Origin of the sequence: Amniculibacterium aquaticum (assembly GCF_003852705.1) — a bacterium.
GTDB classification, from domain to species: Bacteria; Bacteroidota; Bacteroidia; order Flavobacteriales; family Weeksellaceae; genus Amniculibacterium; species Amniculibacterium aquaticum.
This window is the reverse complement of the sequence record NZ_REFA01000005.1, coordinates 1-57,671: the sequence shown is the minus strand read 5'-3', so window position 1 is coordinate 57,671 and position 57,671 is coordinate 1. Positions and strand designations below refer to the sequence as shown.

53 protein-coding genes, 1 tRNA gene and 1 riboswitch (1 of these 55 running past the window's edge) are annotated in these 57,671 nt (G+C 37.0%); of the genes, 32 read left to right on the top strand and 22 right to left on the bottom strand.

The annotated features are described in order from the left end of the window. The 4 genes from gcvP to EIY84_RS03430 form a co-directional block, all read left to right on the top strand. Positions 1–2,066: the 3' portion of an aminomethyl-transferring glycine dehydrogenase gene (gene gcvP, locus EIY84_RS03445; RefSeq protein WP_124640517.1), read on the top strand. 793 nt of this gene lie to the left of the window's left edge; 2,066 of the gene's 2,859 nt are visible here — the last part of the coding sequence; its start codon lies off the left edge, out of view; it ends in the stop codon at positions 2,064–2,066. Positions 2,067–2,273: 207 nt separating this feature from the next. Continuing rightward, a complete protein-coding gene (gene dgt / locus EIY84_RS03440; protein WP_124640516.1) occupies positions 2,274–3,635 on the top strand; it encodes a dGTP triphosphohydrolase in 1,362 nt (453 codons plus the stop codon). A 272-nt stretch (positions 3,636–3,907) separates the two neighbouring features. Next, the gene (locus tag EIY84_RS03435) at positions 3,908–4,843 is read left to right on the top strand and encodes an SPFH domain-containing protein (RefSeq protein WP_124640515.1); all 936 of its coding nucleotides are present in this window, start codon (positions 3,908–3,910) and stop codon (positions 4,841–4,843) included. 135 nt (positions 4,844–4,978) lie between these two features. After that, entirely contained in the window at positions 4,979–5,662 is a 684-nt protein-coding gene (locus EIY84_RS03430; protein WP_124640514.1) for a phosphoribosylaminoimidazolesuccinocarboxamide synthase, read from the top strand. Positions 5,663–5,946: 284 nt separating this feature from the next. On the opposite strand, the gene EIY84_RS03425 is transcribed toward EIY84_RS03430, so the two are convergent. The 3 genes from EIY84_RS03425 to EIY84_RS03415 form a co-directional block, all read right to left on the bottom strand. Next, positions 5,947–6,201 carry a hypothetical protein gene (locus EIY84_RS03425; RefSeq protein WP_124640513.1) on the bottom strand — a complete coding sequence of 85 codons (255 nt, stop codon included), beginning with the start codon at positions 6,199–6,201 and terminating at the stop codon, positions 5,947–5,949. A gap of 4 nt (positions 6,202–6,205) precedes the next feature. Then, positions 6,206–6,880: a hypothetical protein gene (locus tag EIY84_RS03420; protein WP_124640512.1), complete on the bottom strand. Its 675-nt coding sequence runs from the start codon at positions 6,878–6,880 to the stop codon at positions 6,206–6,208. A gap of 58 nt (positions 6,881–6,938) precedes the next feature. Beyond that, positions 6,939–7,039: riboswitch (SAM-I-IV-variant riboswitch) on the bottom strand. Between the two features lie 110 nt (positions 7,040–7,149). Further along, complete coding sequence (locus EIY84_RS03415; protein WP_124640511.1) at positions 7,150–8,832, bottom strand: APC family permease; 1,683 nt, start codon at positions 8,830–8,832, stop codon at positions 7,150–7,152. 352 nt (positions 8,833–9,184) lie between these two features. Here EIY84_RS03415 and EIY84_RS03410 point away from each other — a divergent pair, with 352 nt between their 5' ends. From EIY84_RS03410 to EIY84_RS03395, 4 genes are all read left to right on the top strand, one after another. After that, positions 9,185–12,145: a tetratricopeptide repeat protein gene (locus EIY84_RS03410; RefSeq protein ID WP_124640510.1), complete on the top strand. Its 2,961-nt coding sequence runs from the start codon at positions 9,185–9,187 to the stop codon at positions 12,143–12,145. Positions 12,146–12,188: 43 nt separating this feature from the next. After that, positions 12,189–14,015 carry a TonB-dependent receptor gene (locus EIY84_RS03405; RefSeq protein ID WP_241154722.1) on the top strand — a complete coding sequence of 609 codons (1,827 nt, stop codon included), beginning with the start codon at positions 12,189–12,191 and terminating at the stop codon, positions 14,013–14,015. A gap of 36 nt (positions 14,016–14,051) precedes the next feature. Next, positions 14,052–14,123 (top strand) — tRNA-Arg (locus EIY84_RS03400). Positions 14,124–14,242: 119 nt separating this feature from the next. Beyond that, the gene (locus tag EIY84_RS03395; protein ID WP_124640509.1) at positions 14,243–14,476 is read left to right on the top strand and encodes a YdcH family protein; all 234 of its coding nucleotides are present in this window, start codon (positions 14,243–14,245) and stop codon (positions 14,474–14,476) included. A gap of 3 nt (positions 14,477–14,479) precedes the next feature. Here EIY84_RS03395 and EIY84_RS03390 read toward each other — a convergent pair whose 3' ends face one another. The 7 genes from EIY84_RS03390 to EIY84_RS03360 form a co-directional block, all read right to left on the bottom strand. After that, positions 14,480–15,841 (bottom strand): aldehyde dehydrogenase, encoded by a 1,362-nt coding sequence (locus EIY84_RS03390; protein WP_124640508.1) that lies wholly within the window; start codon positions 15,839–15,841, stop codon positions 14,480–14,482. A 105-nt stretch (positions 15,842–15,946) separates the two neighbouring features. Then, the gene (gene rplI / locus EIY84_RS03385) at positions 15,947–16,441 is read right to left on the bottom strand and encodes a 50S ribosomal protein L9 (RefSeq protein WP_124640507.1); all 495 of its coding nucleotides are present in this window, start codon (positions 16,439–16,441) and stop codon (positions 15,947–15,949) included. A 128-nt stretch (positions 16,442–16,569) separates the two neighbouring features. After that, entirely contained in the window at positions 16,570–16,872 is a 303-nt protein-coding gene (gene rpsR, locus EIY84_RS03380; protein ID WP_124640506.1) for a 30S ribosomal protein S18, read from the bottom strand. Positions 16,873–16,898: 26 nt separating this feature from the next. Further along, complete coding sequence (rpsF, locus tag EIY84_RS03375) at positions 16,899–17,240, bottom strand: 30S ribosomal protein S6 (RefSeq protein WP_124640505.1); 342 nt, start codon at positions 17,238–17,240, stop codon at positions 16,899–16,901. Between the two features lie 85 nt (positions 17,241–17,325). Next, positions 17,326–17,802, bottom strand: a complete 477-nt coding sequence (locus EIY84_RS03370; protein ID WP_124640504.1) for a GNAT family N-acetyltransferase — start codon at positions 17,800–17,802, stop codon at positions 17,326–17,328. 67 nt (positions 17,803–17,869) lie between these two features. Then, a complete protein-coding gene (locus EIY84_RS03365; protein ID WP_124640503.1) occupies positions 17,870–19,177 on the bottom strand; it encodes a dihydrolipoamide acetyltransferase family protein in 1,308 nt (435 codons plus the stop codon). A 53-nt stretch (positions 19,178–19,230) separates the two neighbouring features. Then, the gene (locus tag EIY84_RS03360) at positions 19,231–20,067 is read right to left on the bottom strand and encodes an SAM hydrolase/SAM-dependent halogenase family protein (RefSeq protein ID WP_124640502.1); all 837 of its coding nucleotides are present in this window, start codon (positions 20,065–20,067) and stop codon (positions 19,231–19,233) included. Positions 20,068–20,199: 132 nt separating this feature from the next. On the opposite strand from EIY84_RS03360, the gene EIY84_RS03355 reads away from it, so the two are divergent. The 6 genes from EIY84_RS03355 to EIY84_RS03330 all read left to right on the top strand — a co-directional run bounded on the left by EIY84_RS03355 (position 20,200) and on the right by EIY84_RS03330 (position 24,748). Continuing rightward, entirely contained in the window at positions 20,200–21,159 is a 960-nt protein-coding gene (locus EIY84_RS03355) for a PhoH family protein (RefSeq protein WP_124640575.1), read from the top strand. 148 nt (positions 21,160–21,307) lie between these two features. Further along, the gene (locus tag EIY84_RS03350) at positions 21,308–21,805 is read left to right on the top strand and encodes a hypothetical protein (RefSeq protein WP_124640501.1); all 498 of its coding nucleotides are present in this window, start codon (positions 21,308–21,310) and stop codon (positions 21,803–21,805) included. A gap of 166 nt (positions 21,806–21,971) precedes the next feature. Continuing rightward, positions 21,972–22,568, top strand: a complete 597-nt coding sequence (locus tag EIY84_RS03345; protein ID WP_124640500.1) for an outer membrane beta-barrel protein — start codon at positions 21,972–21,974, stop codon at positions 22,566–22,568. A gap of 100 nt (positions 22,569–22,668) precedes the next feature. Continuing rightward, on the top strand, positions 22,669–23,076 hold the full coding sequence (tsaE, locus tag EIY84_RS03340) for a tRNA (adenosine(37)-N6)-threonylcarbamoyltransferase complex ATPase subunit type 1 TsaE (protein ID WP_124640499.1): 408 nt from the start codon (positions 22,669–22,671) through the stop codon (positions 23,074–23,076). Between the two features lie 100 nt (positions 23,077–23,176). Then, complete coding sequence (locus EIY84_RS03335; protein WP_124640498.1) at positions 23,177–24,370, top strand: alanine dehydrogenase; 1,194 nt, start codon at positions 23,177–23,179, stop codon at positions 24,368–24,370. A 9-nt stretch (positions 24,371–24,379) separates the two neighbouring features. Next, positions 24,380–24,748: a DUF4258 domain-containing protein gene (locus EIY84_RS03330; protein ID WP_124640497.1), complete on the top strand. Its 369-nt coding sequence runs from the start codon at positions 24,380–24,382 to the stop codon at positions 24,746–24,748. A gap of 62 nt (positions 24,749–24,810) precedes the next feature. Here the strand turns inward: EIY84_RS03330 and ffh are convergent, their stop codons facing one another. Continuing rightward, the gene (ffh, locus tag EIY84_RS03325) at positions 24,811–26,178 is read right to left on the bottom strand and encodes a signal recognition particle protein (protein ID WP_124640496.1); all 1,368 of its coding nucleotides are present in this window, start codon (positions 26,176–26,178) and stop codon (positions 24,811–24,813) included. A gap of 152 nt (positions 26,179–26,330) precedes the next feature. Between ffh and EIY84_RS03320 the strand changes: the two genes are divergently transcribed. The 10 genes from EIY84_RS03320 (at position 26,331) to EIY84_RS03275 (ending at position 35,691) form a co-directional block, all read left to right on the top strand. Next, a complete protein-coding gene (locus tag EIY84_RS03320; RefSeq protein ID WP_124640494.1) occupies positions 26,331–26,597 on the top strand; it encodes an AtpZ/AtpI family protein in 267 nt (88 codons plus the stop codon). Further along, complete coding sequence (locus EIY84_RS03315; protein ID WP_124640492.1) at positions 26,587–26,958, top strand: hypothetical protein; 372 nt, start codon at positions 26,587–26,589, stop codon at positions 26,956–26,958. Before EIY84_RS03320 ends, EIY84_RS03315 begins: the two co-directional genes overlap by 11 nt. Before the next feature lie 60 nt (positions 26,959–27,018). Continuing rightward, positions 27,019–28,131, top strand: coding sequence for a F0F1 ATP synthase subunit A (gene atpB, locus EIY84_RS03310; protein WP_124640490.1), 1,113 nt, complete (start codon positions 27,019–27,021; stop codon positions 28,129–28,131). Positions 28,132–28,169: 38 nt separating this feature from the next. Next, positions 28,170–28,364: an ATP synthase F0 subunit C gene (gene atpE, locus EIY84_RS03305; protein WP_124640488.1), complete on the top strand. Its 195-nt coding sequence runs from the start codon at positions 28,170–28,172 to the stop codon at positions 28,362–28,364. 106 nt (positions 28,365–28,470) lie between these two features. Then, positions 28,471–28,971 carry a F0F1 ATP synthase subunit B gene (gene atpF / locus EIY84_RS03300; protein ID WP_124640486.1) on the top strand — a complete coding sequence of 167 codons (501 nt, stop codon included), beginning with the start codon at positions 28,471–28,473 and terminating at the stop codon, positions 28,969–28,971. Position 28,972: 1 nt separating this feature from the next. Next, positions 28,973–29,512, top strand: coding sequence for an ATP synthase F1 subunit delta (gene atpH / locus EIY84_RS03295; protein ID WP_124640484.1), 540 nt, complete (start codon positions 28,973–28,975; stop codon positions 29,510–29,512). 17 nt (positions 29,513–29,529) lie between these two features. Further along, a complete protein-coding gene (gene atpA / locus EIY84_RS03290) occupies positions 29,530–31,107 on the top strand; it encodes a F0F1 ATP synthase subunit alpha (protein ID WP_124640482.1) in 1,578 nt (525 codons plus the stop codon). Between the two features lie 76 nt (positions 31,108–31,183). Further along, on the top strand, positions 31,184–32,044 hold the full coding sequence (atpG, locus tag EIY84_RS03285) for an ATP synthase F1 subunit gamma (protein WP_124640480.1): 861 nt from the start codon (positions 31,184–31,186) through the stop codon (positions 32,042–32,044). A 286-nt stretch (positions 32,045–32,330) separates the two neighbouring features. Further along, entirely contained in the window at positions 32,331–35,165 is a 2,835-nt protein-coding gene (gene uvrA, locus EIY84_RS03280) for an excinuclease ABC subunit UvrA (RefSeq protein WP_124640478.1), read from the top strand. Position 35,166: 1 nt separating this feature from the next. Continuing rightward, on the top strand, positions 35,167–35,691 hold the full coding sequence (locus EIY84_RS03275) for a GNAT family N-acetyltransferase (RefSeq protein ID WP_124640476.1): 525 nt from the start codon (positions 35,167–35,169) through the stop codon (positions 35,689–35,691). A gap of 200 nt (positions 35,692–35,891) precedes the next feature. On the opposite strand, the gene EIY84_RS03270 is transcribed toward EIY84_RS03275, so the two are convergent. After that, positions 35,892–36,206: a DUF4286 family protein gene (locus EIY84_RS03270; RefSeq protein WP_124640474.1), complete on the bottom strand. Its 315-nt coding sequence runs from the start codon at positions 36,204–36,206 to the stop codon at positions 35,892–35,894. Between the two features lie 143 nt (positions 36,207–36,349). Between EIY84_RS03270 and gyrA the strand changes: the two genes are divergently transcribed. Then, positions 36,350–38,911, top strand: coding sequence for a DNA gyrase subunit A (gene gyrA / locus EIY84_RS03265; protein ID WP_124640472.1), 2,562 nt, complete (start codon positions 36,350–36,352; stop codon positions 38,909–38,911). 62 nt (positions 38,912–38,973) lie between these two features. Beyond that, complete coding sequence (locus EIY84_RS03260; protein WP_124640470.1) at positions 38,974–40,344, top strand: tetratricopeptide repeat protein; 1,371 nt, start codon at positions 38,974–38,976, stop codon at positions 40,342–40,344. Between the two features lie 140 nt (positions 40,345–40,484). Here EIY84_RS03260 and EIY84_RS03255 read toward each other — a convergent pair whose 3' ends face one another. From EIY84_RS03255 to EIY84_RS03230, 6 genes are all read right to left on the bottom strand, one after another. Continuing rightward, positions 40,485–40,793 (bottom strand): helix-turn-helix domain-containing protein, encoded by a 309-nt coding sequence (locus tag EIY84_RS03255; protein ID WP_124640468.1) that lies wholly within the window; start codon positions 40,791–40,793, stop codon positions 40,485–40,487. Beyond that, positions 40,793–41,140 carry a type II toxin-antitoxin system RelE/ParE family toxin gene (locus EIY84_RS03250; RefSeq protein ID WP_124640467.1) on the bottom strand — a complete coding sequence of 116 codons (348 nt, stop codon included), beginning with the start codon at positions 41,138–41,140 and terminating at the stop codon, positions 40,793–40,795. The genes EIY84_RS03255 and EIY84_RS03250 overlap by 1 nt, the downstream gene beginning before the upstream one ends. Before the next feature lie 148 nt (positions 41,141–41,288). Next, the gene (locus EIY84_RS03245) at positions 41,289–43,727 is read right to left on the bottom strand and encodes a hypothetical protein (protein WP_124640465.1); all 2,439 of its coding nucleotides are present in this window, start codon (positions 43,725–43,727) and stop codon (positions 41,289–41,291) included. A 24-nt stretch (positions 43,728–43,751) separates the two neighbouring features. Then, positions 43,752–44,408 (bottom strand): metal-dependent transcriptional regulator, encoded by a 657-nt coding sequence (locus EIY84_RS03240; protein ID WP_124640463.1) that lies wholly within the window; start codon positions 44,406–44,408, stop codon positions 43,752–43,754. A gap of 322 nt (positions 44,409–44,730) precedes the next feature. Beyond that, positions 44,731–45,897: a Na+/H+ antiporter NhaA gene (nhaA, locus tag EIY84_RS03235; protein WP_124640461.1), complete on the bottom strand. Its 1,167-nt coding sequence runs from the start codon at positions 45,895–45,897 to the stop codon at positions 44,731–44,733. A 9-nt stretch (positions 45,898–45,906) separates the two neighbouring features. After that, positions 45,907–48,114: a RelA/SpoT family protein gene (locus EIY84_RS03230; RefSeq protein ID WP_124640459.1), complete on the bottom strand. Its 2,208-nt coding sequence runs from the start codon at positions 48,112–48,114 to the stop codon at positions 45,907–45,909. Positions 48,115–48,143: 29 nt separating this feature from the next. Here EIY84_RS03230 and EIY84_RS11795 point away from each other — a divergent pair, with 29 nt between their 5' ends. The 3 genes from EIY84_RS11795 to EIY84_RS03220 all read left to right on the top strand — a co-directional run bounded on the left by EIY84_RS11795 (position 48,144) and on the right by EIY84_RS03220 (position 50,769). Further along, positions 48,144–48,320, top strand: a complete 177-nt coding sequence (locus EIY84_RS11795; protein ID WP_164472005.1) for a hypothetical protein — start codon at positions 48,144–48,146, stop codon at positions 48,318–48,320. A gap of 196 nt (positions 48,321–48,516) precedes the next feature. Then, the gene (locus EIY84_RS03225) at positions 48,517–49,713 is read left to right on the top strand and encodes a C1 family peptidase (RefSeq protein WP_124640457.1); all 1,197 of its coding nucleotides are present in this window, start codon (positions 48,517–48,519) and stop codon (positions 49,711–49,713) included. 330 nt (positions 49,714–50,043) lie between these two features. Further along, positions 50,044–50,769, top strand: coding sequence for a carbonic anhydrase family protein (locus EIY84_RS03220; RefSeq protein WP_124640455.1), 726 nt, complete (start codon positions 50,044–50,046; stop codon positions 50,767–50,769). Between the two features lie 65 nt (positions 50,770–50,834). Here EIY84_RS03220 and EIY84_RS03215 read toward each other — a convergent pair whose 3' ends face one another. From EIY84_RS03215 to EIY84_RS03210, 3 genes are all read right to left on the bottom strand, one after another. Further along, complete coding sequence (locus tag EIY84_RS03215; RefSeq protein WP_241154721.1) at positions 50,835–52,391, bottom strand: HAMP domain-containing sensor histidine kinase; 1,557 nt, start codon at positions 52,389–52,391, stop codon at positions 50,835–50,837. 109 nt (positions 52,392–52,500) lie between these two features. Continuing rightward, positions 52,501–52,653, bottom strand: a complete 153-nt coding sequence (locus tag EIY84_RS11790) for a hypothetical protein (protein WP_164472004.1) — start codon at positions 52,651–52,653, stop codon at positions 52,501–52,503. 220 nt (positions 52,654–52,873) lie between these two features. Continuing rightward, the gene (locus tag EIY84_RS03210) at positions 52,874–54,211 is read right to left on the bottom strand and encodes a sigma-54-dependent transcriptional regulator (protein ID WP_124640453.1); all 1,338 of its coding nucleotides are present in this window, start codon (positions 54,209–54,211) and stop codon (positions 52,874–52,876) included. Between the two features lie 163 nt (positions 54,212–54,374). Between EIY84_RS03210 and EIY84_RS03205 the strand changes: the two genes are divergently transcribed. After that, positions 54,375–54,974 (top strand): DUF2911 domain-containing protein, encoded by a 600-nt coding sequence (locus tag EIY84_RS03205; protein ID WP_124640451.1) that lies wholly within the window; start codon positions 54,375–54,377, stop codon positions 54,972–54,974. Between the two features lie 102 nt (positions 54,975–55,076). Here EIY84_RS03205 and EIY84_RS03200 read toward each other — a convergent pair whose 3' ends face one another. Further along, on the bottom strand, positions 55,077–56,336 hold the full coding sequence (locus tag EIY84_RS03200) for a chloride channel protein (RefSeq protein WP_124640449.1): 1,260 nt from the start codon (positions 56,334–56,336) through the stop codon (positions 55,077–55,079). A gap of 321 nt (positions 56,337–56,657) precedes the next feature. Between EIY84_RS03200 and EIY84_RS03195 the strand changes: the two genes are divergently transcribed. Continuing rightward, positions 56,658–56,870, top strand: a complete 213-nt coding sequence (locus EIY84_RS03195; protein WP_124640447.1) for a hypothetical protein — start codon at positions 56,658–56,660, stop codon at positions 56,868–56,870. Between the two features lie 103 nt (positions 56,871–56,973). After that, positions 56,974–57,519, top strand: coding sequence for a GNAT family N-acetyltransferase (locus tag EIY84_RS03190; protein ID WP_124640445.1), 546 nt, complete (start codon positions 56,974–56,976; stop codon positions 57,517–57,519). The last annotated feature ends 152 nt before the right edge of the window (positions 57,520–57,671 follow it).

The window sequence follows — 57,671 nt, the reverse complement described above, 5'->3', positions numbered from 1 at the left end:
CAACCCAGAAATTTGGTATCCCAATGGGTTACGGTGGACCTCACGCTGCATTCTTCACTTGTAAAGAAGATTATAAAAGAGATATTCCGGGAAGAATTATCGGGGTTTCTCAAGACATGTACGGTAGGAGAGCACTAAGAATGGCTCTACAAACCAGAGAGCAACACATCAAAAGAGAAAAAGCAACTTCTAACATTTGTACAGCCCAAGTTTTATTGGCCGTAATGGCAGGTATGTACTGTGTTTATCACGGTGCATCTGGACTACAATATATTGCAGATCAGGTTCATGCAAAAGCCAATGCGTTGAAAACTGCAGCAACGGCTTTGGGGTATGATGTGGTAGATCAAACAATTTTTGATACCGTTTCCATTAAAATGAACGAGATTGACAAGCAATTGTTAAAAGCTAAAATGGAAGAAAATGAAATCAACCTTAACTATTTCACAACCGATTTTGTAAGCATCGCTTTGGACGAAACAACTTCTGTGGCCAAATTAGAAAAATTGGTTGCTGCTTTGGCTTCGTTTAAAGATCAAGCAACAGTTGCACTTGTTCTAGAAGATAAAACAAGCATTCCAACAGAAATGTTGAGAAGAGATGCCATCCTGACCGATGATGTTTTCAAAAAATACCACACAGAAACCGAATTGATGAGATACATCAAGAGATTGGAAAGAAAAGACCTTTCTCTTACGCATTCCATGATTTCTCTTGGTTCTTGTACCATGAAGCTGAATGCTGCAGCTGAAATGTTACCGTTGTCATGGGCAGAATGGGGTGGTGTTCACCCATTTGTACCTGTAGATCAAGCAAAAGGATATCAAACGATGATTGCCGAATTGGAAAAAGATTTAGCAGAAATTACCGGTTTTGCGGGTACTTCTCTTCAACCCAATTCAGGTGCTCAAGGTGAATATGCCGGGTTAATGGTCATCAGAGAATTCCAAAAATCCAAAAATGAAGGACATAGAAATGTCGTTTTGATTCCTCAATCTGCACACGGAACCAACCCGGCTTCTGCAGTATTGGCAGGATTGAAAGTGGTGGTGGTTAAAAATCTTGAAAATGGAGAAATTGATTTTGAAGATTTGAAAGCCAAAGCAGAACAGCACAAAGACAACCTATCGTGTGTGATGATTACTTACCCATCCACTTACGGTTTCTTTGATGCCAATATCAAGGAAATTACAAAACTAATTCACGATAACGGAGGTCAAGTATATATGGATGGTGCTAACATGAATGCCCAAGTTGGATTTACAAGTCCAGGAAATATCGGAGCAGATGTTTGTCACCTTAACTTACACAAGACTTTCGCAATCCCTCACGGTGGAGGTGGACCTGGAGTTGGGCCTATCTGTGTTGCGGCACATTTGGTTCCGTTCTTGCCATCTAACCCGAACATCAAAATTGGAGAAGAAACTGCTATCGATGCGATTTCTGCAGCTCCTTACGGATCTTCTTTGGTACAAAACATCTCGTATGCGTATATCAAAATGTTGGGTACTGAAGGATTGATGAAATCTACGGCTCATGCTATTTTGAATGCCAATTATTTGAAAGAAGTATTGTCAGAACATTTCCCAATTCTTTATGCTAATGAAAACGGAAGAGTGGCTCACGAGTGTATCGTAGATTTCCGTCAGTTCAAATCAATTGGTATTGAAGTGGCAGATGTTGCGAAAAGATTGATGGATTACGGTTACCATGCACCAACAGTATCTTTCCCAGTGGCAGGTACTTTGATGATAGAACCTACTGAATCGGAAAGCAAAGCCGAAATCGATAGATTTGCTGAAGCTTTGATCAACATCAAAAAAGAAATTGATGAAGTAATAAACGGTGAAGCAGATGCTGCAAATAATGTATTGAAGAACGCACCGCATACCGAACAATTGGTTATTTCTGATGCTTGGGACAAGCCGTACAGCAGAGAAAAAGCAGCCTATCCTTTGGATTGGGTTAGAGATCACAAATTCTTTGCAACCGTTTCTAGAATCGATGAAGCCTACGGAGATAGAAACTTGGTTTGTACCTGCGAACCTATTGAAGCTTACATGTAATTTTCAATCAAATAATAATAGAAAATCCCGAGCAATCGGGATTTTTTTGTTTGTGTTTAGAAGTAATAAAAGAGGTTAAAATTTTTTAGGAATACATTTATGAATTATTGTAGAACTAATTTGTAAGTATAGAGAGGTTGTCTTACTTTTGATATCCTTATTTCCATCGGTATTGTACAAGATCTACCGATGATTGTATTTTATATTATGGAACAACTTAATCATTTATACACCAACCAAAGAACAGGAGATCACAGCCCGAGAAAAGTGTCCAGAACAGATTTTCAGAGGGATTTTGACAGGCTCATTTTTTCTTCCGCTTTCAGAAGATTGCAAAATAAAACTCAGGTTTTTCCGCTACCGGGAAGTGTCTTTGTGCACAATAGACTTACGCATTCCCTCGAGGTCTCTTCTGTGGGGAGGAGTTTGGGAAGTTTGGCTGGTGAGTTTATTCAAAAAGAGTATGAAAATTACCTAAGTCCAGAGTCGTTGCAATTTTATCTTTACGATTTGCAATCTGTCGTTGCGGCAGCCTGTCTCTGTCATGATGTTGGAAATCCTGCCTTTGGACATTCCGGTGAAGATGCCATTGCTTCTTATTTTGAGAAAAATCAATCGGAGCTGAAGTTTTTTTTCACGGATAAAGAATGGGCCGATCTTATAAATTTCGAAGGAAATGCGAATGCCATCAGAGTTTTAACACATCAACAAAATGGTAAAGATGAAGGCGGTGTACAACTTACTTTTTCTACCTTGTCCAGTATTGCCAAATATCCTTGTGAGGCTATTGCAAAGAAAAAAGGAGCAATCAACAGAAAGAAATTTGGTTTTTTCCAAAATGAAAAAGAAACTTTTAAGAAAATAGCAAGTCAAACAGCCCTATCGATTGAAAGCGAAGAACCCTTGATCTATAAGAGAAATCCCTTCGTTTGGTTGGTAGAGATGGCAGACGATATTTGCTACAACATTATCGATATGGAAGATGCTCACAGATTGGGCATTATATCTACTCACGATTGCGAATCGTTGTTTTTAGAAGTCATCAACCAAACCACGAGCGACGACATGAAAAGGATAGAACAGAAACTTTGTTCTATGCAAAATTCAAACGAAAAAATATCGTACCTCCGAGCCAAACTTATTGGCTCTCTTATCGTTTCGGGAATGGATTTGTACAAAAAACACTTTGAAAGTATTGTAAACGGCACGCACAACATCGGTCTGATTGATACGGTTAAACAATCCAGCCCATCTCTTAGCGAGATCGAACAATTCTCCATCTCCAAAATATACAACCACCGTTCGGTGGTAGAGATAGAGAACGCCGGGTACAATGTCATGTACGAGTTGCTCAATCATTTTATACCACCGGTTATCAAAAATAAAGACGACAGGAAAAGTTATGAGAAGAAAGCCTTACAATTAATGCCTTCTCAATTTCATTATGATCAGGGCACGGTTTACCAAAAAGTATTGGGAGTATTGGATTTCGTTTCCGGTATGACGGATAATTTTGCAACCGATTTGTACAGAAAAATTAAAGGGATTGATATTGGAATGACCATGTAAAAAAAATCTTTTCCGAACGGTTTTTATTTGTATCTTTCCATTTCGAATAAGAGTCTGTTTACATTTTGTGTCTCATTTCTTTGTAGGTGTTTTTAGATGGATTTTCTATTTAAAATTCGAAGTTTTAGCGGGCTAAAACAAGAAATTAAAAGAGAAAATACGCTGAAAAGAAAACGAAAAAATAGATAAGAAATACAAAAATGATTAAAAATAAATATTTCGATAAAGTTTAAACAGGTTCTAATAAATTAACACAAAAAAATAAAAAAATTATGGCGTTTTTAGGAGTACTATTATTTTTGGGGCTGGTCACACTTTTTGCCTCATTTTTTATCGTAAAACAAGCAACTGCTGCTATTGTAGAACGATTAGGGAAGTTTCACTCGGTTCGACATGCAGGTCTGCAACTGAAAATCCCGTACATCGATCAGATTTCTAAAAGAATGAACCTTAGAATTCAACAATTGGATGTCATGATAGACACCAAAACTTTGGACAATGTTTTCTTGAAGATGAAAGTTTCTGTGCAGTATCAGGTCATTCGAGATCAAGTAGCAGATGCCTATTATAAATTGGAATTTCCTGAAAGCCAAATTACATCGTATGTCTTTGATGTGGTAAGAGCAGAAGTGCCAAAACTGAAATTGGACGATGTTTTTGTAAGAAAAGATGATATCGCTGTTGCTGTAAAAGGAGAACTGCAAGAAGCTATGCAAAGCTATGGATACGACATCATCAAGGCGTTGGTAACCGATATTGATCCGGATGAACAAGTAAAACACGCCATGAACCGCATCAATGCTGCTGAAAGAGAGAAAACAGCTGCAGAATACGAGTCTGAAGCTCAAAGAATCCGTATTGTTGCCGTAGCAAAAGCCGAAGCTGAGTCTAAAAAATTGCAAGGACAAGGGATTGCCGACCAAAGAAGAGAGATAGCAAAAGGCTTACAAGAATCTGTAGATATGCTGAATTCCGTAAACATCAATGCCCAAGAAGCTTCTGCGCTTATTGTGGTAACGCAACATTACGATACCTTGCAATCGGTAGGAGCCAACAACAGAAGCAACTTGGTCTTGTTGCCCAACTCACCAACAGCGGCCAGTTCCATGCTCAACGATTTGGTAGTCGCTATGTCCACGGCAGAGACTTTCAAAGGAAGTTTAGAAACCAAACTCCCACCTTCAAAATCGAATTTTCCAAATACATAATATGTAGAAGCTGTCCAGTAGGGCAGCTTTTTTCATTTACACCATTTATTACAGAAAATAGAAAAAGTAAACGGACATTGGGAATTTGTTTTTAATTATTTAATGTAATTTTGACCCTAAATAAATCTAAAAAAAATGAACTTAAAGTACGAAGGAAAAACAAAAAATGTGTACAGTCTAGAGAACGATTTGGTATTGCTAAAATTTAAAGATGATGTCACTGGGGAAAATGGAGTTTTTGATCCAGGTGCCAATACCGTAGGACTTACGATTGATGGAGCAGGGAAAAGTGGCTTGAAAATGACCAAACATTTTTTTGAGCTTTTGGGATCTCGTAACATCGATACGCATTATGTAGATGCCGATATCGATGCGGTAACCATGACGGTAAAAGAAGCGACAACCTTCGGGAAAGGCTTAGAAGTAATCTGTAGATATCGTGCTGTGGGAAGCTTCCTAAAAAGATACGGTGCTTATGTTACCGAAGGACAACCTTTGGATTCTTTTGTTGAAGTAACCATTAAAGACGATGAAAGGGGAGATCCTACCATATCCGATGATGCTTTGGATGCTTTAGGAATTTTATCGAAAGATGAATATAAAATTCTAAAAGAAAAAACAAAGACCATCTGCAACATCATCAAGGATGACCTGTCCAGAAAAGGATTGGATTTGTACGACATCAAACTGGAGTTTGGTCGTTGCAAAAAAAGTGGAGAGATCATCTTAATCGATGAAATTTCCGGTGGTAACATGCGTGTGTACAAAAACGGAAGCTACATGTTGCCTTTGGATTTGGAAAAAGATTTTTTGGGATAATCCTCAACAAGTATTAACAAGCCACGGCATTCACTTTTAAAAAACTATGTGAAAAATTTATTTTCTATGACCTCTTTTATTCATTATTTTACTTAAAAAGTCTATGAATCTATGTGCTTTAATATTTTCACCACATAGTCACATAAGTTTTTGGTTTGTAATAGAGAGTTCTTTTCATAGAAGCATTGCTTTCACAATAGCATAAAATTTAAATGCGAACGCCTTGATTAACAAGCAAGTAGCTGTCCGGGCTATTCGGACAGCTTCTTGTTTTTATAACACTTTCACAAACTTATTTTAGGGTCAATTTCTCCATTTTTTTCAAAAACAATTTTATCTTTCACTAGAATTATTTTTTTTGAAAGATGCAATGAATCTTTATGTGTTATTAAACTAAAATCTATCGTTCTACCAAGCATTTCTGCTCTTAGTTCTGATAGAAACTTTGCTCTAGTAGTGCACCAACCCGGATTTCCAACTTCTTTATTGAAAATATCAACTAAATCTTGATTGCTTTTTTCGTTAAATCTTGTGTCCATATTCTTAATTTTTTGATTGTTTTTTCTCTGATATCCATTGTTTCAATTCTTCGATTCCGCCTTTTCTTCCGCAATATCCGCAGCCCCATTCTTCTTTTCCGGGACTTATAGAAATCGGTAAATAATGGTTTTCTGAATTCACACATTGGCTAAAATATAATCCTTTTTTGGCATCATGTACTTTAGGAAAAAGATTGTTTTCTTTCGTGAATTCCAGAAGTATGCTTTCTACAATTCCCTTTTTTCGATCTGCAATATTTTTTTGAATTTGAAGAAAATGAGCGTTTGAGATAATTTCTGATTTAAATTGGATAATGCGTCCGTCATACATACTTCTTCCATGAATAAATTCAGCAAACGCAATGAGAATATTATCAATAAAGCTAAAATCATAATCATATTTGTACTGACAAACAATTTTTAGTGGCTCTTTTGAAGCTTCAAGAATCGATTTTTCATCATTTTCGTCATCTAAAAAAACATCGATCCATTGTAGGTAATCGTCATCAGTAATTCTATAAAAATAGAGGATGGGTGCTTCGGCAATCCCAAGATCGTATTCAATAAAGGCTAATTTTCGAAAATCAGAAATGTTGCCAACACCGAAATCGTCTTTGTAGGTTGTGCCTTCTTTGTGTACAGTGGCTTTTTCTGTACTAAAATGTGGATGATGGGTCATAGTGCATAATTTATAATGTTAATAATTACAAATCATCGCAAGAGAAATTTTTTGGGAGATAACCTAATTGTTTTGGCAGGTTTGCCCTCATTCTAAACCACCGTGGCAGGTTAAAGCTCGGTTGGTATTCTGAAAAATCAGAAACTCTTGATGATTACTTTTGCAATATTACAGTTTATTTTTTATACAATCCAAATTTTTGTTTTTTTAATAAAAAAAGCTGTCCAAAAAGTCAGGACAGCTTATTTTCTATTTTTAAGTGTAAAATTCTAATCGTTTTCTGGTGTTTTGCCCAAAACAGAATTTCGTTTTCCATATACAAAATAAATTACCAATCCGATGGAAAACCACAATCCGAACCAAAACCAGTTGTTGTGTGTCATCCCGGTTAAAAGATAAAGGCAAGAGCAAAGCCCAATTAATGGGATGAGCGATAGGTTTTTTACAAAAGCAACTCCACACAAAATGAGATTAATAATGATGAAAATAGTCATGGAAAATCTAAACTCGCCTTCATTTGGATCCGACCAGTCCAATAAAGTTTTGAAAAAATCGGGTTGCCAAAGATAAAAACCAAACAATCCGCCGATGAAAAGAATCGGAAATATCCACTTACCGTTGATGTATGGAAGGTGAAAACGACCCGGAAGTTTTTCTTTTCTTGGCAGCAGCAAAACTCCTCCGCACACCAAGACAAATGCGAAGATCGTTCCTATACTGGTGAAGTCCAATATGAAAGATTTGTCTGTAAATAAAATAGGCAAGCCAACGACAATACCTGTCATGATGGTTGCATACGACGGAGTTTTGTATTTTGGGTGTATGTCTTGAAATTTTTTTGGCAACAATCCGTCTCTACTCATGGCATACCATATTCTTGGCTGCCCCATCTGGAATACCAACAATACCGTAGTGATGGCGACAACGGCTACAAAGGATACCACCAATTCCATCCAAGCAATGTTGGCGTTGGATTGTTCAAAAATAAAAGCCAAAGGATCTCCAATGCCGTCAAATTTTCTATAATCTACCATTCCGGTTAGTACCAATGTGAGCGCAATGTAGATTAAAGTACAAAGCACCAACGAGATGATCATTCCTTTTGGAAGGTTTTTCTCCGGATTTTTTGTTTCTTCTGCCAAAACACTGAGGGCATCAAAGCCGATATAGGCAAAGAAAACTCCTGAAATGGCAGACATGACTCCCGCAAAACCGTTGGGCATAAAACCAGAATCTCCGGTTTGCGGATTAATTGGTGTCCAATTTTCTGTTTGTACATAAGCACCCCCTACAAAAATGACCAAAAGGATAACAGCAAGTTTCATTAAAACAAAGAGATTGTTCAAGTTTTTACTCTCTTTTACTCCACGGTAACAGACATAGGTTATCAAAGCATTGATCGCTAAGGCAGGGACATCAACGATAAACTTTAGGCCTCCAATTGTTGGAGCAGAAGTCCAAGCCGTGATCAGGTCTTTATTGGTCGATTGAGCCAAAAACGCTTTATGTGCTTCGGAATAACTGCAAGTGAGAAATTCTGGAATATGAAAACCCAACCTTCCAAGGAAGGAAGTAAAATAATCCGACCATGAAAATGCAACATAGATATTCCCAAAGGAGTATTCCATGATGAGAGCCCAACCAATAATCCATGCGATTAATTCTCCGAAACTTGCATAGGCATAGGTGTACGCCGATCCTGCCGTGGGAATTCTACTGGCAAATTCAGCATAGCAAAGCGCTGTAAAAGCACAAGCAAAACCACAAATGATATACAACACAATAACACCGGGTCCTCCTTTGAATATGGCTTCGCCCAAACTGGAAAAACTACCGGCACCAATAATGGCTGCAATTCCAAAAAAAACGATGTCCCAAACGCCCAAAACTCTTAAAAGTCCAGAAGGACGGTCGTTTGCATTGTATATTTTTCTTCTAAAAAGCTGATTCATTTTGTATATTTTCAATAATGATAAAAACAAAAGTAATCATTTCGATAAAAAATGAACTATATAATGGGATATTTTTGATGAAAAAACAATTTGAAGTTGGTTTTCATGTTTCTTTTATTAATTACGATTTCTTACCATCTTCTTTTGGTTAGGAATTGATTTTTTAAAAGAAAAAAGTCAATACAGAAAATTTGTAGAATCAGAGGGTATGACTTATCCACATTTCCACAATGTTAGTTTTATTTGGTCAAGCAATAAGTTTTTTATATTTTCGTTGATAAAATTGTGGATAAAATTTAATCTATTTTATTCGTAACTCAAATAATTAATCTGTTAAAAATTCCGGATTTCAATGGACACAAAAAAGATGCTTTTGGCAACTGCCGTATTTTTTTATACCCTAGGCAATGCCCAACAATCGACATATTACAACAATCAAGAGGATTATCATTGGGATTTTTCCGACAACCTTTTCAAAACCAAAGTATTCAATGCTGCCCAATACAATTATACCCAGCAGTATTTTTATAATCAAACTTTGGATCATTCTAAAAAAGAAGCAGCCTACTTTTACGACACCATCATTGGGGTATTGATGCAAAAAAAATACGGCGAAAAAGGGCTGGAAGCCTTCATGAAAGAATATCCACAATCGGCTTATTTTTCTCAAGCTCATCTGCCTTTGGCCGATTATTATTTGTCAAAAAGAGATTTTCCTAAAGCCTTAGAAACGCTGAAAAAAGTAAATCAGTATCAACTTTCAAGATCCGAGAATACCCAGTATATACTTAAGTTGGGCTATGCACAATTCATGACCGGCAACACCAAAAATGCCATTCATACCTTGGAAGATGCTTACGATGTGGTGGATGAAAATGAAAAACCATCGGTGGCCTACATGTTGGGACATCTTTATTATGCCAAACAGCAGAACGATAAAGCCTTTTTGTATTTTGATCAGATCAAAAACAATGAAAAATACAGACAATTGCTACAACCGTATTATGTACAACTATACTACAACCAAGGCGATTTTACAAAAGCCATTACCGAAGGACAGTTGTTGCTAAATGAAAATGTATCCGACTCGTACAAGCAGGAAGTTCATAAAATTATCGGTGAAAGTTATTTTATGAAAAACGATTACTCAGCGGCGTATCCTCATCTAAAAGAATACATACAGCATCAAGAAAAACCGTCGGAAAGCGATTTGTATGAAATGGGATTTGTTGCTGCCAAGCTGCAGAAGTACGACGAAGCCGTTTCTTACTACAACCAATTGCTTAACTCCAATTCGGCAATGGCACAAAATGCCTATTACCAATTGGGAAATGCGTATTTGCAAACCGGTAAAAAGCAAGAAGCACTTTCAGCTTTCAGATCGTCTTACGAAATGTCATACGATCCGTTGGTGCAACAATATGCACATGAACAATATGCAAAATTGAGTTATGAAATAGGTAACCCTTTTGAGAGTGCCCCTCAAGTCATTCAAAAATACATTGCTAAATATCCTAAAAGCGAGAAAACCGATGAAATCAGAAAATTGTTGGTAAAATCCTATTTGTATTCTGGAAATTTTAAAGAAACTTTGGATGCTATAGACAAGTTGCCAAAGCAAACTTCTGAAACCGAAAAAATTAATCAAGAAGTATCTTTCTTACTGGGTACGGAAGAGTACAACAAAGGCAATTACGACAGTGCAGAAAACTACTTCAAAAGATCGTTGGCGTTTAGCTTGAACCAAGATTTTTACAATCGTGCACTGTATTGGTTGGGACAGACCTATTACCAAAAGGGTCAATTAAATGATGCAATTGACAATTTCAAACAATTGTCTGGACAAAATTTTGAAGAAAAGGGTCAGCTCAATTACGACTTGGGCTATGCTTATTTTAAATCCAAAGATTTTAATAATGCCAAACTCTATTTTACCGATTATTTAAAAAATCCAAAATCCGAGTTTAAAAACGATGCAGAACTTCGATTGGCCGACTCTTATTATGCTTTGAACAATTTGGATGAAGCCATTGCCATTTACAACAAAGTAGAAAATCTGGACGATTATTCTCAATACCAAAAAGCGTTGGCTCTTGGTTTCAAGGGCGATTATTCTGGAAAAATACAACAACTAAAAACATTGGTTTCCAAATATCCCAAATCCGATTATGTGGATGATGCTTGGTTCGAAATTGGATCGGCTTATGCTGCACAAAATGAGTTTAAGCAATCCAACGATTTCTTGATCAAGGTGATTGCCGAAAGTCAGGATAGAGATTTACTGGCGAATGCCAAAATTTATAAAGCACAGAATTTGATTGAACAAAACGAGAGCGACAAAGCCATCGCCGAGTTCAATAAATTAGGAGCTGAGTATAAAAATACCGCTTTTGCCGAGAAAATTGTACAAGCTGCAAAACCGGCCTATCTAAAAACGAGCGATAGCGATGGATACGAAAAATTTGCCAATTCTTTGGGCATCAAGCTGAATGCTTCGGATAAAGAAGAGCTGAATTTGAATTTGGCCAAAAGCAATTTTACTAAAAAAGACTATAAAAAAGCCATTCCGTTGTTTGAAAAATACTTAAGCCAAAACCCAACAGGTGAGGGATTGTACCAAGCCAAATATGAATTGGGAGAGAGCTTGTATCAAACCCAAGAAACAGCAAAATCTTTATTGGTATTGCAAGAGGTAGCTCAGATCCAGAACGATTATCAAGAAGATGCACAGACCAGAGTGGCACAGATTTATTTGGCTCAAAACAATATTGCTGAAGCTGAAAAGCAGTTGTTGGCATTAGAAAATTCGGCCAATGTCACCATTAAAAATTTCGCCAATTTGGAATTGATGAAAATTTATGGTTTGAAAAAAGACTATTCGAAAGCCGAAAAATATGCCAATCTGGTGATTGCGAATACCAAAAACTCCATTGCCGTTCAGGAATCGGCGAAGGTACTGAAAGCGAGAATTTTGATGCAAAAAGGTAGAGACAAAGAAGCGAAAGCTCAATTTGCAAGTTTGGAAAAATCCAGCAATACCGCAGTGGCAGCAGAAGCAACCTATGCCAAAGCCTATTACCAAAATCAATCGAAAAGTTATAAAGCATCCAACGAAACCATCTTTAAGTTGGCAAATAATTATGCAACTGAAGAATATTGGGGAGCTAAATCTTTGGTGTTGATGGCGCAAAATTATGTTGGCCTGAAGGATCATTACCAAGCCAGTTATACTTGCGATCAAATCATCAATCATTACGGAGATTATCCAGAGATTGTAAACGAAGCTCAAGCCATTAAAAAATCGATAAAATAATTTTTTAATTTTCGCTATTTCAAAAATTTTTAAATCAGAAAAAATGAATCATCATCACATAATTTCATCATCATTATTATTTGAAAAACCAATGAAGGCTGTAGGCATAAAAGCATTTTCGTTGTTGTTTTTAGGAATTTCAATGTTGGCTCAAGCTCAAATCAAGGAAGAAAAATTGATCTTGGACCGAAAAAGAGAACCGGAAATTAAAAAAATCGAAAAAAAGAAAACAGCGGTTAACTTGGTCAAAAATTATCCGCCACAATCCAAAAAAGTTGAAGACTCTTTGAATTTGAAATATTCAATCAAAGATGTAGAAGCCGTATCGGATTTCAAAACTTCGACCATAGAAAGAACGGACATTTCACCAAAATTTAAAACAGAAAATTACAGCAATTATGTTCGTTTTGGTATGGGAAATTATGGGAAAATCTTGGGCGATGCCAATATTTCTACAGCTTTGGAGAATAATTTTGAAGTCGGAGCCGATGTGCATTACCTCTCCACAACCGGCCTGAAGAACGAGTACGATTGGGATTCCAAATCGACCAAGGCAGATATTGCGGCGTTTTTAAACCATTATGGTAAATTGGGAAGACTGAATGTCACTGCAGAATACGGTTTGGACAACTATAATTATTACGGCATCTACGCCTTTCCAACCGTTGGTTCTATCGATTTGCAACAGAAAGTAAACCAATTTGGGGTAAGAGGTATGTACGAGTTTTACGATAATCCCATTTTCAAAGACTTAAGCTTTAAGAGTAATTTTCTTTCGGATCATTTTTCGGCAAAAGAAAGCTCTTCAGAAGCTCATCTGAATTTGTCGAAATACGAAACGACTTTCAAAGACGACATCAATTTTCGTATGGATTTTGGGATTAATGTCCAAGGTCAAGATACCCGTTTTGATTTGCTCAACAAAAACAATTCTAAATATTTATTGTTGGATTTTGTACCCAAATTTGTCTTGGGTTATGACCGATCCAAACTTACCATCAGTTCTCATTTCAGTTTGTTAAACAGTGAATTTGAAAGTTTGATGGTGCCCAATTATTCGGAGTCGTTTAAATTCAAATGGTTTCCAAAAGCCGAATTTCAGTACGATGCCGATGACATGTTCAAATTCTACACAGGAGTTGATGGCGGTATAAAACTGAATTCGTATTCCGAAATGTTGAAGGAAAATCCTTTTTTGGTTTCGGACCAACTTTTGTTACCGACAAAAACCAAATATCAATTTTATTTTGGTTTGAAGGGGGACATTAACCAAGAGTTGAAGTACGATGTGTCGGCAGGTTTCGGAAAATTGGAAAATATTTTATTTTACCAAGCCAATTCAATTTTCGACAATTTATATACCCAAAATCGTTCGGCGTACAACTATGCCAATGTTTTTTCAGCTACCTACGATAGTGGAAATCTAAGCCATATAAAAGGATCAATACAGTATTTTCCGATGCAGAATTTGTCCTTGGATGCCGAAGCTCAATTCACACAATACAAATTGGATCATTACGATGAAATCTACAACAAACCTTTGTTGAACGCCAGTATTGGTGCAAAATATGCAGTTTTGGACAATAAATTACTTTTGGGTTTCAAAGGAATTTTTAGAACGGATGCACACAGCAATGGTTTTGAATTGACACAGAATGCCATCAATCCTATATTGTACGATTCTGTTGAAAAGAAAGATGCCAAAATCGGAGGCTATGCCGATCTGAATTTGTCCGCTGAGTACAAAGTCCACAAAAATTTCAGTATTTTCGCGCTCGGAAACAATTTGCTAAACTCGAAATACCAAAGATTTCAAGGCTACAAAGTTCTTGGAGCACAAATCACAGGTGGAGTAAAAATTGTATTTTAAAAAGATAAATTAGGGAATTAATTTTCCCAATTTTTTGGCCCTATAGTTTAATGGATAGAATTAAAGATTCCGGTTCTTTAGGTTGAGGTTCGATTCCTCATGGGGCTACTGAAAGCAACGATGTATGATATATGTCGTTGTTTTTTTGTTTTTTTTGTACAGAATCGTGGTGATTTTCAATAAATTATTTCTTAAATTTAACCTAACCAATTATTAAATTTTGAATCATGGAAAATCATACTTTAGCACACGACTTCCCAGAGCACATCCAAAAAATTACGGAGTTAAAGGTTTCTGATGAAAATTTCAAAAAAATGTTTGTAAATTATGAAGAGTTGAATGCTCTCATTCTCCACTACGAAAAGGATGAAGTCAATCACACCACAGACGATCATCTGACCGACCTTAGGAAGAAACGCATGCATCTAAAAGATGAATTGTATGCCTATCTTACCCAATGATTTTTATTGAATCCGTTTGATCCATTTTAGCTTTTTCTCATTGTAAGGCGGGTATTTCCAATTGGGTTCTGGAAAAGAGCTCTTTTCCAATACTGCTTTGTAATGAGAAAAAGTCTGGAAACCGTGTATTCCGTGATAATTTCCAAAGCCTGAATTTTCCACACCTCCAAACGGAAGATGAGGATTGGTGATGTGCATGACAACATCGTTGATGCAAGTTCCTCCGCAAGAAATGGTGTTCAGAAATCGTTTTTTCTCATCTTTATTTTTTGTGAAAATATAGGCTGAAAGAGGTTTTTCTAAAGATCGAATTTTTTTAAGAACCGAATCTAGATCATCGTAAGGGATGACGGGCAAGATAGGACCGAAAATTTCGTCTTGCATGGCTTTATCCGTCCAAGTAGAAGGGTAGAGGACGGTTGGTGAAAAATATCGATTGTTTTCATCGTATTGACCTCCAAAAAAAATCTTATCCCCATCAATATAACTCGTCAGTCTATGAAAATTTTTTGTGTTGATGATTTGAGGATAGTGTTCAGAAATTTTAGAATAATCAAACAGGATGAGGTATTCTTTCAATACCTTTAGAAATTCATTTTTAACTTGATCGTCCACCAATACATAATCCGGAGCCACACAGGTTTGTCCGGCATTTAGAAATTTACCCCAAACAATTCTTTTGGCTGCGATTTTTAGATCGGCGTTTTTAGTCACAATTGCAGGAGATTTCCCGCCCAATTCCAGAACAACGGGGCTTAGGTTTTCGGCGGCTGCTTTGTATATGAGTTTTCCAACCGATGTACTTCCGGTAAAAAATATTTTATCGAATCTATTCTTTAGAAGCTCAGTTGTTTCTTCAATTCCACCTACTATTACTTTAAAATATCCTTCATCAAAGTGGGAATTGATAATACCGGCTAGGGCAGAAGCCGTATGACTGGCCAATTCGCTGGGTTTTAGGATTACGGTATTTCCTGCAGCCAATGCAGCTATTGAGGGCAAAATGGACAGTTGTATGGGATAGTTCCAAGCTCCAATGACCAAGATGTTTCCCAAAGGCTCTGGCAAGATGCAGCTTTTGGCAACTTGGTTGATTAAATTGGTTTTAACTCTTTTGGATTTGCAGAGTTTTTTGAGATTTTTTAAATAAAAATTGATTTCATGAATTACAAATGAAATCTCTGTGGTATAGGTGTCGAATTTTGATTTTTTGAAATCTTTGTAAACCGCTTCGTACAGATCTTCTTCATGTTTTATGATCAGATCTTTTAGTTTTTTTAGTTGTTCTAATCTGTACGGAATGGATGCCGTATTTTGATTTTCAAAAAAGGATTTTTGTTGCTGAACCAGAACCTCAAAATTCATACTTTAGTTTTAGTTCATCAAATATACTTGATTTTCTATTTTAGGAGAAAAAAAAGAAGCTGACCTTTTCGGACAGCTTCTCATGGTATTTCTTAAAATTTAGAATTAAGCCTCTTCAGACTTTACTTCTTCTTTTTTAGGAGCTTCAACTGGAGCATCGGATACGATATCGAATTCGAAATTGTACTCTACATTTCTGTGTAGTCTGATCAAAGCCTCAACTTTACCAGTTCTCTTGATAGAGTTACCAGGGATTTTGATGTATTTTCTGTCAACGATAACACCTGCTTTAGCCAATTCTTCAGAAAGGTTAGCGTTGTTGATAGAACCGAAAAGTTTGTCTCCAGAACCTACTTTTGTAGCAATGGTGATGGTCGTTTTCTTTAATTGCTCAACAATAGCGTTAGCTGCAGCGATCAATTTAGCTTCTTCTTCTTTTCTTTCTTCCAAAGTTGCTTCTAGAGCTGCTTTGTTTTTTGGAGTTGCTAATAATGCATAACCTTGAGGGATCAAGAAGTTTCTTGCATAACCTGGTTTTACATTTACGGTATCAAACTCAAGTCCTAAGTTTTCTACATCTTTTTTTAGGATAATTTCCATTGTTGTTGTCTTGTTTAGATTTTAGAATGAAGTGATGTTATCACGATCTAAAACAGTTAGAATTAATTGATATATTCAGCAACAAATAGCCAAAAGCTTTGAGGCTAATGGCTAATTGTAATTTTTTATTATTTCAAAAGGTCAGCCACATACGGCAACATTGCCAAGTGTCTTGCTCTTTTGATGGCTGCAGATACTTTTCTTTGGTATTTCAAAGAAGTTCCGGTGTATCTTCTTGGAAGGATTTTTCCTTGCTCGTTTACGAATTGTAACAAGAAGTCAGCATCTTTATAATCAACATGCTTGATACCGTATTTTTTGAATCTACAATATTTCTTTTCAGATTTTGTATTGATATCTAGTGGTGTAAGGAATTTTACTTCAGATTCGCCACCATTAGAGGCTTGTTTTGCCATTTCGTCTATTGCCATGTCTTTTTCTTTTAATGGGTTAATGATTAAGCTTTAGCTGCTTTCAATTTCGCTCTTCTAGTAACAGCGTATTCTACAGCGTGTTTGTCCAATTTAGTAGTTAGATAACGGATTACTCTTTCATCTCTCTTGAAAGCAAGTTCCAAATCTGCTACTACAGTTCCTTCTCCTTTGAATTCGATCAAAGTATAGAAACCGTTCTTTTTCAATTGGATTGGGTAAGCCAATTTCTTAAGTCCCCAATTTTCTTTGGCAACGATTTCGCAATTGTGTGAAGTCAAAAGATCTTCAAATTTTTTCACTGCTTCCTCCACCTGCGCGTCAGATAGAACGGGAGTTAAAATGAAAACAGTTTCGTAGTTGTTCATAATGTTAATGATTTTAATTAAAATTTCGAGGTGCAAAAATACAATTATTTTATAAATAAACAAAAGATTTTTAAATCGTTATTGTTTATTTTTTGGATAATTCTTCAATTTTATCGTGTTCCAATCGATAAACAGTCCAAGTGTCCATTGGTTTTGCCCCTAAAGATTTGTAAAACTCTATCGCTGGATCGTTCCAGTTGAGTACTGCCCATTCCATTCTGCCGCAATTTTTTTCTTTTGCAATCCGTGCAAGTTCGGCCAATAGTGCTTTGCCATAACCTTTTCCTCGACTAGCGGGATCTATAAAAAGATCTTCTAGATACAGGCCGGGTTTCCCTAAAAATGTGGAATAGTTGAAAAAGTAAAGCGCAAATCCAACCGGAACATCACTTTCTTCTAGAATAAGTACAGATGCAAATTGGTCTTCAAAAATATTTTTTCTCAAAGTATCGGGGTTGGTTACAAACTCGTCTTCCATTTTCTCGTAAATGGCTAGGCTTTTCATGAGTTCAAAAACAATTTCAATATCTTCGGGTTTTGCTTGGCGAATGATGTACGACATGTTTCAATAATTTTGGTTTAAAAAAAAGAATACCTCCGAAGGATTTTCAGAGGTATTGCTTTTAGAATTATATTTCTGTATCCAGATCCCAATTTTGCAGGTAATCGTGTACATGTTTTAGGAACATACCTCCCAAAGATCCATCTACCACTCGGTGGTCATAAGAGTGTGACATGAACATCAATTGGCGGATACCGATTAAGTCTCCTTCTGGAGTTTCTACCACTGCTGGTTTTTTTACAATAGCACCAATGGCCAAAATAGCGACCTGTGGTTGTGGGATAATCGGTGTACCCATTAGGTTTCCGAAACTTCCTACATTAGAAATGGTGTAGGTAGCTCCTTGTGTATCCTCTGGTCTTAATTTTTTATTTCTAGCTCTGTATGCCAAATCGTTGATGGCTTTTGCCAACCCTGAAAGTGACAATTGATCGGCATTTTTAATTACCGGAACAATAAGGTTTCCGTCCGGCAATGCAGTTGCCATACCAATATTGATGTTTTTCTTTTTGATAATTTTATCACCATCAACAGAAACATTGATCATTGGGAAATCCTGAATGGCTTTCACAACGGCTCTCACGAAAATTGGCATGAATGTTAGTTTCTCACCATCTCTTTTTTCAAGAGTATTTTTGTTCTTAGCTCTCCATTTTACCACATTGGTTACATCGGTTTCGATAAAGGAAGTAACATGCGGAGAAATTCTCTTAGAATTCACCATGGCATCAGCAATGATCTTTCTCACCCTATCCATTTGGATAATTTCGTCGCCTTCACCAACAGGGGTGGCAACAGGAGTTGGTGCAGGTGCAACAGCAGGACTTGTTGCTGCTGGAGCTGCAGTTGCTGCAGGGCTCGTCTTTCCTCTATTGGCAACAAACTGAAGAATGTCCTCTTTAGTAATTCTATTTTCTAAGCCACTACCTTTGATGGTTTTAAGTTCGGCTTCTGAGATGTTTTCTTGTGTAACGATGGATTTTACCAACGGTGACAAGTATAGGTCATCAGAGAATTGTGTGGGATCTACTTTTTGCAAAGGTTGTTCAAGCTCGGCAACGATCTGTGCACTAGGTTGTGCAGTTTCAGGAGCTTTATTTTCTTGAATCGGTGCAGTGCTTGTTGCTTCTCCACCTTCAGTTTCTAAAATAGCGATGGCTTCACCAACTTTAGCCACTTCATCTTTTTGTTTCAGAATTTTTACAATTTTCCCCGAAACTGGTGTCGGAACATCGGAATCTACCTTATCGGTTGCAATTTCTACTACGGAATCGTCCTCATTTACCAGGTCTCCTTCGTTGAAGAGCCAGCTGATTACTGTAGCTTCCATCACCCCTTCTCCCATGGAAGGGAGTAATAATTTATATTCTGCCATTTTTAAATTTTAGATTTTCACAAAAGTACAAAAATTTCGTTTATTTTTTAGAGTTATTTTAATTTTGAAAATTCAACATAGATTTTTTCTCCAATGTCCAAGCCAAATAGGGTTTTGGCACCGTTGTTCTTACTGCCTTTATAGATGGAAATCTCTAAATATCCAGCCTCATTAAACAGGGCCAATTGGTTGCCGTGAAATTTGTTTTCCTTCTGATAATCTTTGATGAATTCTGTATAATGTTGATGAATTTTTTTGATGTTTAGATTTCTGAATGTAATCTTAAATTCGTCATTCCCAGAATGGCTTTGGCTAAACATTTCTTGGGTAATGTTGGAGACCACATTTCCATAATGATCGATGTATATAACTTCTCCTACAATCATATTTTCATTTGGCAGGAACTGAGCTTTTGGCAATGAGAGCTCTTTTGGATCGTTAATTTTTCTGCCAATCAATTCCGGAACGCCACCGTTTAATAGGTGATTGGCGACGGGTAAGAAAATATCCAGGATGCTGCATTTTACAACATCATCAAAACGGTTGTTTATGGTAATTTCGAAAATAGATTCGGGCTTTAGATCGAAAAAAATTAAAGACAGAAGACCGTTGTCGGCGGTTAAAAAAAAATGTCCATTGACTTTGCACAATAAAAAGCGTCTAGAAGGATGATAAAGAGCATCAACCGCAATGATGTGGATGGAGTTTTTTGGAAAATGCTTGTAGGCATTTCTTACAATATAGGAAGTTTCTAGAAGGTTGTGGGGTTGTATGTTATGACTGATGTCTATGATTTTCGCATCGAAATTCAAGGATAAGATATTTCCTTTTATAGCAGCCACTTTGTGGTCGGTGTATCCTAAATCTGTTGTTAAAGTGATGATTGACATGTTTTGAACCTAATTTTTACCTCCAATTGCAAAAGTAATTTAAAATTACATGAATGTAAAATGAATGTGGATAACAAATTGACAGAGGTTATAAAAAAAAACGATAACTTTAGGAATCTAAATACGAACATGATGTACGAGCTAACTTTTGAACTAAAGGATATTGACTCCAAATCTTTTTACGGAGTTAATAATCAATTTTTTAATTTAATAAAATCCAGTTTTCCCACTCTAAAAATTACGGGCAGAGATCATTTTATTTTCGCCATGGGAAATCAAGAGGCCTTGGATGTTTTGAAGATTAAACTAAACGATATTGTTGATTTTATTTCTAAAAACAATTCGATAACGGTAAAAGATGTAGAAAGCATCCTAAAACTGAAAGACGAATCCGAAAAACAATTGGTCTTTGATCAAGATATTATTGTAAAAGGAGTCAATGGGAAAATCATCAAGGCCAAAACCACCAATTTGAAAAAATTGGTGAAAGAAGTGGAGAAAAAAGACATGGTTTTTGCGATCGGTCCGGCAGGAACCGGTAAGACCTATACTTCGGTTGCAATTGCAGCAAGAGCATTGCGCGATAAAGAGGTGAAAAGAATTATCCTGACCAGACCGGCGGTAGAAGCGGGGGAGAGTTTGGGTTTTCTTCCCGGAGATTTAAAAGAAAAGTTAGATCCCTATTTGCAACCTCTATACGACGCATTAAGAGATATGATACCTCACGAAAAATTAGAAGGCTTTATTGAGAAAAAAATTATAGAAGTGGCTCCTTTGGCTTTCATGAGAGGGAGGACTTTGGATGAAGCCTTTGTTATTCTCGATGAAGCTCAAAATACCACCCATTCTCAAATGAAAATGTTTTTGACCCGAATGGGGATGAATGCCAAGTTTATCATTACTGGAGATCCCAGTCAGGTCGATTTGCCATTAAAACAAAAATCAGGATTGAAAGAAGCCATGAGAATTCTGAGAGATGTTGATGAAATTGGTTTTGTACACCTAACCGAGGAAGATGTGGTGCGACATCCTGTGGTTAGGAAAATTATTAATGCCTACGGTAGAGAAGAGAAGCGGTTAAGGGAAGAGTAGGTTATCTATAAGTCCTTATCTAAGTTATACATGCTGTTAAGGATTTGTATTATGTTAAATAAAAATAAAAATTTGTTAAAAATTTGTTAATTGTATTATTTTTTTTATTATCTTTGATATAGGTTTAACAAATTAAATTTACAAAATCATGAAAAAGTTATTATTATTAGGTGCTTTTGCACTTTTTGGTTCAATGAATGCACAGTCTGGTTTTAAATTGGGTGCACATGTTGGTTTACCGGTAGGAGACGCTGGAGATGTTTACAGCTTTACACTAGGAGCAGATGCTTCGTACATGTGGCCTGTAGCCGATAGCTTTTCTGCAGGGATTACTTCGGGATATTCTGCTTGGTTAGGAAAAACAGTAAATTATGGACCTGTTTCTGTAAAGTACGACACCATGAGCATGGTTCCTATTGCTGCAACAGGACAGTATAAAATTGCTGAAAACTTCAGTTTAGCAGCAGATTTGGGTTACGGTTTCGTTTTTGGTAGCGGAGGCAGTAGCGATGGCGGATTTTATTACCAGCCAAAAGCGGCTTACCACATCGGAAATGGAGAAGTTTCTCTAGGATACCAAGGATTATCTAAAAATGGAAGCACAATTTCTGCTATCAATTTAGGATATTCATATTACATCAAGTAAATCAATAAAAATATTGATAATGAAAGCCACCAATTGTTGGTGGCTTTTCTTTTGACTAAAATTTAATTTATTCCTATTCTAAAATGTGAAACGATGATTTTCGTCATTTTTTTCAAATTCCATCTCATCTAAATTTGCAATACTTTAAAAATTAAAGATAGGAACAATGAAAAAATTATTAATGGCAGCAGGTATCGCTGCATTCGGATTGGCTTCAGCTCAATCTACAGGTTTCGAAGGAACTTCATTCATCTCTGGACAAGTAGAGTACAACCGTACCAATAACAATGGATCTAACACAACGGTTGATAATTTTGCAATTTTACCATCTGTAGGTACTTTCGTAACTCCAACTATCGCTGTTGGTGGTGCTTTAGGTTACCAATCTTCTATTGTTGAAAACACAACTGCAATAACTACAAAAAACACAAACAGTGCATTTGTAATTATGCCTTTCGCTAGAAAATATTGGTCTTTAGGTGAGAAATTGTTCGTTTTCGGTCAATTGGATGTGCCTATGGCTTTCGGAAAAGTTAAAAATGAAGTAGCTGGTGTTTCTACAGAAGCTAACTACACTTCTTTTGGTGTTAACTTGAGACCAGGTTTGGATTATTTCGTAAACAACAATTGGTCTTTTGAAGCTACAATCGGTCAATTTGGTTACAATTCTTTCAAACCAGAAGGAGGTAGCAGTACGGATAACTTCGGTATCGGTTTGAATTTGAACAGCATCACTTTCGGTGTTAAATATTTATTCAAATAACCAACTATTCTAATATAGTGTAAAGTCCCGGAAATTTTCCGGGACTTTTTATTTTCGTACTTATTATGGTTAAATTTGCATCTCAAAGAAAATATTTTGCATGAATTTCAAAATTAATAACATAGGTGATTGGCAACAAGTGGTGGATGAAATTTACCCGCACCTGAAATATAAAATTCTTGTTCTAAAAGGAAATTTGGGCGCTGGTAAAACTTCATTTTCTCAGTTTTTGTTGAAGAAAATGGGCAGTACCGATACCGTTACCTCACCAACTTATGCCATTGTCAACGAATACAATACTCCAAAAGGAAAAGTTTTTCATTTTGATCTTTACCGACTCAATACCATCGAAGAGGTGTACGATATTGGTATGGATGAATATCTTGAAAACTCAGAACTTTGCATCATAGAATGGCCGGAAATTTATGAAAACGAACTCTCGTACTATGGATACCATGAAATGACCATAGAAATTGATGGGGATAGTAGGACAATCCATTTTCAATAAACATAAACGATAGAGGTACTAAAAGTTTAAACTTTATTATTCAGTAAAAGTAGAAACATCCGTATCTTTGTATTTGCTTAATTTAGGTACATAATTTATCATGAGTACAACCCAAGTATTTACTCCGTTTTCCGAACAAGATCTTATTCCGAAAGAAGAAAAATTGGAAGTTTTGAAAAAAGGAAAAAAATTTAGTATTGGCGTTCCAAAAGAAACTTGCCTTAACGAAAGGAGAACTTGCATTACACCGGATGCCGTACAGGTTTTGGTCGGGCATGGCCATACAATAATTGTAGAGTCCGGTGCAGGAGTCGGATCTTTTTTTACCGATCTGCAATATTCCGAAGTGGGTGCACAAATTGTGCACGATGCTGCTACGGCATTTCAGCAAGATTTGGTGCTGAAAGTCAATCCGCCAACTCTGGAAGAAATCGATTATCTGAAACCGAATACCTATTTGGTTTCAGCACTTCAAATCAACCTTAGAGATAAAGAATATTTTTGCCGTTTGGCCGAAAAGAAAATCAACGCCATAGCATTCGAGTTTATAACCGACGAGTACAGACAACAAGCTTTGGTACGACTAATTGGTGAGATTGCCGGAAATATATCCATACTTTATGCTTCAGAACTTTTGGCTCTGTCCAACGGTTTGATGTTAGGAGGCATCACAGGAGTTAGACCGGCAGAAGTCGTGATTATTGGAGCCGGAATTGTCGGCGAATTTGCTACGAAAGCCGCAGTAGGATTGGGTGCAAGTGTGAAAGTTTTCGATAACTCTTTGTCCAAACTTAGAAGATTGCATACTTTGGTGGACAATAGGGTACCCACTTCCATTATCGATCCCAAAGAGCTTTCTAAAAGTCTGAGAAGAGCCGATGTGGTCATTGGTTGTTTGCCAAGACTTAACTTTCCACCGGTGGTTACCGAGGAAATGGTTACCATGATGAAAAAAGGTTCGGTAATTATTGATGTAACGATAGACAACGGAAAAGTGATAGAAACATCGGAACTGACAACACAAGAAAATCCATTTTTTGTGAAACACGATGTCATCCATTGTGGTTTGCCCAACTTGACTTCTAAAATGCCAAGAACCACTTCCAAAGCAATATCCAATTTCTTCCTCAGCTATCTTCTAAATTACGATGAAGAGGGCGGTTTTGAGAATATGCTGCTTAAAAATAACGAGATGAAACAATCGTTGTACATGTACAAAGGCCGACATACCAAAAAAATTCTTTGCGATCGTTTTGGATTGACCTATCACGATATTAATCTATTAATTTTCTAAAAATTTTAAATGAAAAAACTTAAGTTTTATTTATTAGGGTTCATCCCGGGGCTTTTAGTGGTTTTATTTTTCCTAAACAAAAAAGGAGCCAGTTGTTCTTATTTTCCAAACGATAGGGTACGCGCCGAAACAGCAACTAAAAAATTCAGCTTTACACCGGAGTTTCAACAAAAAATGACCGAACTGAAGATGGATGAAAAGTTTATCAAAGACTCCATCTTGACGAAAGGATCTATTGATTTTGATAAAAGTAAAGCACAAGCAGAGCCTTGTTCTGAGTATCTTTTGGTCTATCCAAAGGATAATCCACGAATGGAAATTTATTTCAGTAAATGCAAAGACGATGCTCAGTTTAAAAGCTTAAAATCGTTGAGATAAAATATAGAAAAACGCTTCAGAAATTTTTCCGAAGCGTTTTTTATTTATCGATGATTGATTGTTTATCTTCCAAAAAGATTACCTCCCATTCCTGGCATATTTGGCATTCCTTTGCTCATCATTTGCATCAGTTGCTTTCCTTGTGGGCCTTGCATGACCTTCATCATTTTACCCATCTGTTCAAATTGTTTCATCAGTTGGTTTACTTCTTCAATTTTTCTACCACTTCCTTTGGCAATTCTACCTTTTCTTTGGGTGTTGATGATGGACGGTCTTCTTCTTTCCTCCGGTGTCATAGAGTGGATGATTGCTTCGATATGTTTAAAAGAATCGTCGCTGATGTCCACATCTTTTATCGCTTTTCCAACTCCAGGAATCATGCCCATAAGGTCTTTCATGTTTCCCATTTTTTTAATTTGCTGAATTTGTTTTAGAAAGTCATCAAAACCAAATTCATTTTTTGCAATTTTTTTGTGGAGTTTTCTCGCTTCTTCTTCATCAAATTGCTCTTGAGCTCTTTCTACCAAGGATACCACATCTCCCATTCCTAGGATTCTGTCGGCCATCCTTTCCGGATAGAAAAGATCCAAGGCTTCCATTTTTTCTCCAGTAGAAATAAATTTGATGGGTTTGTCCACAACTGAACGAATCGTAAGTGCTGCTCCACCTCGGGTATCACCGTCCAATTTAGTAAGGACCACTCCGTTATAATCCAAGACATGGTTGAATGCCAAAGCGGTATTCACGGCGTCTTGTCCGGTCATGGAGTCCACTACGAAAAGGGTTTCTTGTGGTTTTACTGCTTGATGAACTTTACGGATTTCGTTCATCATTTCTTCGTCTATTGCAAGACGACCTGCGGTATCGATGATAACCACATCGTGGTTGTTTTTTTGTGCGTATTGAATGGCATTCTGAGAAATTTCGACAGGGTTTTTGTTTTCAATTTCTTTGTAGATGTTTACCCCAACTTGTTCTGATAGAACGGTTAGCTGGTCTATCGCTGCAGGTCTGTACACATCACAGGCTACCAATAAAGGTTTTTTGTTTTTCTTTAGTTTAAGATAATTGGCCAGTTTACCAGAAAAAGTGGTTTTACCAGAACCTTGTAAACCTGCAATAAGGATAATGGTAGGTTTCCCAGAAAGATTGATTCCTTCTTGTGTTTCTCCCATAAGATCTACCAACTCATCGTGTACAATTTTGGTCATTAATTGTCCTGGAGTAAGGCTGGTAAGTACATTTTCGCCAATGGCTTTGTCTTGGACTCTTTTGGTAAGGTCTTTTGCTACTTTATAATTAACATCGGCATCCACCAAGGCTCTACGGATTTCTTTAACCGTTTCAGCAACATTTATTTCTGTAATTTTTCCTCTTCCGGAAAGATTGTGTAACGCCTTGTCTAATTTATCCTGTAAACTATTGAACATATTATTTTTTTATGATTTGCAAAAGTAAGTATTTTTTCTAAAAATATTTTATATAAAAGGGGAGAATTGAGTATTTGCTTAGGAATTCAATTTAAGATATATGATATTTGTCCATTGAAAATGATTTTAATACTTTATTTTTGCAAAAAATTATGCAAAACCAGGATTTTAATTCTAAAAAGCCGGTCGAAACCGATCAGAAAAATACAAGCAGTATGTCGCAATACGGCAGGTATTCCTCCATTGTTTTTCAGATGTTGGCAACCATGGCTTTGTCTTTTTGGGGCGGGAAAAAACTAAACAATTATTTTGAAATTCAAAGTAATTTATTGACCGTTGGGATAGGCTTGTTGGGGATGTGTTTGGCATTTTATAATTTATTAAGACAATTAAATCAAATAGAGAAAAATGAAAAATAATTTTTTATACATCGGACTGTATTTTGTGATGTTCATAGTGCATTTCTTTTTGTTTCAAAATACGGCAGGATGTTGCGAAACGGTTTTTATCAAGTATTATTTGTTTCTAAGCATGATGTTTATCATGGTGATTACCGTGATGTCCATATTCAAAAATCTTTACCCGGAGTATTTAGGCTTTGTGTTTATGGGGTTGGTTATGTTGAAGTTGGCGATGATGTTTGTTGTTATGAATAAGCTTAACTTGAGCCAAGTCCCTCATTATAAGTATCATTTTATTTTACCCTATTTGGCTTCTTTGGCTTTGGTAACGCTTTATTCTGTTGGTTTGATTCAAAAAAGTGAAAAAAATCACGATTAGTTATTTTTATAATTTGAATATTTATAGTACTTTTGCAAAACTTTAAAAAGACAAGTATCAATGCTTAAAAGAGTTATCCTTTTAGTCGGATTTTTATCAACAATTTCATTTGCATCTGCAACGGAAGTGGCTGCGGCCGGTCATGAAGCTACAACTGCGGTAGAAGCGGTTTCTGAAGCTGAAAAAACAAAACAAGAAAACCAAGAATTTGTAAAGCATCACTTGATGGATGCGCACAGTTTTGATATTATGGTGACCAAATCGGGTGATCATATCGGTTTTCCTTTGCCTGTGATTTTCTATGATCAGTCAAACGGATTGCACATGATGATGAGTTCTGCTTTTCATCATGGAGAAAATGTGGTAGAAAGCAAAGGTGCTCATTATAAATTATTCCACGAAAAAATTTATAAAACTGATGCTGCCGGTACAATTGAAATGGACGAGCATCACCATGCTAAAAATGAAAAGGTAATTGATCTTTCTATTACAAAGTCGGTTTTGATGATTTTGGTAACTGCATTCTTGATGATTTGGATCTTCGGATCTATGGCAAAAGGATATAAGAAATCTATGGTGCCTACAGGAGCTGCGAAATTGTTTGAACCTCTTGTATTGTTCGTAAGAGATGAGATTGCTAAACCAAATATCGGTGCCAAACACGGAAAATATTTAGGATATTTATTGACGATTTTCTTCTTTATCTTATTCTTGAATATCTTTGGTCTTACCCCTTTCGGGATTAATGTAACAGGTAATATTGCGATTACAACTGCTTTGGCAATGTTCACCTTCCTAATTACACAATTTACAGCGAATAAAAATTATTGGGGACACATTTTCTGGATGCCGGGATTGCCTTGGCCTATGAAAATTATTATGATGCCTATCGAAATTATCGGTATGATTATCAAGCCGTTTGCATTGCTTATCCGTCTCTTTGCTAACATGTCTGCAGGCCATGTCGTGGTAATGTCACTAATCGCAATGGTGTATTATTTTAAAAATGTAATTGCAGGAATTGCTTTTCCAATTCTGACCATGGTACTTTATATGTTAGAGATTTTGGTAGCATTCTTACAAGCGTACATCTTTACAATGCTTTCTGCTGTGTATTTCGGAATGGCAAATGAAGAGCATGGACACGAAGGAGAAGAGGGTGCTTTGCACTAATTAATAAAATAGAAAACTAATTTTTTAAATTATATATTATGGAAATTCCAAAACTAGTAGGTGCAGGTTTAGTAGTAATCGGAGCTAGCTTAGGTATCGGTAAGATCGGTGCTGCAGCTCTTGAAGGTATGGCTCGTCAACCAGAGCAAACTGGAAAACTACAAACAGCGATGCTTATTGCAGCTGCACTTGTTGAAGGTCTTGCATTCGCAGCATTGTTCGCTGTTAACTAATCGATCTACAAAAGGTTAACCGCCAATCTGCAACGGTTGGTTGTGATTGGCGGTTTTATTTTAAAAAATTTATTAAAAGAATTATAAAAGTATAACATAATTTATTATGGGCGAGTTATTAGCACAATTTTCATCAGGTTTGTTTATTATTCAAACTATTATTTTCTTGGTATTGTTAATGATATTAAAGAAATTTGCTTGGGGACCAATTACAGAAGCACTCAACGAAAGAGAAGTTTCTATCGTAGATGCTCTTAATCAGGCTAAATTAGCTAAACAAGAAGTTCAGAACTTGAAAACTGAAAACGAAAATATCATTCGTGAGGCTAAAAACCAACGCGATGCTATTTTGAAAGAAGCTAGAGAAATCAAAGATAAAATCGTTAGCGAAGCTAAAGATGCTGCAAAATCTGAAGGAGATAAACTAATCGACCAAGCTAGACAAACCATTCAAGCAGAGAAAAATGCTGCAATGGCAGACATCAAAATGCAAATCGGTACTTTGTCGATCTCTATTGCTGAACAAATTCTAAAGCAAAAATTAGATAATGCTGACGCTCAAAACGCTTTGGTAGAAAACATTCTTAACAAATCAAACTTGAACTAAGATGTTGATATCGAAAGTAGCAAAAAGATACGCACAGGGTCTGTTGGATTTCTCCACAGATACCGGAAATGTATCTACCGTTTTTAATGAAATGAAGGAAGTCGTTAAAGTATTGGATGCTTCTAAAGACCTCAATGCTTTTTTTGCAACTCCTTTCATCGATGCTAAAAAGAAAGAGGCCGCCGCTGCACAAATCTTTGCATCTTTTTCAGATCCATCCAAGAAATTCATTTCTTTGGTTATCAAACAAGGTCGTGAAACTCAACTTAAGAATATCGCTCAAGAATTCATCAATAAAGTTGAAGACATCAACGGAGTACAAAGAATTACTTTGACTTCCGCAACGACATTGTCACCGGACAATTTGGACAAAATCCTAAAATCAACTTCTTTGTTTGATGCTTCTAAAAAATACGAATTAGAAACCATCATCAAACCCGAAATTTTAGGCGGTTTCGTACTAAGAATTGGTGATCAACAAGTTGACGCTTCGGTTAGAACCAAACTTTCTAATTTGAAAAAAGAATTTCAATTAAATTAAGATAAAACAACCATACAATGGCAGAAATAAATCCGGCTGAAGTTTCAGCAATTTTAAAACAACAGTTAGCCAATTTCGACACACAATCTAATGTAGAAGAAGTTGGTACGGTACTGACAATCGGGGACGGAATCGCTCGTGTTTACGGTCTTGATAAAGTACAGTACGGTGAATTGGTAAAATTCAATTCAGGGGTAGAAGGTATCGTTCTTAACTTGGAAGAAGACAATGTTGGTGTTGCCCTTTTGGGTGAATCTAAATTGGTAAAAGAAGGAGATACTGTAAAAAGAACCAACAGAATTTCATCCATCAAAGTTGGTGAAGGTATGTTGGGTAGAGTTGTAGATACTTTGGGTAACCCTATCGACGGAAAAGGCCCTATCTCTGGAGAATTGTACGAAATGCCTTTGGAAAGAAAAGCTCCAGGTGTTATCTTCAGACAACCGGTAAACGAACCTCTTCAAACAGGTATCGTAGCCGTGGATTCCATGATCCCGGTAGGTAGAGGACAAAGAGAGTTGATCATCGGGGATAGACAAACCGGTAAAACAACTGTTGCTATCGATACCATCCTTAACCAAAAAGAATTTTATGATGCTGGACAACCAGTATATTGTATATATGTAGCAATTGGACAAAAAGCATCTACTGTAGCACAAATCGTTAAGACCCTAACCGACAAAGGTGCAATGTCTTATACCGTAGTTGTTGCTGCTAATGCTTCAGATCCAGTTCCTATGCAGGTATATTCTGCAATGGCAGGTGCTGCAATTGGAGAATACTTCCGTGATACCGGAAGACCGGCTCTTATCGTTTATGATGACTTGTCCAAGCAAGCCGTAGCTTACCGTGAGCTTTCCCTACTTTTGAGAAGACCACCGGGTCGTGAGGCATATCCTGGAGATGTATTCTACCTTCACTCTAGATTGTTGGAAAGAGCTGCAAAAGTAATTGCGGATGACAACATCGCAAAGCAAATGAACGATTTGCCAGAATCTCTAAAACCTATCGTAAAAGGTGGCGGATCTTTAACTGCACTTCCAATTATCGAAACTCAGGCGGGAGATGTATCAGCATACATCCCAACCAATGTAATTTCCATTACAGACGGACAGATCTTCTTGGAGTCTGACTTGTTCAACTCAGGGGTTAGACCAGCAATCAATGTGGGTATTTCTGTATCCAGAGTAGGTGGTAACGCTCAGATCAAATCCATGAAAAAAGTATCCGGAACTTTGAAGTTGGACCAAGCTCAATACAAAGAATTGGAAGCCTTTGCTAAATTCGGTTCTGACCTAGATGCTGCAACTCTTTCTGTAATTTCTAAAGGTGAAAAAAATGTGGAAATCCTTAAGCAACCTGTTAACTCTCCACTTCCAGTAGAAAGTCAAGTAGCAATGGTTTACGCAGGAACAGAAAACCTTTTGAGAAATGTACCTGTAGCTAAAGTTAAAGAATTTATGGTGGACTATGTTGAGTTCTTGAAAACGAAACATCCTGATACCATGACTGCAATCAAAGCTGGGAAAATTGACAACGCAATTACCGATGTTTTGAAAGCTGCTGCATCCGATATCGCAAGTAAATATAACTAATAAATTAAGTGGAAGAATTTAGGTTGATACCCTCAACCTAAATTCCGAAACAAAAAAGATAACAGACACCAACCCTATGGCAAATTTAAAGGAAATACGAGGAAGAATTGCTTCAATTAGCTCTACGATGCAAATCACCAGCGCTATGAAAATGGTTTCTGCTGCTAAATTGAAAAAAGCACAAGATGCCATTGTAATGCTTCGTCCTTATTCTGAAAAATTACAAGAAATTATCGAAAACCTGAATGTAAATCCGGATCAGGAAATAGCATCTCCTTACTCTGTACAAAGAGATACTAAAAAAATCCTTTTCATAACGATTACTTCCAATAGAGGTTTGGCTGGTGCTTTCAACTCTTCTGTAATCAAAGAACTCAATCAGAAAATTGCAGAAAATCCTAATGCAGAAATAGAAATCCTTACCGTAGGTAAAAAAGCCTTCGATGCCGTTAGAAAATCCAGAACGGTTTTCGAAAACCAAAGTGCAATCTACGATTTCTTAACCTTCGAAGCGGTTTCTAAATTCGTTTCTAATGTCATGAGAAATTTCCGCGAAGGTAATTTTGATAAAGTATATTTGGTGTACAACAAATTTGTGAACGCTGCAACTCAAGAAGTTCAGACCGAACAATTGTTGCCTATTGCCATGCCGGAACAAAGCAACGACCCTGTAGTTACCGAATATGTTTTCGAACCGAATGCCGAAGAAATCCTTAATGTTTTGATCCCAAAATCCATCAAAACTCAGGTGTACAAAGCAATCTTGGACTCCATCGCTTCAGAACACGGAGCCAGGATGACCGCCATGCACAAGGCAACCGATAACGCACAAGCTTTGAAGAACGATTTGGTGATCTACTACAACAAAGCGCGTCAGGCAGCAATTACCAACGAAATCTTGGAAATTGTATCCGGAGCCGAAGCCCTAAAAAGTTAATACAACAACTTGTAAACATACCAAGCATCGATTTTTTTTCGATGCTTTTTTATTTGGGCAGCTTTACCGCCTTCCGTTCCCGCTTTTTTGCTCCGCCAAGGCTCCACAAAAAGAGCTCCACTCAAGTCGGGCTGCACCCACCACACCGTTTACTAACCCAACAGATCATTTACAGATCCTTTCCAACAATTCTCTGCATTCTTTTACTTTCAAAATATTTTTTTCCTTTTGAAATGCTTAAATTTGTGAGATTTTTTAATTAAAAATCCAAGCTTAACTTTCTTTCATGGATCAGAAAAAAGTATATATCGAAGTTTACGGTGCCCGCGAACACAATCTTAAAAACATCAATGTCAAAATCCCAAGAAACGAATTGGTGGTCATCACCGGACTATCCGGAAGTGGCAAGTCCTCCTTGGCTTTTGATACCATTTTCGCTGAAGGACAAAGACGATATATAGAAACCTTTTCCGCCTATGCCAGACAATTTCTTGGCGGTATGGAAAGACCCGATGTCGATAAAATCGACGGACTATCCCCAGTGATCGCTATCGAACAGAAAACAACCAATAAAAATCCAAGATCTACCGTTGGTACGGTTACCGAATTGTACGATTTTCTAAGACTACTTTTCGCAAGAGTCTCCGATGCCTTTTCCCTGCAAAGCGGAAAAAAATTAACCTCCTACACAGAAGAACAAATCCTGGAGGCCATAAAAGTAAATTACAAAGGACAAAAAGTCATGCTGTTGGCTCCTGTCGTTCGATCAAGAAAAGGACATTACCATGAACTTTTCGTTCAGATGGCTAAAAAAGGTTACGGTCAAGCTAGAATTGATGGCGAATTGATGGACATTGAATACGACCTGAAATTGGATCGTTACAAAACCCACGATATCGACATCGTTATCGACCGCTGGATTATCGGTGAGAGTTCCTCCGAAAGTAGAATGGAAAAATCCCTTCGTACGGCTTTGGATATGGGCGAAGGAATTATCGGAATTCAAATTTTATCCAGTGATAAGGTCGATTATTTTTCAAAAAAATTAATGGATACCGATACCGGACATTCCTTGGCATTACCCGAACCCAATACTTTTTCTTTCAACTCACCAAAAGGAAGTTGCAACCACTGCAAAGGTTTGGGTACCATTAAAAAAGTGAATACCAATTTTTTTGTAGAAAATCCTAAATTATCCATTTCTCAAGGCGCGTTATTGCCTTTGGAAGATATTAAAAGCAACAAATGGATTCTGTCTCAGCTTAAAAATATTTTGGAACTTTTTGAGTTGGATTTTAACACGCCTTTTTCGGAAATCCCAAGTGAAGCTCTTGAAATGATGTATTTCGGACTTCACAAAGAAGAACAAAAAGTGCTGAAGCACGCTGGGATAACCAAAAAAATAAAAATTAATTTTGACGGTTTAGTACCCACAATCGATCAGATTATCGAAGATAAAGAAAGTTATGAAGCCACGGTTTTAGAAAGGCATTTTACCCAAGAAGAAACTTGTCCGCAGTGCAAAGGAACGCGTTTGCTTCAGTCGAGTTTGAGCTTTAAAATTGATGGCAAAAACATTGCCGAGATCAACGCCATGAGCCTTTCGGATCTCAAGATTTGGTTGCATGAGGTCAAGGATAAATTTTCCGAGAAAAATAAAATAATCGCCACGGAAATTCTAAAAGAAATTGAAACCCGACTTCAGTTTTTGTTGGATGTAGGCTTGGATTATCTTAGCCTGAGCCGCAGTTCCAGAACGCTTTCTGGTGGCGAATCCCAAAGAATTCGTTTGGCAACACAAATTGGTTCTCAACTGGTCAATGTACTTTATATTTTGGACGAGCCTTCCATTGGTCTCCACCAAAGAGACAACGAAAGATTGATAAATTCTCTTAAAAACCTTCGAGATATAGGAAATTCCGTTTTGGTGGTCGAACACGACAAAGATATGATTTTGGAAGCCGATGAAGTCCTTGATGTTGGTCCAAGAGCAGGAAAGTTTGGTGGTGAAATTCTTTGGCAAGGAAACCCCAAAGATCTGCTAAAAGCCGACACCATCACCGCAGATTACATCACCGGAAAAAGAAAAATAGAAATTCCAGCCGAAAGAAGAAAAGGAAACGGAAAATCCATTGTCCTAAAAGGAGCAACGGGAAATAATTTGAAAAATGTAAATCTCGAAATCCCCCTTGGAAAGCTGGTTTTGGTTACCGGAATTTCGGGCAGTGGGAAATCTTCACTCATCAACGGAACACTTTATCCCATTCTGAACAAACATTTTTATAGAGCAGTTCAAGAACCTTTACCGTACAAAAGCATCGAAGGATTAGACAACATTGATAAGATCGTAGATGTCGATCAGACCCCAATTGGCAGGACTCCAAGATCCAATCCTGCAACCTATACCGGAATGTTTACCGACATCAGAAACCTGTTTGCAGAACTGCCCGAAAGTAAAATACGAGGGTATAAAGCCGGACGATTTTCGTTTAATGTCAAAGGCGGACGATGCGAAACCTGTCAGGGTGGCGGACTGAAAGTGATTGAGATGAATTTCCTTCCGGATGTTTTCGTACATTGCGAAACCTGCAACGGAAAACGCTTCAACAGAGAAACTTTAGAAGTAAGGTACAAAGGAAAATCGATATCCGATGTATTGGACATGACCATCACCGAAGCTGTAGATTTTTTTGCTCCCATCCCAAAAATTTATAACAAAGTAAAAACACTTTTCGATGTTGGTTTGGGCTACATAACTCTCGGGCAACAATCTACCACTTTAAGTGGTGGTGAAGCCCAAAGGATAAAATTAGCGACAGAACTTTCCAAAAAACAAACCGGAAACACGCTGTATATTTTAGATGAACCCACTACGGGTCTGCATTTTGAAGATGTTAAAGTTCTGATGGACGCCATAGAACAACTGGTTAAGTTGGGCAACTCTTTCATTATTATTGAACACAATTTGGATGTCATCAAATTGGCCGATCACATCATAGATGTAGGACCAGAGGGGGGAAAACACGGTGGAATGATCGTTGCTGAAGGTACACCGGAAGAAATAATAAAAAATAAAAAATCGGTTACCGGAGTTTTTCTAAAAAAAGAAATGCAATCTTGATATGAAAAAGATCAGCATCCCTCAAACCGTTAATTCTTACGAAATAAGAACGATGGAATACAACGATCTTGGTCGGGTTTTGGAAATATACCAAGAAGGAATTTCTTCTAAAATCGCCACTTTTCAAGAACAATCCGATGAAAAATCGTGGATGAAAATCCATTTGGAGCACAGCCGATTTGTTTTGGAAAATCAAAACGACGAAATTGTAGGTTGGTGCGCTCTGAAAAAACCGGAAAATACCACAATGTACAATGGGGTTGCAGAAATATCTATTTTTTTAGAAAAGGAATATCAAGGCAAAGGTTTGGGCAAGATACTTTTAGAAAAACTGATCTTGGATAGCGAAGAAAATGGTATTTGGACCTTACAAACCCATTTGATGGAGGAGAATGTTCTCGCTATAAAAATAGTTGAAAAATTTGGCTTTCGTAAAGTAGGAAAACGAGAAAAAATCAACCAGATCGATGGGGTTTGGAAGGATGTATTCCTTTTTGAAAGACGAAGCGAGAAGGATTTTTCTTAACGGCTGTATTTTTTTTTGAAGTAGAAATCATAGAAAAAGAAAACACCAATGATAAAAAATAAAGCACCCAATTTTCAAGGTGCTTTATTTTTTTTTAATCTATCGAGAATGACAAAATTTTACGATAATTCACAGCGTACTTTAGTCTGAAACAACGGGTTATACAGGTGTTACAAATTTGTCATGTACTCAGAAAAATCTTACAGTTTTGACTTTTTAGGATTGAGAAATGTACAAAAGAGCATGACTTGATTTCCGAATTTAGACGCAATTCGGTCTTCAATATTGACCAGCTCACTTTCTAGGAATTGTTGTCGGTATTCAGCGTTCTCAAAAACCATCAAAAGGTTATAATTTTTACCTTCTTGTATCATGTCACTTTCCACTTCAGAGAGAATGTATTTCTCCACATCCATCAGGTTTTCAACCATTTCCGAAACGGTGTTGTTGAAGTAATCTTCCCATTCCGTCAGTCGTTCTGCAACGCAATGAAAGGTAAGGCTCAGTATGCTCATTTTTATATTTATTTTTTGATTAATGTGGATAAATTTCGTTGCAAAAATCGGTAAAATTTTGTAAATTTACCCGTTATTTCGTTTTGAAAATTCAAAGAATCGTTTGACCCATTTCGGTTGAAGGTTTTTATTAAAAAATTAATATGCAAAAAGAAGGAGAAAGACTTATTCCCATCAATATTGTTGATGAAATGAAATCTTCTTACATCGATTATTCCATGTCTGTGATTGTTTCCAGAGCATTGCCCGATGTAAGAGATGGTTTGAAACCCGTCCACAGAAGAGTACTTTACGGTATGTACGGATTGGGTGTTTTTTCTAATAGAAAATATCTGAAATCGGCCAGGATCGTTGGGGATGTTTTGGGTAAATACCACCCCCACGGAGATTCCTCAGTTTACGATGCCATGGTGCGTATGGCTCAACCTTGGAGCTTGCGTTATCCACAAGTCGATGGACAGGGTAACTTCGGTTCCATGGACGGTGATCCACCAGCAGCAATGCGTTATACGGAGGCCAGACTGAAAAAGATTTCCGACGATATCCTATCCGATTTGGACAAGGATACGGTAGATTTCCAAAATAACTTCGACGACTCTTTGCAAGAGCCTACCGTAATGCCTACAAAAATTCCAAACCTTTTGGTAAACGGAACTTCGGGTATTGCCGTGGGTATGGCGACCAACATGGCACCTCATAACCTTACAGAAGTGGTGGACGGAATTTGTGCCTACATCGACAACAGAGACATTACCATTGACGAATTGATGAAGCATGTTATTGCTCCGGATTTCCCAACGGGTGGTATTATCTACGGTTATGACGGGGTTAGAGATGCTTTCCACACCGGAAGAGGTAGGATTGTACTTCGTGCAAAAGTAGGCTTTGAAGAAATAGGAAACAGAAATGCCATTATCGTTACCGAAATCCCTTACCAAGTAAACAAAGCCGAAATGATAGCCAGAACGGCCGAGTTGGTGAAAGATGAAAAAATACCGGGCATCTACGAAATTCGTGACGAGTCCGATAGAAACGGACTAAGAGTCGTTTATGAACTGAAAAACGATGCCATCCCGAATGTTGTACTCAATTTATTGTACAAATATACGGCGTTACAAACTTCTTTCTCGGTGAATAATATTGCATTGGTTAAAGGAAGACCAGAACAACTGAATCTGAAAGACATCATCCATCATTTCGTAGATCACAGACACGAAGTGGTCATCCGCAGAACCGAATTTGAACTGAAAAAAGCCAAAGAAAGAGCACACATCTTGGAGGGCTTTATGAAAGTTATCGGAACTCAAGATTCTTTGGACAGAGCCATTGCCATCATCAGACATTCTGCCAATCCTCAAGAAGCAAAAGAAGGATTAATGACCGAATTCGAACTTTCCGATCTTCAAGCTCAAGCCATTTTGGATCTCCGTTTGGCAAGACTTACCGGAATGGAATTGGATAAAATCCGTGCTGAGTACGAAGAAATAATGGCGTTAATCAAAGATTTGGAAGATATCCTGGCCAACGAATCCAGAAGATTCCAGATCATCAAAGACGAATTGTTAGAAGTTAAAGAAAAATACGGAGACGAAAGAAGATCCGAAATAGACTTTGCAGGTGGCGATATGTCGATTGAAGATTTTATCCCGAATGAAACGGTGGTACTTACCATTTCTCATGCCGGGTACATCAAAAGAACTTCGCTTTCCGAATACAAAATACAATCCAGAGGCGGCGTAGGAAACCGTGCTGCGACTACAAGAGACGAAGATTTCTTGGAGTACATCGTTTCGGCAACCAACCACCAATACATGTTGTTCTTTACCGAAAAAGGAAAATGCTATTGGCTAAGGGTGTTCGAAATTCCTGAAGGTTCCAAAACAGCGAAAGGTAGAGCCGTGCAAAACCTCATCAACATAGATCCAGACGATAAGATCAAAGCTTACATCCGTACCAACGATCTTAAAGACAGCGACTATGTAAACTCCATGTCTGTGGTGATGATTACCAAGAACGGAACCATCAAAAAAACCTCATTGGAAGCCTATTCCAGACCAAGAACCAACGGAATCAATGCCATAGAAATCCGTGAAGACGATCAGCTTTTAGGAGCTAGATTGACCAACGGACAGTCCGAAATTATGATCGCAACCAAAAACGGAAAATGCATCCGTTTCCCTGAAGAAAAAGTAAGAGAAGTAGGTCGTGGATCCATCGGTGTTCGTGGTATTACCATGGAAGACGGAGACGAAGTGGTAGGCATGATTGTGGTAAATGATGTGGAGAAAGAAACCGTTTTGGTCGTTTCTGAAAGAGGATACGGAAAAAGAACTGCCGTGGAAGACTATCGTATTACCAACCGTGGTGGAAAAGGGGTAATCACCCTAAATATCACTGAGAAAACGGGTCAGTTGATTGCCATACAGAATGTTACCGATGAAGACGGTTTGATGATCATTAACAAATCCGGTGTTGCCATCCGTATGGGAATGGACGAGATGCGTGTGATGGGTAGAAATACACAAGGGGTGAAGGTCATCAACCTAAAAGCCAAAGACGAAATTGCAGCCATTGCAAAAGTAGAAATGGATAAAGAGGTAGAAGAAGAGGTAGTTGAAGGTGATGAAATTAATCCTGAGAATACAGAATTGAACAATTCTGAAAACACTTCTGAAAACACAGAAATCAACAACGATAACGAATAATACTAACTTTGGACAGGTTTTTGCTTGTCCATTTTTTTAATTTTTAAGATAATTTAGTTTTTATGAAAAAAATAGTTCTAAGTGTATTGGTATTAGCTTTCAGCTTTTCATTTGCACAAAAAAAGGAAATACAAGCGGCTTTCAAAGCTTTAGAAGGTGGAGAAACAACGGTAGCGAAAACCAAAATTAACGAAGCCAGCTCTCTCTTGGGTGGGAAAACTCATCTGTTGGATCCGGAAACTCTTGAGCAATATTATTTCGTAAAAGGTCTTGAGCTAATGACTGCCGGACAAACTTCCGAAGGGGCTACCATGCTTTCCAAAATTTCCGAAATGGCAAGACAAAAAGTCTATACCGGAAAAGATGCAGAGAAAAACAAAGTGTACTATTGGGGAGAAGAAGCTGCTAAAGCCTCTGGAATTGCCGGTTTGAAAGAAGATCGTTATGCTCCGACTACTTTACCAAAACTAAACGCATTGATCAATCCATTTTTGCAAAAAGCCAACCAAGATGCTGTGGATGCCTACAATGCAAAAAATTATGACAAAGCTGGAGACAAATTTAAAGAAACCTATTACTTGCTAAAAGTGGGTGGACAAAACAACGGTCAGTTTTTGTACAACGCTGCGCTGAGCTATGCTTATGCTAAGAAAAACGACAAAGCCCTAGAAATCATGCAACAATTGGTGAACTCCGGTTATACAGGTGTAGAAACCAATTATTTAGCAAAAAATAAAGCGGGAAAAGTTGAAAATTTCGATAAAACAACTTGGGAAATGTTGAAAAAATCAGCAGATTACTCAGACTTCAAAACGGAAACAACAAAAAGTATAGAGCCGGAAATCTACGAAGAAACCGTAAGATTGCTAATTGAAGCAGGTAAAAATGACGAAGCCATTGCTTTGATTGACAAAGGATTGAAAAAATTCCCAAACAATGCACGATTATCAGAATTGCAAGGAGTGGTCTATTACAAGTCCGGGAAAAACGATCAGTTCTTAGAAAGTTTGAAAGCTCAAGTGGCCAAAAATCCGAACGACAAAACCAATTGGTACAATTTAGGTGTTCTGCAAAGTAAAAATCCTGCAACGGTTGCAGAGGCTGAAGCTTCTTTCAAAAAAGCATTGGACCTGGATCCTAAAATGGTGAGTGCTTGGCAAAATCTTACTTTCTTAGCCATGGGTGATGATGAAAAAGCGGTTGCCGATATCGAAACTGCAAGAAAAGCGGGTAAGACAGAACTCTTCAATAAATTGTTGCAAGAAAGAAGAAATCGTTTTTCTAAAACCCTTCCTTACGCAGAAAAATGGTACGAAATCGATAACAAAAATATAGATGTTGTTGAGTTGCTTGCCGATCTGTATCGTTCTACAAAAAATGAAGCAAAAGCTGCTGAATACAAAGCAAAAGCCGCTGCAATGAATAAAAAATAATTTTTATCCATTTCAAAAGAATAAAGCTGTCCAGACTTTTTGGGTAGCTTTTTCTTTGTATAATGTGTAAGTTTTCAGGGGGGATTCCAAGAAAACGGTAGCAGGTATTATTTAAAATTCTTGTTGTGCCTTCGGCATGGTTATAAGGCAAGGTTCTTATGGTTAATTTCCACATTAAAATGAACTTTTGCGCCCAAAGCTTCAAAAACCTTTAGAATAGTTGTAAATCTCGCATCAGTTGTACTGTTTTCTATTTTTGAAATCTGAGCCTTCTTTACACCAACAAGGTCACCCAATTCTTCTTGTGTCAATTTTTTTTCTTGACGAGCCTGTTTTATGGCTTGACCTAATAAATCCAAACGAAGTTCATTTTCGAATTCGTCTCTTTTTTTTGAGCCTTTTTTTCCAATGTATTGGTCAGTTAATTCATCTAAACTATATGTTTTCATTATTTCTTGCTTTTCTTGTTAAAATACTCCTCTCTTAATTTCTCTGCTCGTTCAATTTCACTTTTCGGAATTTTATCTGTCTTTTTGATTAATCCATGACTTGAAATTACCACCGTATCTTGTTTGTCCGATTTGTCCCAAAATGCAAAAAGTCGATAATATGCTTTGTTATATTTTGTTCTAAATTCCCAAATTTCATCTTGTAATTTTTTGAAAAGTTCTTTGTCATTCGTACTTCTTGCTTTCCAGATGTTGTAAATGATTTTATTTCTTGATTTTTCATCAAGCTCATCAAGAAAGGATTTTGCCTCCTCCAAAAAGTTAACTCGAAATTTGTAATCATCCATTCAAGAATATTTTGTACAAAGATAGAAGTTTCTTATTTAGGAAACAAAGTGTGACGGATAATTTCCTATTTTTTAATTTTTGAAAAAAAATAATCCATAATTCTGAAAGTGTTCGATTTTCGCAATGTTACCGTCCAAAGGTTTCAAACTATTCCCTCAAAAATCCATACTCATAAATTTTGGGTTTTATTTTGTCTGCCAAAACCGCCATTTTGTTTTTGAGTGCTGCATTCAGTTCGGTATAAGTTTCATCAGTACTTTTAGCGTTCATTTTCCCTTTGTCGTTTCTGCCTTGGAAATGTTCTCTGATGTCGTAATAACTAGCGTTGGCATTGGCATTGGGCTGTGCATGATAATAACACCAAAGTGCTCTTCCTGCATCAAAAACCGCTTGGGCTTCCTGAGAAAATACTAAAGGCTGATGGTTGGTCTTTGTTTCTCCAAATAAAGACGCTTCTTCCGACTGAGGGAGTTTACCTTTTATAAAACGAGTCATAAAATCGCTTTCAAACTTGTCTTGGGCATTGACTTCCTGCTCGGTAAACGGAATCCAATGGTTGGTGCCCTCGCTATTGGTAATTCTGTTTTGTCCATGAAAAAGGGTAAACGCTAAACAATCGTTCTGAAATTCGGTGTCCGACTGCCAACCGTCATTAGGAAATAAAAATTGATCTCTGTCGTTGAGCCAAGTGGCTTCTATACAATGACGAACTGAAAAATATACAGCACCAATTAATAAATTGTTTTTTGAAAAATATAAATGAAATCTATGGTCATTTTTTTCATTTTCTAAATTATCTACAAAAACATAATTTTTATTTTGAAAATCAGGAGTTGAACAATCAAGAAAACCTATATTCAAATTAGATTTATCTTGAAATTTATTTATCCATTGGTTTATTCCTTTTGATAAATTACCATAAAATCCTTTAGTTGTATTGTATTCGCCATTTTTGGAAAATACATCGGTAATAATGGTATCCATTTTTACTTTTTCGGAAGTATTCCAAATGGTAAAACCAATAGGGAATTTGCCTTTTACATTATCAAAGGTATCTGCCGGTACCACAAAACCACCTTTATAATCGGCAAGGAAATATTCTTTAAATTTTTTAAAATTAGAACCGTTAATGAATTTCATTTTAGAAAATTGACTGATAATACAATTAGGTATTTTTTCATAAATTCTAGCCATAAACAACGCAAAAATTTCGTTTACAGCATTACCAATTATTGGTTTTAATCTTTCATTTATTCCAAAAATTAATGTAATATCCTTTTTGTGCATCTTTCCTAGACCTGTTCCTGCTTCCGCATACGGCGGATTAATATAGACCACTAATTTTTTTCTTTTTTCTGTATTATTAATGATATCGAACAGAGAATCGGGCATTTTCCCACCTTTGGAAACGGGGCTAAAATCATCGTTTAAGAAATCAAACTGAAAGACATTTTTTTGCAACAAGTTGGCACCGTGGTCTATCCGCTCGTGCATCACATTAACATCGGCTTGGTCCAGCGTACTGGCATAAATATTATACTTGTTGGTAAGACCTGCCAGTAGATTTCCGGTTCCGGCGGCACAATCCCAGATGTAATAATCGTCTTGCCAGTTTTCGCCCAAATAATCGGTGAGGTATTTTTGGGAAAGTTCAACCCACTGCCTTGGGGTGAAGAAAGCCCCTTTGCGTTCTCTAATATCTTGGGGTACCAGCAAGTCTCGGCGTTCGATAATATATTCCTGATACGCTTTGATGGGCGGTCTTTTGTATCTTTTCCAAAACTGTTGGTAGCCGTCCTTGTTGCGGATGGTAATGGTGGCATCAAACATCTGCTTGATGTTTTCTTTGGCTATCTTGTAGCCTTGGTTTTGGTAGATGACAAAGAGATTGTCCCGGATGGTGAGGTCGTCATCTATGTTATGGGTATTTCTGTCGTCCACAAAAAGGTCAGCCAGATAGAAATCGCTGTCCAGGATGTTGGCTTTTTTCAGCTCGTCCCAATTGACTTCTATATTGGGTTTTACAAACTCTAACCAACGGAGGTAGATGGGGATAAAGTTGTTTTTATCGATTTTTATTTTGGCGGTTTCTGTGGCTTTGGCAATATTATTGGCGATGAAGAATTTGAGCTCTTTTTCGTCTTTTTGATAATCGTAAACCGAGGTACTTTGTTTCAGGATGGCTTCTACACGGTCTTTGATGAGTTGAAACTCTTTGGTGTCGTGATTGCTGGGCGTTACATTCCAATTGAAATCGTTAAGGTAAAAAATATCCTGAATGCTGATGTAAGATACAAACGCCATTTTTTTGAAGTCGAAAGCCCCGAGAAATGCAGGAGGCAGGGTTTTGTCGAAGGTTCTGGCTTTGCCAATCGTCAGGATGAGTTGTACAAACATGGTGGTTACATCGTAATTCCCGGTTTTGGCTTCTGCCCAAAGGAGTGGCGTTCTGCCGAATAAACTATCTAGTTTTGGAAAAACAGAAAAATCGATATTGCCAATGATTTCAGTGGTGTCGAAATTTTTAAACCAGTCTGCCCCGACTTTATTTTTGAGTTCTTCTTCTCGGATGTTTTTGTATTTCATTTGTTGTGTAAGATGCTGTGTTGTTTATAGTTTTACCAAAAGTTTTTCGCAGACCATGTGGCTCAAAGTTTCGGTTCTGTCTTCTATTTTTATGATCATGGACAGGTCGTATTTTTCAATTTTTTCAATTTCTAATTTCTGTCCCAGTTTTAGGTTTCTTTCGTTCAGATAGGTTAGGAAATCGTCTTCGGAGGTGGTCACAGCAGAGAAAATAACTTTAGACTTTAACTTGCATTGGCTTAGTTTTACAAAATCCTGAGAAATGATGTTTCCATCCTTGTCCGGAATGGGTTCGCCATGAGGATCCATCTTTGGAAAGTCCAACAACTCGTCCATTTTATCAAAGAAAATAGGGGAGTGCACATGCTCCAGTTGTTCAGCAATTTCGTGAACATTTTCCCAGCCGAAGTTCATTTTTTTTACCAAAAACATTTCTGTCAAACGGTGTTTTCTCACCACCAAAGCCGCTTCTTTTCTTCCCGATTCTGTTATTTTTATGGGTTTGTAACTTTCGTAAACAATCCATTTTTTTTCGGCAAATTTTTTCATCATGTTGTTTACCGTTGGCATTTTTACATTCAGAAATTTAGAGATTTCATTTACACTCACTTCGTTTTTCTCGTTGGCAAGATGAAAAAAAGCTTTCAGATAATTTTCTTCGGTTAGGGTGTTTCTTAACATGTTCGAATTTTTTAATGCATGACAAAAAATAACTTAATAAAAACCACAACTTGTCCCGATTTTTCGGGATGGTCACAAAGGAAGTGTCGCTTTTTGCAAAAATAAAAAGTAATTGCACGCATAAGATTTCCGTCTTTGACAGATACTAAGTGCAGTTATACAATCTTATTCCTGTATACACGATGGGCTGTGTGGTTTAATGAACTGATTGTTTTTAAGTTACAATTTTAGTAATGTACTTAGAGTTTTATAAAAACAAATCTAACAAAAAAAGACCAAGAATCTGTTTGTTTTTTGTATTGAAATGAATTTCACATCGATATTAAGAATTTCTTTTTCTTTTTGCTAACGCATTCAGAAGGCTGTATCCGGCAAAACCAGAAACGATGGACGCAATCAAGATGGCAAATTTGGCTTCGTCCTGAATGATGGGATCTTTGAAGCAGATAACGGCAATAAAAATGGACATGGTAAAGCCAATTCCGGCCAATAGACCGGCTCCGATCAAATGAGTCCAAGTGCTTTTGTCGGGCAGCTGTGAGATGTTTAATTTGATGGCAATAAAAGAAAATAGATTGATGCCCATGACCTTACCGGCAAACAATCCCAAAATAATTCCTAAACTGAAGGGACTTGCTAAATGATCGACCATGCCTTTGTGAAAACTGATGTTGGTATTGGCAAGAGCAAAAATGGGCATGATGAGAAAGTTAACCGGCAAATGCAGCTTTTCTTCTAATTTTTCTAAGGGCGAAATTTCAGTTTCGGATGTGTTGCACGGTATGGTAAAGGCCAACAAAACGCCGGCAATGGTAGCATGAATACCGCTGTGGTGCATGAAGTACCAAAGAAAAATTCCCGGTATGATGTAAAAAATATGTTTTTTAACTTTAAAAAAATTCAGCAAAAGCAACAGAATAAAAATTCCCAGTGAAATAAAAAGGTAAGAAGTCTCAAGCTTTTCCGAATAAAACAGTGCAATAACCAAGATTGCTCCCAAATCATCGACGATTGCCAGTGCCGTTAGAAAAATTTTGACAGCAGCCGGAACCTTATTACCCAACATGGAAATGATTGCCAAAGAAAATGCTATATCGGTAGCCATCGGAATTCCCCATCCGTTGGCGTATTCTGTATTTTGGGTGAAAAACATGTAGATAACGGCAGGGATAACCATGCCGCCTATTGCAGCAAAAATCGGAAGTGAGGCATTTTTTAAGTTAGAAAGTTCGCCTTCTACCAATTCTCTTTTTATTTCCAGTCCGACCAATAGGAAGAAAATGGCCATCAAACCATCGTTGATCCAGATGCTTACAGGGTATTTTAAGTGCAGGCTTTCGTTACCCAATTCTGTATCCAAAAGCGACTGAAACAAGGTGCCCAAAGACGAATTGGCCAGCAATAAGGAAATAAAAACACAGACAAGGAGTACAATCCCAGACGATTGGGAGTTGTGAAAAAATTGGCTAAAATATCGGCTGATCTTCATGTGGTATAGTTAAGAGCGGATGACTTTGTTAATTCCGGCTACGGTTTTTAATTTTTTGATGGTTTCTTCCAACTGTAATTTATTTTTAACTTCCAAAATTATGGTTCCTGTAAAGATACCATCGTTGGATGCAATGGACATGCTCTTCATGTCCATGCTCATGGAGTTGGTGATGACTTGGGTGATGTCGGAGATCATGCCCATTCTATCCAAACCTTCAATGTCAACTTTAACACGATTTTTAAAGCTTTCCTCGTTCACCCATTTGGCTGTTAATACCCGATAATCGTATTGAGCTCTTAGGTTGATGGCATTCGGGCAATTGTCGTTGTGTACTTTGATGCCTTCGGAAATGGTAATAAATCCAAAAATTTTATCACCAGGAATTACCGTACAGCATTTTGCGTAGGAATAGTTGAGTTTTTCCTCATCTTTTCCAAAGACAATCATGTCCAGATTTTCTTTGGGTTGTTCTTCAAAAGCGGTATTTTTAGTGGGCGATTTTCTAATTCTGGTCCAGATATTGTTCAGCACATTTTTGCTGTGCTCCACATATTTTCGGATATCCGACGCATCCAAACTGCCGTCTTGGAAGCCCATGAAAAGGTCTTGTGAGGTTTTGAAACCAAAGAACTTTTGCATTTTATTGATCTCCTTGTCGTTGTAGGGCAATTTGGCATGGCGCAGTTTTCTTTGTAGGATTTCTTTTCCTTCGGATACGAGATTGTTTTTTTCGGTATTCAGGTAGGTTTTTATCCTCGCTCTGGCTTTGGAAGTTACTAAAAATTCTAACCAATCCAATTTTGGTTTCTGATTTTTTGAAGACAGAATGTCGATCTGGTCACCGTTTTGTAAAACATAAGAGATCGGTACCAGCTTGCCGTTGACCTTGGCACCCAAACAATGAAATCCCAAATCCGAGTGTACGCTAAAGGCGAAATCCAAAGCGGTAGAATTGGTTGGTAAAATTTTTATTTCTCCTTTTGGGGTGAACACAAAAACTTCCTTGGAGTATAAGTTTAGTTTGATGTTGTCCAACAATTCGGTGGTGGAAAGGGATTGTTGATTTTCCAATACCTCACGGATTTCGGATACCCAAGATTCAAAATTGGTATCGTCGGAGTTTTGCCTAAAACCTTCCTTGTATTTGTAGTGTGCCGCAACTCCTTTTTCGGCAACATCGTCCATTCTTTCGGATCGGATCTGTACTTCTATCCATCTTTTATCCGGACCCAAAACGGTTAGGTGCAAACTTTCATAGCCTGTGGCTCTGGGTTGGGTGATCCAATCTCGCATCCTGGACGGATTGCTGTGGTACAGGTCGGTGACAATGGAATAAATTTTCCAAGCGATGAATTTTTCATTCTTGGCATCGGATTTATAAATGATCCTAATGGCGTAATTGTCAAAGACTTCTTCGAAAGGGACGCCTTGTTTTTGCATTTTTCTATAAATGGACGAAATGGCTTTTGCACGACCTTTTATGTTGAAATGAAGCCCTTCTTCTTTCAGATGGCTGGAAACTTCTTTGGTAAATTCGTCAATATAAGTTTGGCGAAGCTCTCTATCGTGTTTTAATTTTTCTGTAATTTCTGTGTACACATCCGGATTGTTGTACTTCATGGAAAGGTCTTCCAATTCGGACTTTATGTTGTATAGCCCCAAACGATGGGCAAGTGGAGCGTAGATGTACACGGTTTCCGAAGCAATTTTCATTTGCTTGTCGGGTCTCATGCTTTCCAAAGTTCTCATGTTGTGAAGTCGGTCGGCAATTTTGATCAGGATCACACGGAAATCTTCTGAAAGGGTGAGCAGAAGTTTTCTGTAGTTTTCACTTTGTATGGAGATGTTTTGGTGGTTCATGATGGAGATTTTGGTCAATCCCTGAACGATTTTTGCAATTTTATCTCCAAATATTTTTTCCAGATCTTCGTAGGTGTATTCGGAATCTTCGATCACATCGTGTAGAAGTCCACATGCGATGGATGTTGCCCCCAAACCAATTTCTTTAGCCACAATTTTGGCTACCGCAATGGGATGATAGATGTAGGGTTCGCCGGTCTTTCTGCGTTGATCTTTGTGAGCATCCAAGGCAATGTCGAATGCTTTTCGGATCAGTTTGTTTTGATCTTCATCGAGAGTTCTGTATGTGCTGGAAATGAGGTCTTTGTAACGAGCAAGGATCTCTTTGTTTTCTTTTTCTAAGTCGTAAGCCATCTTCACTAATCTTATAGGTTTACGAATATATGAAAAAAAATGTTTTTTTTGAAGGTTTATGTCGTTTGTCAGCTGTTTTTGTTGAATATTTTTTGTTTTACATGGAGTTTGATTTCTGGGTTATGACAATGTGTGCGATTTTGAAAAAGATGAAGCAAAGCAAGCCCAGACATCCTAGCCCTGGTGGTAGCGGCATCCTTTTGTAAGCTGTGGAAAGGGCTTGGCACAAAAGATAGAGCGGACAATAGGACGGGTAGAGAATTGGGGATCCGTCTTGATGCTCCCAAAAAAAGCGATATTTTTATGGATTTTTTTGAAAAATATGATTAAAAATTAATTAAAAACCGTGTTTGTATGCTTGTGATGATTAAATTTGTGCGGTAAAATTTTCAACTAAAAATTATGAACAAAAAAAGAATGTTGATGATGGCCTTGCTTGCTGTGGGGACTTTTTCAATGGCACAAGATCATTTGGTGAACAGCCTAAAAAATAATGTTTCGGAAAATCCGGATTTTAAATTTACCATCCTAAAGGAAATCGGAAATACCAATGTTAAAGATCAGGGTTCGTCGGGGACTTGTTGGTCGTATTCCGGGAATTCTTTTTTGGAGTCGGAAATGATCAAAAATGGTAAGCAACCTGTGGATATTGCAGAGATTTTTACGGCGAGAAATGTATATCACGACAAAGCAAAAAGATTTGTTTTGTTTGGTGGAGCCATCTCTTGGGGCGATGGAGGCGAGTTGCACGATGTGATCAATATGTATAAAAAATACGGAGCTGTACCACAAGAGGTGTACACCGGATTGCAGTTTGGACAGAGCCGTAACAACTTTACCGAAATGCAAGCCGTGGTAAAAAATATGTTGGATACCTATGCTAAAAATCCGTCTAAAAAATTATCTCCAAATTGGTTGTCGAACATCGATGCGATTATGGACAGTTATTTGGGCGAATATCCAAAAGAATTTGAGTACAAAGGAAAAAAATATACCCCAAAATCGTTTGCCAAAGAAGTGGTGGGCATCAATGCCGATGATTATGTAGAGCTGACTTCGTACAAAGATTATCCGTATTACGAAAAATTTGTAACCCCAATCCCGGATAACTGGAGCCACGACATGATGTGGAATGTACCGATGACGGATCTTACAAAAATTATCGACTATGCTTTGGAAAAAGGATATACCGTAGGTTGGGCAACCGATGTTTCGGAGCCGTATTTTTCGTATAAAAATGGGGTAGCCTATGTTCCGGATATCAACTTGGACGAGATCGATGCCAAAACCAAAGCTGAACTTTTTAAAGGGCCAAAACCGGATAAAAAAATTACCGAAGAAATGCGTCAGGAAGGTCTGAATGATCTTACCACAACAGACGACCACGGTATGCACATCGTAGGATTGGCAAAAGACCAAAGCGGTAAAGAGTATTATATCGTGAAAAATTCTTGGGGTGCTACCAACGATTACAAAGGATATCTTTATGTTTCTAAACCGTATGTACAGTTTAAATCTACTGGAATTTTGCTCAATAAAAATGGAATTCCGAAAGACATCGTTTCTAAATTGAAAGTGAAAACCGATATCGGATTGTAATTTTTTTAAAAGTATAAGTTATGAGAGCCGTCCAACTTTTTGGACGGTTTTTTTTTGCATATTGCTGGAAGCTGGTTTTGAAATTTTATCGATAAATCTTGTTTTCTAACTTTTGTACAAACACAGCGTTTTTTGAAAACAATAGGAGAGGATTTGATGATTGGTATGCTAAAAATCATGTTGTTTTAGCAGATTGTATGGAGAAAAATCATGTATTTGTATCGTGATGCAATAGATTTCTAAACTATTTTTACCAAATAATTTTGAACACATAATTGTGTTTGAAAATAAGATAAAAATATCCGAAAATGAATTTCAATTATTAAAGTTATGAATATAAAATCCCTTTCTGCACTGTTCATTGGTCTTGCGATTCTTTCGTGCCAACAAGTTTCTACAGCAAAGACAAGCAAATCAAAAGAAAATGCAACACATCATGTGATGACAAAAGAAAAACAAACCCAGACAAGTCCGGATCAGGTTTTGAAGGATCTTGTGGACGGTAATCTTCGATTTCAAAATGGAAAAGGTATAGATAGAGACCACCAACTGCACATCAGTAAGACCAGTTACGGACAACATCCAAAGGCAGTAGTGTTGAGCTGTATCGATAGTCGTGTTCCTGTGGAGCATGTATTCGATCAGGGTATTGGAGATATTTTTGTTGGGAGAGTGGCAGGAAATTTTGTCAACGAAGATATGTTGGGGAGTATAGAATATTCGTGTAAAGTTGCAGGATCCAAATTGGTTATGGTACTGGGACACCAACATTGTGGTGCCATAAAAGGTGCGATTGACGATGTGAAATTGGGAAACATCACTCCGATGTTGGAAAAGCTAAAACCGGCTGTACAGATGAGCGCATCATTTGATGCTGAAAAAACGACAAAAAATGAAAAGTATGTAAAACATGTTTCTGAAAACAATGTTCGATACACCATGAACCAAATCCGTGAGAAAAGTCCTGTCCTAAAGCAAATGGAAGATCAAGGAGAAATAAAAATTGTAGGAGCTTATTATCAGGTTTCTACCGGGAAGATCGAATTTGTTCATTAACAAATTTCGTCTCTTGAAAAATGATAAAAACAGTCTGTTAGGTCCTATTCTAACAGACTGTTTTTTTATGTGCAAAGTGGCAGTTGGAAATAGAAAGTGCTGCCTTCGCCGTAGCTGCTTTCTACCCAAAGTTTTCCGCCTTGTGCTTCTATAAATTCTTTACAGATGCTTAGTCCCAGACCGGTTCCGTCTTTTTTATTACCGGGGATTTTATAATATTTATCAAAAATACGATCCAGATATTGTTGTTGCATTCCTTGTCCATGGTCTTTTACAGAGAAAATGACTTGATTTTCTTTTATATCAATTCTTAAATTGATTTCTGAATTTTCATAAGAATATCGAATGGCATTAGAGAGTAAATTGGTTAGCACCCACGATGTTTTCTCAGCATCGGCCATTATTTTTATATCATCTTGTACGGTTGGACTTTTTATGCTTATGTTTTTTTGTTCAGCAACAGATTTTACCGTTTCTACAGCATCTTTTAGAATGGGTTGTATGGTGGTTATTTGAGGTTCAATATGTATCGCACCACTTTCTACTTGCGTTATGTTGAGCAGTTCTCGGGTAATTTTCAACAACCGATTAGAATCTTCCATGATTCCCAAAACAAGTTCTCGCTGGTCTGTGTTTAGACTTCCAATATTTTGATTTTGAAGCAATTGTGTACCCAGTTGTATGGAGGCAATTGGGGTTTTGAATTCATGAGAAACCGTTCCTAAAAAATTGGTTTTTGCAAGATCCAATTCCTTGAAGGCGGTAATGTTTCTGAGCATGATTACTTGTCCAATGAAACGAGAGTCTTGTTCTCCTGTTGGTACAATATTTATGTTAATAACTTCTTTTTCGAAATAACTTTCTTTGTTATGTGCATAGATTTTCAGTGGCGAATTATTCTTTTTTTGATCTTTATCTGGAAATATATCTTTAATGATTTCACGGATCAAATCATTGTTTACAGCGATGTTTTGAATGGGTTTGCCAATGAGGTCTTCTCTTTTTAACCCACTAATCATCAGTGCTTCTTCATTTATAAAAAGAATAATTTTATCTTCATCTATCCCGATTACAGGATCGTGCATGTTATCGATTAGCGTTTCTATTCTTTTCTTGCCTTTTAATATTTTCTCCAGTTTACTTTCGGAATATTCTTCCAGTTTTTCTGCCATGGTATTGAAAGAATTGGCCAAATCTCCAAACTCTGAATTGCTTTGAAAATGAACTCTGTTTTTATAATTCTGATTGGCAATTTGCTTTGTACTTTCGGTAAGTTCTTTTATGGGATCGGCAATACTGGATGGTAAATTTACCAAGAGTATGAATGCAAAAATGAAACAAAGCGTCCCAACAACAGAGATGACAACAATAGCATCTTGTGCGGTATCTTCGGCTATGAAACTCTTCCTTTCTATGGCATCCATATTCAGTCGCATCAGCTCGGTGAGATCCTTTCGTACAGAGGAAACCAAGTGGGGATTTTCAAGGTCTTTTCTTAGTTGATGGTAGTGTTGATAGACCAATTGAGTTGCCTCTTTTTCTCCAACCTCCGTAATGTTTTTACTTTGATTTTTTAAATTATTTTCAAAATTGAATAGAGCAACTTGAGGATTTTTTTTCATGTCTTCCAAAGCCAAGATCATATTTCTTGAATACAAAAGTGTATTGTAATTGGCTTTCAGGATGTTGTTGGTGTCTTCCTGCGATCAATAATAAAATGGTAATCATAATTTAGGTGTTAAAAATGGTTTTGTTGTATCGTATGCAAAAACCAAAAATGATGAGGATGGCATAGATGATGACGAGTAGGTGAAATGGCGTAAATCCTTTTCTTGTGGACGGAGGAATTTTCTTTTCATTCCAATGGGAGTTCTGGTTTCTCATTTTATTTAATTTTGTTCATGGTTCTTATGCCAAATTATGTTCCGTTGCGGAATGAGAAGTTGTAAGTCATTGGCTATAAGTTGTATAATTGATTTTATTATTTTTTGAAATGTAGGAAGCCTATCAAAATGAAAGGGGTGTTTATCAAAATGATATTGATACAAAAAAAATACCCACGAAATATTTCGTGGGTACATGAATTAAGTTCAGGTTGTAATGCTTATTTTATCTGGTATTCATCAATCTTTCGATACAAAGTGGCAATGCCAATTTCTAAAAGTCGGGCTGTTTCGGCCTTGTTGCCTCCGGTATGATTGAGGATTTTTTGAATATGCAGTTTTTCTGCGCTGGCCATAGAAAAGGCAGAAAGCGATTTGCCCATTGTTGGGTTAAATTGCAATTCTTGTGGAAGGCTTTCAATTCCCAAAATATCGGTATCGGATAATATAACACTTCTTTCGATGATGTTTTTTAGTTCACGGATATTTCCTTTCCAATTGTTATTTTGTAAGGCGCCAATAAATTTGGGGGACAGTTGCAGTTGTTTTCTGTTGGATTTGTGTGCAAACATATCTGCATAATATTTTGCCAAAAGTGGGATATCTTCTTTTCGCTCCCGCAAAGCAGGTAGAGCAATGCTGAATACGGAAAGTCGATAGAACAAATCACTTCGGAAATTTCCTTTTTCGACTTCTTCTTCCAGGTTTCTGTTGGTAGCAGCAACAATTCGGATATTAACTTTTCTAGGTTTGGTATCGCCCACACGAAGAAACTCACCGGTTTCTAAAACTCTCAAAATTTTTGCCTGTAGTTCCAAAGGCATCTCACCGATTTCGTCTAAGAAAATGCTGCCGTTATTTGCTTCTTCGAACAAGCCCATCTGATCTTTGTTTGCCCCTGTAAATGCTCCAGATTTATGTCCGAAAAGTTCGTTTTCTAAAAGATCTTTACTGAATGCCGAACAGTTGATGGCTACAAAATTTCCTTTGTTTCTGCCACTGGATTGGTGTATGGCTTGTGCAAAAACTTCTTTCCCGGTTCCGGTTTCTCCAGTTAGAAGCACCGTGGTGTCTGTATTTGCAACTTTTTGAGCTAAAGAAATTACATTTTGCAAACATTTGGATTGGCCTATAATATTTTCAAAAGTATATTTCTTGGTCAGCTGTTGTTCCAGTTTTTCAATTCTTTTGTTTTGATTTACCTTTTCTTGAGCTTTATAGAGCAGGGGAATAATGCGGTGGTTATCATCTCCTTTGGTGATGTAGTCGAAAGCTCCATGTTTTATGGCCAAAACACCATCCGGAATATTTCCAAATGCCGTAAGTAGGATGATTTCTAGTGCTGGATAAAGTTTTTTTATTTCTTTAACCGTTTCTACTCCATTGCCATCCGGGAGTTTAACATCGCAAATTACCACATCAATATCTGCTAACTCCAATCGTTTTAGCCCCGATTTTATGGTTGATGCTTGGCATACTTCAAAACCTTCCAGAGATATTATTTTTACAAGGAGGCTTCTTAATTTTTCTTCGTCGTCTATGATGAGTACTTTGGTCACAAAAAATAATTTTATACAAATATATAAATCTATTACAAGTGCACTTTCAAATCGTGCACTTTCATACGAGGGGTATTTCTCAGATTTCTATCATGAATTATATCAACCCAAGGCATATATCTGTAAATTTTGATTAATTTTAGCCTCAAATTATTTTAAAATTATGAAAAAGTATATTTTAACCCTAGCATTGGGGATTTCTTCATTGGCATTTTCTCAGGATTATTCAGTGCCTGCAGCTAGTCCCAGACATAAAATTGAACATCAATTTTCCATATCCAAAGTAAGTGTAGATTACGGAAGACCGGGCGTAAAAGGCAGAGAAATTTTCGGAAAACTAGTTCCCTTCAACGAAGTGTGGAGAACGGGTGCCAATTCATCAACCAAAATAACATTTGGACAAGAGGTGAGTTTTGGTGGTAAAACAGTTCCTGCAGGGACTTATGCTTTGTTTATCGTACCTCAAGCACAATCATGGAAATTAATTTTGAATAAAGATTCTCAGCAATGGGGCGCTTATGGATACAACGACAAGCTGAATGTTACCGATATCGATGTTCCTGTTCAAAAATTGCCACAGACTATGGAATGGTTTACAATTGAACTAAATCCAGCAAAAGACGATCAATTGGACATGACGGTAGAATGGGAAAACTCTAAAGTAGTTGTGCCGATCCGCGTGGCAAAAGCTGAGGTTACCAACAAAATGATTGAAAAACTAAAAGAAGCTAAAAAAATTGAATGGGACGCTGGAAAAAAATAATTCAATAAAAAATCGTGTTATTTTTAAATAATGGATCTTAAATTCCTGTTGAAAGGAGTACAAAAAAACCGTTTCATTGTGTTATGAGACGGTTTTTTTATTCTATTTTGTAGGCTTACTAAGGTAAGTATAAACATTGTAGGGTAGGATGAATTTTTGGGTAAATAATTTTGAAATAAAACTTACCACCAAGATTGGAAACGCCAAGTTGAAGCCGTTAGGGACCAAATTGCAAATTAAAAAAAGTGTGGTGAGTGGCGCATAAATGGAGGTGGACAATGTTGCGGCGGCACCAATCAAAGCAAAATTTAACGGGTTGAGATTCGTCCCAAAAATAGAATTACACATCAAAGTGAAAGCAACTCCAAGATAAGCTCCTGCAACAATACTTGGTGCGAAAACTCCGCCATCGCCACCTGCACCTAAAGTTAGTGAAGATGCGATGGGCTTTAGCAACGCCAAAATAAGTAAGAAAAGTATGGAATTTTGGTACGGATTTTTGAAAATTTCGTTGAGTGAATGATAGCTGTCGCCGTACAAAAATGGAAAAGAGAACAACAGGATACCTACCAAAATGGCTCCGGAATTTACCCTCAAAAAGTTGTTGTTAATTTGGTTGAAGAAATCTTTAATATGAACAACCAATAAAGTAAAGTAAGCCGAAAGAAGTCCCGAAATTAGGCTCAACACAATCATAAAAGGAAGTGCAACCCAAGTCCAATCGCCAATGGGTGTAGAAATGATGGGCTTTGTGGGAAATAAATAAAGTGCCAACCAAGATGCAAATGCAGCAGTCGTACAACTGATAAAAAGTGTTTTATTCACTTTTCTTGCAATCACTTCCAAGGCGAACAACCAACCCACCAATGGAGAGCCAAATAAAATAGAAATCCCGGCGCATACACCGGCACAGATCAGCTCCAACTTGTACACATTGGCGGTAAAACTTTTTTCGTAAAAGGCATTTCCAACGGTTGCTGTAGCCACAACTGTAGAAACTTCAATCCCAGTTGAACCTCCAAAAATTACGGTTAAAAATCCGTTGAGATAGTGCGATGGAATCTTGAAAAATGGCAAATGATCTTTTCTTTGATCTACCGTTTTGTAAATTTCGGCAATCCCTTTATTCTTTCGATTTTGAAAAAGATATTTCCTTAGAAAATAAATGGCGGTTATCCCAATTGTTGGTAGAAATATAAGGCTAATAGTGTGGTATTGATGAGCCAAATGAAAGATAAACTCTTCGGAATGTTCGGTTAAAAGTTTCAAAGAATAGGCTAAAGCAGCGGTTATGCAACCAATCGCAAAGGAAATAAGGATCAATCTGTAATAATGTTTTCTTTGGATTTGCTTTCGATTCATTGGGGTTAAATATTTGGTTAATGCAAAAATATGCTATTATTTTTTTATAAATATTAAATTTCGACTGTTTTTTTATTGATAAAATAAGATTTTAATAATTTATAGAATGGTTAGATCCATTTGTTTTTCACATCCGTCGATGCAAAAATTATTGTATTTTTTTTTGGTGTCATAAAACCACGATAGTGTGTTGAAAATGAGAAAATTGAATTTATTGTAAAACTGTTAAAATAATTGAATATTTAAAATAATTAATAAAAAAAGTAAAATTATTTTGCTGTATTAAAAATAATTTATACTTTTATCAAACGAAAATGAAATATGAAAAGGGAAGATAAAGTAAATGTATTCGAAACCGATAATCCTAAAGAAGTTGAAGAAATTCTTCAACTATTGGAAAAACAAAACATCGCAACTGAAGTAGAAAAAAAAGTAGATGAAGACGATGATTTTGAATACTATCAAATAAAAGTTGCTCTTTTGGACGAACAAAAAGCATTCACTTTTATTGATGATTATTTAGAACAGCCCTAAAATTAATGGACACCAAATAATTTCTATCATAATTTTAAATTTTACTATTAGAAAATCGGAATTTGTAATGAATTCCGATTTTTGCATTTCAAAACGATAAGCCATGGAAAAGGAAATAGTTTTCAGACCAGCCAATCCTGATGACGCACAAGCAATATGGAAAATACTGTCACAAGCCATCATCAGAAGAAAAAACGATGGAAGCCAGCAGTGGCAAGACGGATATCCCAATCCGGAAACGGTCGATAATGATATTGACAATCAATGGGGTTTTGTGCTGCAGGTCGGTGATGAGGTTGCAGTTTATGCAGCTTTGATCAAGAATTTCGAGCCGGCTTATGAGGAAATAAAAGGTCAGTGGATCAGCCATCAAGATTTTTTAGTGGTCCATAGAGTTGCGGTTTCTGAAAGCTTTTTGGGTAAAGGTTTGGTGAAAGTTTTGTTTCAACAAATAGAAGCGTATGCCGTTTCACAAGGTATTTTCAGTATAAAAATGGATACCAATTTCGATAATTTGCCCATGTTGAAAATAGCAGAAAAATTGGGATATGTCTATTGCGGAAAAGTTTATTTTCGTGGGGGAGAGCGCTTAGCATTGAACTTGTTTAAAGTAAAAAAATCGATAAACACCTTTAAAAAAAGGCGTTAATTATTTGTTTAAAAGACTGGTATTTAGTATATTAGAGGAAAAATAACTACAAATTTCTCTATGCAAAAGAATACCAGTCGAAGTTGTAAAAATAATGATTTATCAGAAGTTATAAAAGAAATATGTGAAATTGTATCCTTAGGATTGAAAAA

What these genes read in the sequence shown, in the direction of transcription:
- EIY84_RS03420 (WP_124640512.1), bottom strand. Translation starts at nt 6,880, where the DNA reads ATGACCCATCATCCACATTTTAGTACAGAAAAAGCCACTGTACACAAA.
- EIY84_RS03215 (WP_241154721.1), bottom strand. Translation starts at nt 52,391, where the DNA reads ATGAAAAAAAATCCTCAAGTTGCTCTATTCAATTTTGAAAATAATTTA.
- EIY84_RS03410 (WP_124640510.1), top strand. Translation starts at nt 9,185, where the DNA reads ATGGACACAAAAAAGATGCTTTTGGCAACTGCCGTATTTTTTTATACC.
- EIY84_RS03245 (WP_124640465.1), bottom strand. Translation starts at nt 43,727, where the DNA reads ATGAAATACAAAAACATCCGAGAAGAAGAACTCAAAAATAAAGTCGGG.
- atpF (WP_124640486.1), top strand. Translation starts at nt 28,471, where the DNA reads ATGGGCGAGTTATTAGCACAATTTTCATCAGGTTTGTTTATTATTCAA.
- EIY84_RS03365 (WP_124640503.1), bottom strand. Translation starts at nt 19,177, where the DNA reads ATGGCAGAATATAAATTATTACTCCCTTCCATGGGAGAAGGGGTGATG.
- rpsR (WP_124640506.1), bottom strand. Translation starts at nt 16,872, where the DNA reads ATGGCAATAGACGAAATGGCAAAACAAGCCTCTAATGGTGGCGAATCT.
- dgt (WP_124640516.1), top strand. Translation starts at nt 2,274, where the DNA reads ATGGAACAACTTAATCATTTATACACCAACCAAAGAACAGGAGATCAC.
- atpA (WP_124640482.1), top strand. Translation starts at nt 29,530, where the DNA reads ATGGCAGAAATAAATCCGGCTGAAGTTTCAGCAATTTTAAAACAACAG.
- EIY84_RS03250 (WP_124640467.1), bottom strand. Translation starts at nt 41,140, where the DNA reads ATGGATGATTACAAATTTCGAGTTAACTTTTTGGAGGAGGCAAAATCC.
- EIY84_RS03405 (WP_241154722.1), top strand. Translation starts at nt 12,189, where the DNA reads ATGAATCATCATCACATAATTTCATCATCATTATTATTTGAAAAACCA.
- gyrA (WP_124640472.1), top strand. Translation starts at nt 36,350, where the DNA reads ATGCAAAAAGAAGGAGAAAGACTTATTCCCATCAATATTGTTGATGAA.
- nhaA (WP_124640461.1), bottom strand. Translation starts at nt 45,897, where the DNA reads ATGAAGATCAGCCGATATTTTAGCCAATTTTTTCACAACTCCCAATCG.
- tsaE (WP_124640499.1), top strand. Translation starts at nt 22,669, where the DNA reads ATGAATTTCAAAATTAATAACATAGGTGATTGGCAACAAGTGGTGGAT.
- EIY84_RS03320 (WP_124640494.1), top strand. Translation starts at nt 26,331, where the DNA reads ATGCAAAACCAGGATTTTAATTCTAAAAAGCCGGTCGAAACCGATCAG.
- EIY84_RS03240 (WP_124640463.1), bottom strand. Translation starts at nt 44,408, where the DNA reads ATGTTAAGAAACACCCTAACCGAAGAAAATTATCTGAAAGCTTTTTTT.
- rpsF (WP_124640505.1), bottom strand. Translation starts at nt 17,240, where the DNA reads ATGAACAACTACGAAACTGTTTTCATTTTAACTCCCGTTCTATCTGAC.
- EIY84_RS03260 (WP_124640470.1), top strand. Translation starts at nt 38,974, where the DNA reads ATGAAAAAAATAGTTCTAAGTGTATTGGTATTAGCTTTCAGCTTTTCA.
- atpE (WP_124640488.1), top strand. Translation starts at nt 28,170, where the DNA reads ATGGAAATTCCAAAACTAGTAGGTGCAGGTTTAGTAGTAATCGGAGCT.
- EIY84_RS03395 (WP_124640509.1), top strand. Translation starts at nt 14,243, where the DNA reads ATGGAAAATCATACTTTAGCACACGACTTCCCAGAGCACATCCAAAAA.
- EIY84_RS03225 (WP_124640457.1), top strand. Translation starts at nt 48,517, where the DNA reads ATGAACAAAAAAAGAATGTTGATGATGGCCTTGCTTGCTGTGGGGACT.
- EIY84_RS03415 (WP_124640511.1), bottom strand. Translation starts at nt 8,832, where the DNA reads ATGAATCAGCTTTTTAGAAGAAAAATATACAATGCAAACGACCGTCCT.
- EIY84_RS03335 (WP_124640498.1), top strand. Translation starts at nt 23,177, where the DNA reads ATGAGTACAACCCAAGTATTTACTCCGTTTTCCGAACAAGATCTTATT.
- EIY84_RS03360 (WP_124640502.1), bottom strand. Translation starts at nt 20,067, where the DNA reads ATGTCAATCATCACTTTAACAACAGATTTAGGATACACCGACCACAAA.
- EIY84_RS03230 (WP_124640459.1), bottom strand. Translation starts at nt 48,114, where the DNA reads ATGGCTTACGACTTAGAAAAAGAAAACAAAGAGATCCTTGCTCGTTAC.
- EIY84_RS03370 (WP_124640504.1), bottom strand. Translation starts at nt 17,802, where the DNA reads ATGTCGTACATCATTCGCCAAGCAAAACCCGAAGATATTGAAATTGTT.
- EIY84_RS03355 (WP_124640575.1), top strand. Translation starts at nt 20,200, where the DNA reads ATGTACGAGCTAACTTTTGAACTAAAGGATATTGACTCCAAATCTTTT.
- uvrA (WP_124640478.1), top strand. Translation starts at nt 32,331, where the DNA reads ATGGATCAGAAAAAAGTATATATCGAAGTTTACGGTGCCCGCGAACAC.
- EIY84_RS03220 (WP_124640455.1), top strand. Translation starts at nt 50,044, where the DNA reads ATGAATATAAAATCCCTTTCTGCACTGTTCATTGGTCTTGCGATTCTT.
- EIY84_RS03190 (WP_124640445.1), top strand. Translation starts at nt 56,974, where the DNA reads ATGGAAAAGGAAATAGTTTTCAGACCAGCCAATCCTGATGACGCACAA.
- EIY84_RS03345 (WP_124640500.1), top strand. Translation starts at nt 21,972, where the DNA reads ATGAAAAAATTATTAATGGCAGCAGGTATCGCTGCATTCGGATTGGCT.
- EIY84_RS03195 (WP_124640447.1), top strand. Translation starts at nt 56,658, where the DNA reads ATGAAAAGGGAAGATAAAGTAAATGTATTCGAAACCGATAATCCTAAA.
- EIY84_RS03270 (WP_124640474.1), bottom strand. Translation starts at nt 36,206, where the DNA reads ATGAGCATACTGAGCCTTACCTTTCATTGCGTTGCAGAACGACTGACG.
- EIY84_RS03205 (WP_124640451.1), top strand. Translation starts at nt 54,375, where the DNA reads ATGAAAAAGTATATTTTAACCCTAGCATTGGGGATTTCTTCATTGGCA.
- atpG (WP_124640480.1), top strand. Translation starts at nt 31,184, where the DNA reads ATGGCAAATTTAAAGGAAATACGAGGAAGAATTGCTTCAATTAGCTCT.
- EIY84_RS03315 (WP_124640492.1), top strand. Translation starts at nt 26,587, where the DNA reads ATGAAAAATAATTTTTTATACATCGGACTGTATTTTGTGATGTTCATA.
- EIY84_RS03430 (WP_124640514.1), top strand. Translation starts at nt 4,979, where the DNA reads ATGAACTTAAAGTACGAAGGAAAAACAAAAAATGTGTACAGTCTAGAG.
- EIY84_RS03255 (WP_124640468.1), bottom strand. Translation starts at nt 40,793, where the DNA reads ATGAAAACATATAGTTTAGATGAATTAACTGACCAATACATTGGAAAA.
- EIY84_RS03350 (WP_124640501.1), top strand. Translation starts at nt 21,308, where the DNA reads ATGAAAAAGTTATTATTATTAGGTGCTTTTGCACTTTTTGGTTCAATG.
- EIY84_RS03200 (WP_124640449.1), bottom strand. Translation starts at nt 56,336, where the DNA reads ATGAATCGAAAGCAAATCCAAAGAAAACATTATTACAGATTGATCCTT.
- EIY84_RS03330 (WP_124640497.1), top strand. Translation starts at nt 24,380, where the DNA reads ATGAAAAAACTTAAGTTTTATTTATTAGGGTTCATCCCGGGGCTTTTA.
- EIY84_RS03425 (WP_124640513.1), bottom strand. Translation starts at nt 6,201, where the DNA reads ATGGACACAAGATTTAACGAAAAAAGCAATCAAGATTTAGTTGATATT.
- ffh (WP_124640496.1), bottom strand. Translation starts at nt 26,178, where the DNA reads ATGTTCAATAGTTTACAGGATAAATTAGACAAGGCGTTACACAATCTT.
- rplI (WP_124640507.1), bottom strand. Translation starts at nt 16,441, where the DNA reads ATGGAAATTATCCTAAAAAAAGATGTAGAAAACTTAGGACTTGAGTTT.
- atpB (WP_124640490.1), top strand. Translation starts at nt 27,019, where the DNA reads ATGCTTAAAAGAGTTATCCTTTTAGTCGGATTTTTATCAACAATTTCA.
- EIY84_RS03275 (WP_124640476.1), top strand. Translation starts at nt 35,167, where the DNA reads ATGAAAAAGATCAGCATCCCTCAAACCGTTAATTCTTACGAAATAAGA.
- atpH (WP_124640484.1), top strand. Translation starts at nt 28,973, where the DNA reads ATGTTGATATCGAAAGTAGCAAAAAGATACGCACAGGGTCTGTTGGAT.
- EIY84_RS03390 (WP_124640508.1), bottom strand. Translation starts at nt 15,841, where the DNA reads ATGAATTTTGAGGTTCTGGTTCAGCAACAAAAATCCTTTTTTGAAAAT.
- EIY84_RS11790 (WP_164472004.1), bottom strand. Translation starts at nt 52,653, where the DNA reads ATGAGAAACCAGAACTCCCATTGGAATGAAAAGAAAATTCCTCCGTCC.
- EIY84_RS03435 (WP_124640515.1), top strand. Translation starts at nt 3,908, where the DNA reads ATGGCGTTTTTAGGAGTACTATTATTTTTGGGGCTGGTCACACTTTTT.
- EIY84_RS11795 (WP_164472005.1), top strand. Translation starts at nt 48,144, where the DNA reads ATGAAAAAAAATGTTTTTTTTGAAGGTTTATGTCGTTTGTCAGCTGTT.